This is a genomic window from Nocardioides albertanoniae (assembly GCF_006716315.1).
GTDB classification, from domain to species: Bacteria; Actinomycetota; Actinomycetes; order Propionibacteriales; family Nocardioidaceae; genus Nocardioides; species Nocardioides albertanoniae.
The window spans coordinates 1479696-1535451 of record NZ_VFOV01000001.1 but is presented as its reverse complement, the minus strand read 5'-3'; the positions used below and the strand labels follow the sequence as shown (position 1 = coordinate 1535451).

Sequence of the window (55756 nt, the reverse complement as noted above, 5' to 3'; positions counted from 1 at the left end):
TGGCGTGGTCTCCCGTGACAAAGCCCGCGCCATCAGCAAGGCCCTGAACGCAATCGAGACCAACCCCGCCGCAAGCACCGAAGACCTGCTGCTCGCCGAGAAGCTCCTGGTCGACTACGCCACCCGTCTGACTGCCAACGAGCTGCGGATTGTTGGGAAGCGGATCCTGGTCGAGATCGACCCGGCCCGATTCGAAGACGCCGAAGCCAAAGCCCTCCTCGCCGAAGAAGAACGCGCTCAGCAAAAGACCGCACTCCGTGTTTGGGACAACCACGACGGCACCGTTGGCTTCGACGGTGTCCTGCCGGTCGCGCTGGGGATGAGGTTCAAGACCCATGTCGAGGCCTGGGCACAACCACGTAAGCAACAACTCGTCGAGAAGGGTGCCCCGTTGCCGCCGTGGGAGCGGCTGATGGGACAGGGCTTCGCCCGCCTGCTCGAGACCATCGACCCCGACGCCCTGCCCCGCCACGGCGGCGACGCAACCACCATCAACGTCGTGATCTCACTCGATGCCCTCCGCAAGGAGCTCGGCACCGCCATCCTGGGGTCTGACGAGGCGAACGGCACCACGATCAGCGCCACCGAGGCCCGAAAGATGGCCTGCAACGCGACGATCATCCCCTGGGTCCTCGGCACCGACGGCCAGGTTCTCGATGCGGGCCGTTCGAGCAGGTTCTTCCAGCCCATTCAGCGCAAAGCACTCCGGTTGCAGCAGAAGTGCTGCCAAGCCGAGGGCTGTGACATGCCACCAGAGTGGTGCGACGCCCACCACCTGACACCGTGGTCGCTCGGCGGGAAGACAGACCTGAAAGACGGGATCCTGCTGTGTCCCCATCACCATCGCCTGGCGCACGCCCCCGGTTTCACGCACGAACGGTTACCCGACGGCACGGTCCGGTTCACCCGACGCCCCTGAGTCGGGCGGTCCGCTTGTGAGCGATTCACAAAGCGTCATCGTCTAGTACAGCGCCCCGCGACCACCCCTGCGGGCAGCTAGACCTGCCCCCATTCTCGACCCGGCACTCAACCCGAATGTGGCGTGCCAGACCCCTGCCGCCGACCCGATAGACAGCCAAAATTTCTCGGCGGTGCCCGGTGTCAAGGATCGCCGAAGGCGACCGGCGAAGCCGGCGGCCGCAGGCCGTCCTTTACTCCGGGTGCCGGCGTGAACACCCTCCGCGTACGGGTCGGCGGCAAACACCGACACCGCAGCAACAAGCCCGCAGCCCAAGCACAGCAACGCCGATTCACCCCAAGGCCCCTCAGCACCCCAACTAACGGTTCATCTCGACGATCACATCCAGCACCCTCCGTACGACCGGACTCACCGAACCACGCGCCCAGATCGCGTGGAGCTCGACGGGACGTTCGGGGTCTTTGTCGAGGCGCGTGTCGCCGCCGCCGTGCTCGAGGGGACGGAGGACGACGTCTTCGACGTGGAGGGAGGCGGCGGAGGCGGGGACGAAGCCGATGCCTCGGTCGGCGGAGACGAGGAGCATGGCGGTGAGCACCTGGTGGACTCGCTGCTCGATGCGGGGGTGGGCGTTGGCGAGGAAACGCACGGTGAGCTCGTGGAAGTAGCGCGACTGCTGCGGGTGGTAGCCGATGACGACCTGGCCCTCGAAGTCTTGCGGCGTCAGGGGGCGGTCGAGCTCGGCGAGCGGGTGGTCGTGCGGGAGCACGGCCATCAGGGGCTCGCGGGAGACGACGCGGGAGGAGAGCAGCTCGGTGTCGAAGGGCGGTCGGGCGAGGCCGATGTCGAGCTCGCCGTGGCGGATGCCGTCGACCTGGGCGAGGGTGACCCGCTCGGAGAGGCGCACCTCCACGTCGGGGAGCTCGGCGGTGAGCCGGCGCAGCAGCGGGCCGAGGAGCGAGATCGCCGAGACCGCGGTGAAGCCGAGCCGGACCATCCCGGCGGCACCGGCATCGACACGGCGGGCCAGGTCGCCGGCGCTCTCGACCAGGTTGAGCATCCGGTAGGCCTCGTCGAGGAAGGCCGCGCCGGCGCCGGTCAGGGCGACCCGGCGGTTGTCGCGTTCGAGGAGCTGGGCGCCGACGGCCTTCTCCAGCTTCTGGATCTGGCGGGAGAGCGGAGGCTGCGTCATCCGCAGCCGCTCTGCTGCGCGGCCGAAGTGGAGCTCCTCGGCGACCGCTACGAACGAACGCACCTGGTCGAGCGTGATCATCCGGCCACAGTAGACGACGATGCGCCAGGTGGAACACTCCATGCTGAAACGGCCTTGGACCGGTATCGACAAGGCTCCTAGTGTCGGGGGTCACACGACGCCGCGTCCTCATCATGTCGAGCGAGCGCGGCCACCAGGACCAAGGAGCAACGATGCGCACGACCACTCCCCTTCTCGTCGCGACCGCCGGCGTCGCGGCTCTGGCCCTCTCGGCCTGCGGCGTCTCCAACACTGCGGGCGGCAGCAGCGGCGAGGAGAAGTACCCGTCCGGCAACGTCGAGATGTACGTCGGAGCCTCCCCCGGCGGGTCGAGCGACCTGATCAGCCGCGCGGTCTCCAAGGGCCTCTCCGACGAGCTCGGTGCCTCCTTCCCGGTCATCAACCAGGAGGGCGCCAACGGTGCGCTCGCCGCCAACAAGGTCTCCAAGGCCAAGGCCGACGGCCAGACCATCGCGATCCAGAACGCCTCCCTCTTCGCGATCACCCCGCTCGCGGTCAGCAAGGACGAGGTGACCGATCTCGACGACTTCGACGTCATCAAAGGTGTCTCCCGCGACGACTACGTCATGGTCACCGGCCCCAAGAGCGGCATCACCTCGCTCGACGACATCAAGAAGGCGAAGAAGAAGCTGACCTACGGCACCACGGGCGTCGGCACCGGCGCCCAGGTCTCCTGCGGCCTGACGTACGCCTCGGCCGGAGCCGACGCCGAGGCGGTGCCGTTCGACGGCGGCGCCCCGGCCCTGACGGCCGTGCTCGGCAACCAGGTCGACACCGCCTGCCTCCAGGTCGGCGAGGCGATCGAGAACATCGAGTCGGGCAAGCTGACTCCGCTGAGCGTCTTCGGCCCCGAGCGGGTGGAATACCTGCCGGACGTGCCGACCGCCCAGGAGCAGGGTCTCGACGTGGAGGTCGCGCAGTATCGCTTCATGACCGTGCCGAAGGGCACCCCGGACGAGGTCAAGGACACCGTCACCGAAGCGATGGAGGCGACGTTCGAGACCAAGGCCTACCAGGACTTCAACAAGCAGAACAGCCTGACGCCGATGGAGCTCTCCGGCGACGAGGTGGTCGACCAGCTCGAGAAGGACAGGAAGCGGTTCGCCGACCTGGTCGAGAAGTACGACCTCGACCTCGGCGCCAGCTGACCCCCGCTGACCCGCGCACGCGAGCGTACGAAGGACGACAGGATGACGATGAGCGACGAACGCACCCCTACGCCTGATCCCGGCACCGATGACACCGAAGGCCAGGACATCCTGGCCGAGATCCGGGCCGAGGTGGCCCACGACCTGGAGGACGAACGCCCTCCGGCGGGTGGCCCGGCGTACCAGATCGTGGGTGCGCTCGTCGCTCTCGTCGTCGGTATCGGTGGCGCGGTGCTCGCCTACGGCTACGGCCTCGGCTCGCCGCGCCAGCCTGGCCCTGGCCTGTGGCCGTTCGTGGTCAGCATGGCCATCACCCTGCTGGCGCTCGGGCTGCTCATGGTCGGCCGCAACCTGAGCGACAGCGAGGCGTTCACCCGCTCCAGCATGCTGCCCGTGGTCGGGCTGGCCACCTTCGTCGGCCTCGGCGTGCTGATGCCCGCGGTCGGCTTCGAGATCCCGTCGCTGCTGCTGTGCGTGATCTGGCTGAGGTGGCTCGGCGGCGAGTCCTGGCGCAGCACGATCATCACCTCCGTGGTCACTGTCGCCGCGTTCTACTTCCTGTTCCTCTACGGGCTGCGCATCCCGCTGCCCCACCTGTTCTGAGCGGATCCCCCATGGACGTCAACGCATTCCTCGACGGCTTCTCGCTCGTCACCGAACCCCAGAATCTGCTCTACTGCCTGGTCGGCGTGCTGATCGGCATGCTCATCGGCGTGCTCCCCGGGCTCGGTCCGGCGGCCACGATCGCGATCCTGCTGCCGATCACCTACAGCATCGACCCGGTCTCGGCGATCATCATGCTGGCCGGCATCTACTACGGCGCGCAGTACGGCGGCACCATCACCTCCGTGCTGCTCCGGCTCCCGGGCGAGGCATCCTCGGTGGTCACGGTCTTCGACGGCTTCGCCCTCGCGAAACAGGGCCGCGCCGGCACCGCGCTCGGGGTGGCCGCGATCGGCTCCTTCGTCGGCGCGACCGTCTCGATCCTCGGCCTCACCCTGCTCGCCCCGCTGATCGCCGGCTGGGCGCTCGACTTCGGCCCGCCGGAGTACGCCGCGCTGGCACTCCTCGGCGTGCTGTTGGTCGCGACCATCGGCAACGGCAACAAGCTCAAGGCCATGGTCGCCGCCGCCGTCGGCCTGCTGCTGGCCACGATCGGCCGCGACAGCTTCAGCGGCGCCGAGCGGTTCACCTTCGGCAACCTGCAGCTGACCGACGGCATCGACTTCGTGGTCGTCGCGATGGGTCTCTTCGGCGTCGGCGAGATCCTCTACAACCTCGAGGAGCGCCACGGGAAGCCGCACGTTCCTGCCGCGGTGGCCAACATCTGGCCCTCTCGCAAGGACCTCAAGCAGTCCTCGGGCGCCATCGGCCGTGGCTCGGTGATCGGCTTCGTGCTGGGCGTGCTGCCCGGAGGCGGCGCCGTGATGGCCTCGCTGTCGGCGTACGCGGCGGAGAAGCGGATCTCGAAGCACCCCGAGCGCTTCGGGCGCGGTGCGGTCGAAGGCGTCGCCGCCCCCGAGACCGCCAACAACGCGGCCGCCACCTCCTCCTTCATCCCGCTGCTGACCCTCGGCATCCCGGCCAACGCGTCGATGGCGATGCTCTTCGGCGCCCTGCTCATCCTGGGCATCTCGCCCGGGCCGCAGCTGGTCGAGGAGCGCCCCGACCTGTTCTGGGGCGTCATCAACTCGATGTACATCGGCAACCTGATCCTGCTCGCGCTCAGCATCCCGCTGGTCGGCATCTTCGTGCGGATCCTGCGGGTGCGTCCGGCGATCCTGGCGCCGATCACCGCGCTGATCACGATCCTGGGTGTCTACACGATCAACAACTCCGTCTTCGACATCTTCGTGATGATCGTCTTCGGCCTGATCGGCTACCTGATGAAGAAGACCGGTTTCGAGCCCGGCCCGCTGGTGCTCGCCTTCGTGCTGGGCTCGATCGTGGAGTCCAGCGTGCGGCGCTCGATGCTGATCTTCGACGGCGACCCCTCCGGCTTCTTCACCCGGCCCATCTCGGGCACGATCATGGCCGCCTTCGTCCTGGTCGCGCTCTGGCCCGCGCTCAAGGCCTACCTCGCCCGCCGCCGGACGGCCACCGGGGCCGACTCCGATCACGACTCCGACAGCGACTCCGAGGTCAAGGTATGACGATCAACCGCATCTCCCGTGTCGTCCTCACCCCCGTCGCCTTCGCCGACCCGCCACTGCTCAACGTGGTCGGCGTGCACCAGCCGTGGGCCCTGCGCGCGATCCTCGAGCTGCATACCGACTCCGGCCTGGTCGGGCTCGGCGAGACCTACGCCGACGAGACCCATCTCGCCCGGCTCGAGGCGGTCGCCGACGTGCTGCCCGGCCACGACCCCTATGACACCCATGGTCTCTACCGGCTCGTCGCCGACGTGCTCGGCAAGGAGACCGGCGGGGCCGGCGCATCCTTCGGCGGCATGCTCGACGTCGACTCGGCCGTCGACACCGTCTACTCCCCGTTCGAGGTCGCCTGCCTCGACCTGGTCGCCCGCGAGGCCGACCGGCCGGTGAGCGACCTGCTCGGCGGCGCCGTGCGCGACCGGGTGCCGTTCAGCGGCTACCTGTTCTACAAGTGGGCGGGCCATCCGGGCTCCACCGACAACGGGCCCGACGAGTGGGGCGAGGCCCTGAACCCCGACCAGATCGTCGCCCAGGCGAAGCGGATGGTCGACGGCTGGGGCTTCGGCTCGCTCAAGCTGAAGGGTGGGGTGTTCCCGCCCGAGGAGGAGTGCGCGGCGATCGAGGCACTGCGTACGGCCTTCCCCGGGCTGCCGCTGCGGCTCGACCCCAACGGCGCCTGGACGCCGGAGACATCGATCAGGGTGGCCGAGCGCCTGGCCGGGGTCGTGGAGTATCTCGAGGACCCCACCCCCGGGATCGACGCGATGGCGCGGGTCGCGGCCAGCACCGACGTGCCGTTGGCGACCAACATGTGCGTGATCGCCTTCGAGCATCTCGCGCCGGCGGTCGCGGCCGACGCCGTGCAGATCGTGCTCTCCGACCATCACCTGTGGGGTGGTCTGCGCCGCTCGGCGCTGCTGGCCGGCATCACCGAGACCTTCGGGATGGGCCTCTCGATGCACAGCAACTCCCATCTCGGCGTCTCGCTGGCCGCGATGGTCCACCTCGCCGCCGCCACCCCCAACCTGACCTACGCCTGCGACACCCACTACCCGTGGAAGACCTGTTCGGGAATGGCCCAGGACGTCGTACGCCCCGGGGTGCTCGACTTCACCGACGGCTCCGTCGCGGTGCCGACCGGGCCCGGGCTGGGCGTGGAGCTCGATCGGGACCTGCTCGGCGAGCTGCACGAGCGCTACCTCAGCTGCGGCGTCCGCCGCCGTGAGGACACGGTCTACATGCGCTCGGTGGTGCCCGACTTCACTCCGAACACCGCACGCTGGTGACCTCGGGGCGCTCGCTGCGCTCGCCCGGCGTCGATGCCCTCACGGTATTGCCTGATGCGATATGTGGCTTGGACACGAATCGCACATCCTGACAGTCTCCTGTGATCGGGGCCACATTCGGCCCCGCCCACGGAACTTCGCCTGGCAGGAGCAGACCCCGTGACCCAGACCGAGCCGGACCCGACCGGGACAGTGCCGGTCGTCGGGTATGCCTACCCCTGGGACGTGATCGGCGATCCCACGTTCGTCGACCGGGCGCGAGCCCTCGGGGTCTCGAAGGTCGCCCTCGCGGCGGCGTACCACACCACCCGCGCCGCGACCCCGCTCCATCCGGAGCACCGGATCGTCGAGGCCCGCAGCGCCGCGCTCTACCGCCCGGTGCGCATCGAGGCCTGGAACGGAGCTCGGTTGGTGCCGGCGGCTGCCGACTGGGTCCGCGAGAACGGCGCTGCGTTGGCCGACCCCTTCGGCGAGGCCGCGGGGATCATCAGCGGCGCCGGCATCGAGGTGGCCGCGTGGATCGTGCTGACCCACTCCAGCCGCCTCGGCCAGGACCACCCCAAGCTCGCGGTGCGCAACTGCTTCGACGAGCCCTACCCCTATGCCCTGTGCGCACGCCACGACGACGTGCGGCGCTACGCCGAGACGCTGGCGGCCGAGGCCGTGCGCGGCACCCCGGCCTCGACGGTGATCCTCGAGGCGTGCGGTCAGCTCGGGTTCGCCCACGGTGGCCACCACGAGAAGACCGACGGCGCCTACGACGCCGCCACCCAGCAGCTGCTCTCGATCTGCTGCTGCGACGGCTGCCGCGCGGACTGGGCCGCGCGCGGGCTCGATGCGGAGGCCACCGTCGCCGCCCTCCGCGCCGCGACCGGCGGCGACGAGATGCCCACGGCGACCCTCGCCACGATCCTCGCCTCGCGCCACGACGCCGCCGACCAGCTCCGCCACGGGGTGATCGCGGCCGTGCGCGAGGTCTCCCCCGATGTCGACATCGCCCTCCACGCCCAGCCCGACCCCTGGGCCACCGGCGCCAACCCGGGCCTCACCCCGACCGCGCCCGACGACGTCGACGTGGTGATCGCCGCCTGCTGGCCGACGACCGAGGCCTCGGTGGAGACCGGGCGCCGGCTGGCCGACACGGTCGCCGGCCGCGCGGTCGCCGCGGCGTACGTCACCGTCCTACCGCCCACCGGCGACGACGCCTTCGCGGCCCATCTCGACTCGCTGGTCGGCGCCGGCATCGGTGAGCTGCACCTCTACCACCTCGGTCTCGCCGGCCCCGACCGGCAGCACCTGCTCGCCGAGGCCACCAGAACACCTCAGAGGAGGGTGGGATGACCCGCACGCTCAAGCGCGCCTGGCGCGCCCTCGACACGACCTTCGAGGCATTCAGCCTGCTGTGCCTGACCGCGACCCTGCTGATCGTGCTGTGGCAGGTGTTCAGCCGCGAGCTGCTCAGCAGCTCGCCCAGCTGGAGCGAGGAGAGCGCACGGATCCTGCTGGTCTGGATCGGCTTCCTCGGCGCCACGATCGGCTTCCGGGAGGGCGCCCACATCGCGGTCACCTTCGTCGTCGACAGGTTCCCGGCGACGTTCCGGTCGGGGATCGGCCGCCTGGTCCAGCTGCTCGTGCTCGGCTTCGGCATCTACCTGATCGTCCAGGGCACCAGCTTCGTGATCGATGCCCGGCACGCCACCCTGCCCGGCACCGGACTGCCGCGCAGCGTCCCCTACCTGATGATGCCGGTCACCGGCGTCATGCTCACGCTCTACACCCTCCTCCAGGCCTTCGGCATCAGCACCCAGCGGTACGCCGAGCCCGAGGATGCGACCGAGACCGACTGAGCCACCGAAAGATAGCTGGAGCCCATGCCTGTCGATCCACTTGCCATCGCCATCCTGCTGGGCGGCTTCGCGGCCCTCGTCCTCCTCCGGATCCCGGTCGCCCTGGCGCTCGCCCTGGCGGCCATCGCCGAGGCGATCTACCTCGGCATCCCGCTGACCACGGTCGGCCAGCGGATGGTCGCCGGCCTCGACACCTTCGCCCTGCTGGCCATCCCGTTCTTCATCCTCGGCGGCGAGATCATGGGCGCCGGCGGCATCTCCCGGCGGCTGATCGCACTGGCCGGCCTGCTCGTGGGCTGGGTGCGCGGCGGGCTCGGGATGGTCAACATCGGCGCCTCGACGTTCTTCGGTGCGCTGTCCGGCTCGTCGGTCGCCGACGTCTCCGCGATCGGCTCGGTGACCATCCCGATGATGAAGAAGCGGGGCTACGACACCGACTACGCGGTCGCGGTCACCGTCTCCGGGGCCACTCAGGCGGTGATGATCCCGCCGAGCCACAACCTGATCATCTACTCGATGGCCGCCGGCGGCGTCTCGATCGGTGCCCTGTTCACCGCCGGCATCCTGCCCGGGATCCTGCTCGGCGCGGCGCTCATGGTGATGGCCTACGTGCTGGCGGTCAGGCGTGGCTACCCCAAGGAGGAGCTGGTCCCGCTCAAGGACGTCCCCAAGATCGTCGCCGACGGGCTGCTCAGCCTGCTGATGCCGGTGATCATCCTGGGCGGCATCCTCAGCGGCGTCTTCACCGCGACCGAGTCGGCGGCGATCGCCTGCCTGTACGCCTTCGTGCTGACCTTCTTCGTCTACCGCGACCTGCCGATCAAGGCGATGGTCCCGATCCTGCAGAGCGCCCTGCGCACCCTCGGCGTGGTGCTGTTCATCATCGCGGCGGCCGGTGCCTTCGGCTACTTCCTGGCCTTCCTGCAGGTGCCGGCGCTGGCCACCGACGCGCTGCTGGGCATCTCCGACAACATCGTCGTGCTGCTGCTGCTGGTCAACCTGCTGCTGCTCGTGCTCGGGGCGATCATGGACATGGCGCCGCTGATCGTGATCATGACGCCGATCCTGCTGCCGGTCGCCACCGGCATCGGCATGGACCCGGTGCAGTTCGGGATCATGCTCGTCTTCAACCTCGCCATCGGCCTGATCACCCCGCCGGTCGGCAACGTCCTCTTCGTCGGCTGTGCCATCGGACGTACGTCCATCGAGAAGGTCATCAGGACCGTCGGCCTCTTCCTCGTCCCGATGCTCATCGTCCTGCTGCTGATCACGTACGTCCCGTTCTTCTCGCTCGCGCTCCCCGACGCCCTGGGCCAGTGACGCGCCACGTAGTAGTCACCATCGAAAGGAACCCCGATGAACACCACCCTCACACCCGGTAGATCCCTCTACGGACCGGTCGACCGCCGTACGTTGTTCAAGGCCGGCGCCTTCGGCGCCGCTGCCGTCGCCGGCGGGATCGCGCTCAGCGCCTGCGGCGCCGGTGCCGGCGCCGGCGGCGGGAAGACCACCTTCCGGCTGGCCGAGACGCACCCCGACGACTACCCGACCACGCTGGGCGACAAGAAGTTCGCCGAGCTGGTCGAGAAGTACAGCGACGGCCGGATCAAGATCCAGGTCTTCGCCAACGCCCAGCTCGGCGAGGAGTCCGACGCGATCGAGCAGGTGCAGATGGGTGCGATCGAGATGACCCGGATCAGCTCGGCGCCGATGAGCGAGTTCGTCACCTCGATGGGCCTGTTCAGCCTGCCCTACCTCTTCGACGACGCCGACCACCTGTGGCGCTTCCTGGAGAGCGAGAGCGGCAAGAAGCTGCTCGGCGAGCTCGACGGCGCCGGCTTCAAGGGGCTCGGCTACTTCGACCCCGGCGCCCGCAGCTTCTACACCACCAAGAAGGTCGTCAAGACTCCCGCGGACATCAAGGGCCTCAAGTTCCGCATCCAGGAGTCGCAGGTGCAGATCGACTTCATCAAGGCGCTGGGCGGCTCGCCCACCCCGATGGACTACGGCGAGGTCTACAGCTCGCTGCAGAGCGGACTGCTCGACGGTGCCGAGAACAACGAGCCGTCCTACTACTCCGCCTCCCACTTCGAGGTCGCGAAGAACTTCACGCTCGACCAGCACATGCGGGTCGCCGAGCTCCTCGTGGTCAACAAGGACGTCTGGGCCGGGCTGCCCACCGAGGACCAGGAGATCCTGCAGAAGGCTGCCGACGAGGCGGTGCCGTTCCAGCGGGAGAAGTGGGACGCGCAGGTGACCACCGACCTGAAGAAGCTCCGTGCCGAAGGAGTCAACGTGACCGAGATCGACGACCTCGGCCCGTGGCGCGAGGCGACCGCGTCGGTCATCGAGAAGCACGGAGCCGAGCTCGGCGACTATCTCGACGTCGTCGAAGAGCTTCGTACGGCCTGACGCCCAGCCCTCGACACAGCCCTCGACTCAGCCCTAGATCCAGCCCCGAACCGGAAGGAACCATGACCGACACCCACGCCCAGACCGTCCTCATCACCGGTGCCAACGGCGGCGTCGGCCGCCTGATGCGCCCGCGCCTGGCCCGTGCGGGCCGCACGCTGCGGCTGCTCGACGTCGTACGCCCCGAGCCGGCCGCCGCGGGCGAGGCCGTCGAGATCGTCGAGGCGTCGGTGACCGACGAGGTCGCGATGCGCGAGGCCTGTGCCGGCGTGGACGCGATCATCCACCTCGGCGGGATCAGCGTCGAGGCTCCGTGGGCCGACATCCTCGCCGTCAACATCGACGGCACCCGGGTGGTGCTGGAGGCAGCCCGGGACGCCGGGGTGCCTCGGGTCGTGCTGGCCTCGAGCAACCACGCGGTCGGTTTCTACGGCATGGACGACGCCTTCGACGGTGACCTGCCGGCCGATCGCCTCCCCCGGCCCGACACCTACTACGGGGTCAGCAAGGTCGCGATGGAGGGGCTCGGCAGCCTGTTCCACGACCGCTACGGGATCGACGTCACCTGCCTGCGGATCGGCTCCTGCTTCGAGAAGCCGTGGGACCGCCGCTCGCTGTGGACCTGGATGTCGCCCGCCGACGGCGCCCGACTCTTCGAGGCCTGCCTGTCCGAAGCGGACGGTGGCGAGGCTCGCGAGCCCGGCTTCCGGATCGTGTGGGGCATCTCCCGCAACACACGGAGCTGGTGGTCGCTGGCGGCCGGCGAGGCGATCGGCTATCACCCGCAGGACGACTCCGAGGTCTATGCCGCGGAGCTGCTCGGCGACGCGGTCGACGACGAACCGCAGGGCCTCGAGGAACGGCTGGCCGGTGGAAAGTTCTGCCTCACCCCGCTGGGACAGCACATGAAGTAGCCGCTGCCCCGTGCTTTCGCGATCTGACTGACCGGTCAGTCAGATCGCGAAAGCAGGGGTCGGCGTCGGTCAAGGATGGAGACGCCTGCGGGTGCTGCCGAGATGGACGCGCATCGCCGCCCGCGCGGTCTCCGAGTCGCCGGCCAGCACGGCCGCGGCGATGTTGTCGTGCTCGCGCTGCACCCGATCGATGTGCAGGGCGTCGCTGTGGGAGTGGGCACCACCCAACCGGGTGCGCGGCATCATGATCATCATCGGACCCAGCGAGTCCATCAGGTCGAGATAGAAACGGTTTCGGGTCGCGGCGGCGATGGCGCGGTGGAACGCGAAGTCGGCTTCGACCGCGGCGTCCGGGTGCGCGGTCGCCAGGGCGCGGCGAGCCTCCTCGATCGAGCGCGACATGTCCTCGTCGATGTGAGCCGCAGCCAGCGCTGCCGCCTCCGTCTCGACGCCGAGCCGGAAGTCGACCATGTCGAGCACGTCGCGCTGCGTACGGATCGCCGAGGACTCCAGCGCGAACGGCGACGGGGCCGGCACCGCGAGCACGAACGAGCCGCGCCCCTGGAACGTCTCGACCAGTCCCTCGGCGCGCAGGCGTGTGACTGCCTCCCGCGCGACCGTCCGCGAGACCGCGTAGGCCTCGACCAGGTCGGACTCCGAGGGCAGCTTCGCCCCGGGCGCGAGGTCTCCGGCGAGGATCTGGTCCTTGATCCCGGAGACGACGCGGTCGGCGAGCCCGGCACTGATCGTCATGCTGTGAACTTAGCCGTCTCCACGGTGTGCTTGCGCATCTGGTCGCTGAGGGTGAAGCCGAGACCGGGACGGTCGGGCACCCACATCCGACCGTCGTGGATGTCGATGCGCTCCTCGAAGAGCGGGTTGAGCCACTCGAAGTGCTCGACCCACGGCTCGGTCGGGTAGGTCGCGGCGAGGTGCAGGTGGATCTCCATCGCGTAGTGCGGCGCGAGCGCGAGACCGGCGTGGGTGGCGAGGGTGGCGAACTTCAGGAACGGGGTGATGCCGCCGATGCGCGGAGCGTCGGGCTGCACGATGCCGCGGTAGCCGGCGTCGATCAGCGCCATGTGCTCCGGCACCGAGGTCAACATCTCGCCGGTGGCGATCGGGGTGTCGAAGGTGCGCGACAGATCCGCGTGACCGACCGCGTCCCAGGCGTCGAGCGGCTCCTCGATCCAGATCAGGTCGAACTGCTCGAGCTCGCGGCACATCCGGCGGGCGCGGGCCCGGTCCCACTGCTGGTTGGCGTCGACCATGAGCGGCACCTCGCCGAGATGCTCACGGATCGCGGCGACCCGGCGCAGATCTTCGGCCCAGTCGGGCTGGCCCACCTTGATCTTGATGCCGCCGATGCCGGACTCCAGCGACGCAGTCGCCTTCTCCTTGATCTCCTCGACGCTCGCCTGGAGGAAGCCGCCGGAGGTGTTGTAGACGCGGCAGGAGTCGCGGTGAGCGCCGAGCAGCTTGGCCAGCGGCAGGCCGGCGCGGCGAGCCTTGAGGTCGTAGAGCGCCACGTCGAGAGCGGCCACCGCCTGAGTCGCCACACCGCTGCGGCCGACGGAGGCGCCGGCCCACATCAACGACTCGTAGATCCTCGCGATGTCGGAAGGGTCCTGGCCGATGGCGACCTGGGCGATCTCCTTGAGATGCGCATACTGCGCCGGGCCACCGGCGCGCTTGGAGTAGCTGAAGCCCATCCCCTCGAAGCCCTGCTCGGTGGTCACCTCGACGAAGAGCAGCACGGTCTCGGTGAGCGGCTTCTGCCGACCGGTGAGCACCTTGGCGTCACTGACCGGGTTCTCGAGCGGGAGGACGACGTGGGAGAGGGTCAGCGAGGTGATGCGGTCGGCCATGGCGGGGTGCTCCTCGGTGGGAAGAAGTGGCAATCGGCTCAGTTGTATGATGAGTTGAGAACCTATCCGACGAGTATCGAGGAGTCCAGAGCGTGACCAGTGATCTGCTCTCAGAGCTGCGCGCCGCGATCGGCGAGGGCGCCGTGCTGACCGATCCGACCGACATGGCGGCGTACGTCACCGACTGGACCGGCAGCTTCACCGGCAGCGCCCTCGCGGTGGTGCGCCCGGCGTCGACCGCCGAGGTGGCCGCGGCCGTCCGGCTCTGCGCGGAGGCAGGCGTGGGCGTCGTCCCGCAGGGCGGCAACACCGGCCTCGTCGGCGGCGGGGTGCCCGACCCCGACGGCAGCCAGGTCGTGCTCTCGCTGGGCCGGATGCGGCGCGTGCGGGAGGTCGACCCGGTCGCCGACACCCTTGTCGTCGAGGCCGGCACCCCGCTGGCCACCGTGCAAGAGGCCGCCGCGGCCGCCGGGCGGCTCTTCCCGCTCTCGCTCGGCTCGGAGGGCTCGTGCACCATCGGCGGCACGATCGCGACCAACGCCGGCGGCACCGCGGTGCTGCGCTACGGGATGATGCGCGAGCTCGTGCTCGGACTCAAGGTGGTGCTCCCCGACGGCCGCGTCTGGGACGGGCTGCGGCCGCTGCGCAAGGACAACACCGGCTACGACCTCAAGCAGCTCTTCATCGGGTCCGAGGGCACCCTCGGGGTGGTCACGGCAGCCGTGCTCCGACTGCTGCCCGCGACCCCGCGACGCGCGACGGCCCTCGTCGCTCTCGATTCGGTCGAGGCGGCGACCACGCTCCTGCCCCTCCTGCGCAAGCACGGCGGCGGCCAGCTGACCACCTGGGAGCTGCTCGGCCGCCAAGCCGTCGACCTCGTCCTCACCCACCTGCCCGCCCTGCGTGACCCGTTCTCGCAGCGGCACGAGTGGTACGGGCTCGTCGAGCTCGCCGGCACCTCCACCGATGTCGACGAGCGGCTCGAGACGGCCCTCGAGGCCGCCGCTTCGCAGGGGCTTCTGCTCGATGCCGTGGTCGCCGGCAGCCCCGCCCAGCGCGAGTCGCTGTGCGCGCTGCGCGAAGGGGTCTCGGAGGCCCAGAAGAGCGAGGGCGCGACCCTCAAGCACGACATCACCGTGCCGATCAGGGCTCTGCCCCGGTTCGTCGCCGAGGTCGGCCCGACACTGCTCGCCGCGCTGCCGGGGCTGAGGCTGGTGACGTACGGGCACGTCGGGGACGGCAACCTGCACTACAACCTCTCCGCCCCGGTCGGTGACGACGCGGCGCTGAGGCGGGCGGCTCCCACGCTGACCCGGATGATCTACGAGGCCGTCACCGTGCTCGGCGGCAGCATCTCCGCCGAGCACGGGATCGGTGCGCTCAAGCGGGATGCTGCTGCGGCGTACAAGACGGGGGTCGAGATCGACCTCCTGCGGGCCGTCAAGCAGGCGATCGATCCCGACGGGGTGATGAATCCTCGCAAGCTCTTCCCCGTTCGGGAAGCCAGCCGTTCATGAGGCCGGCCGTCGAGGAGCTCAGCGGGCGCCGGCCAGGTTCCGCTCGAGGAGTGGAAGCAGGCGGTCCCAGTGGTGCTGCAGTCCCACAGGGTCGAAGGCGTCGGTATCCGACATGGTGAAGCCGTGGACGGTGCCGGGATAGATCTCGGAGGTGTGGTCGACCTTCGCGGCGGCCAGCCCCTGGTTGAGCTCGCCGAGCTCATCGTTGCTCAGGTCGCTCGCGGCGTGCCCGAAAAGCACCTGTGCGGTGATCTCGGCGAAGGCGTCCGGCCCGGCCGCACCGACGGGAGCGTGGAACGCGGCGAGCGCGGCCACCCGGCCGGGGTGGGCCGCGGCGGTGCGCGTCGCCAGGAGCCCGCCGATGCAGTAGCCGGTCACGGCGACGGGTCCGTCGCCGACCTCTGGCTGGGCAGTGAGGAACTCGAGATAGGCGTCGGCGTCGCTCAGCACACGTTCGACGGTGTGCGCCTCGATCAAGGGCATCAGCTGGGCGATGAGCCCGGGCCGCACCTCTTCTCCGATGTGCTCGGGCAGCTCGACCACCGGCACCGGGCCATGCCGGTAGAAGAAGTGGGGAACGAGCACGTAGTAGCCGTGGCCGGCCAGCTCTCGGGCCATCTCGCGCAGCGCGGGCCGGATGCCGAAGGCGTCGGCATACATCAGCACCCCTGGGTGCTGTTCGCCGTCGTCGGGGTAGGCGGCCAGGGCGGCAGCCTCGCCGTCGGGGGTGGGGATCTGCAACATCGTGGTGGGCATGGGTTCTCCTGTCGTGGTTGATGTCTCGAGCATGCGATCAACACGACGGAGGCGGACCACGCCCGGCAGCGTACGGCCCTGTCTGGAACGGCGGGCCGGATGCGGCCCGCACGCCGCTCAGAGGAGGACGGGGTAACCCATCCGTGCGTGGCGCAGGGCCGTCCCGGTGTTCATGACCGTGAGCCTAGCCCTCGGGCGGAAGCGGCTGCTACAGACCCTGGGCGACCCGGTAGAACACCTGGTTCCAGCGCACCTGGTCGGCGAACCCACGCCGGGTCGTGGACTCGTCGATGACCAGCAGCTCGGTGCGGGCGATGTCTGCGAAGACCTCGAAGGCCTCGATCCCGGCGGCGGTTGACATCACCGTGTGGTGGGCGCCGCCGGCGGTCAGCCAGGCCTCGGCCGACGTGGTGAAGTCCGGACGCGGGGCCCAGACGGCGCGTGCGACCGGGAGGTTGGGCAGCGCCTGGGTCGGACGTACGACGTCGACGACGTTGGCGGTCAGCCGGAACCGGTCACGCATGTCGGCCAGGGAGACGACGACGGCGCCCTCGGTGGCGTCGGCGTCGAAGACCATCCGCACCGGGTCCTCGCGGTCGCCGATCCCGAGCGGGTGGATCTCCACCTTCGGACGAGAGGTGGTCAGCGACGGGCAGATCTCGAGCATGTGCGCGCCGAGGATCACCTCGGCGCCGGGGGTGAGGTCGTAGGTGTAGTCCTCCATCAGGGAGGCGCCGCCGGGCAGGCCCTCCCCCATCACCTTGGCGGCACGTACGAGGACGGCGGTCTTCCAGTCGCCCTCGGCGCCGAAGCCGTAGCCCTTGCCCATCAGCCGCTGCACGGCGATGCCGGGCAGCTGGCGCAGGCCGCCGAGATCCTCGAAGTTGGTGGTGAACGCCTTGGCGTCGCGCTCCACCAGGAACGCCTCCATGGCGATCTCCTGGCGGGCGGCATAGCGCAGCGAGTCGTGACGCTCGCCGCCCCGGCGGAGCTCGGGGACGACGTCGTAGAGGTCCTCGTACTCGGCGACGAGCGCGTCCACGGCTGCCTCGTCGACAGCCTCGACGGCGGAGACCAGGTCGTTGACGCCCCAGGTGTTGACCGAGACGCCGAAGCGCAGCTCGGCCTCGGTCTTGTCGCCCTCGGTGACCGCGACGTTGCGCATGTTGTCGCCGAAGCGCACCAAGTTGAGCCCGTGGGTGGCGGCCCAGCCGGCGGCGCCCCGGACCCAGGTGCCGACGCGGCGGGTGACGGCCGGGTTGGAGACGTGGCCGACGACGGTCGTGCGGGCGACGCCGAGGCGGGTGGCGATGTAGGCGTACTCACGGTCACCGTGGGCGGCCTGGTTGAGGTTCATGAAGTCCATGTCGATCTCCGACCAGGGGAGCTCGACGTCGGCCTGGGTGTGCAGGTGCAGCAGCGGCTTCCTCAGCGTGTCCAGGCCGGCGATCCACATCTTGGCCGGGCTGAAGGTGTGCATCCAGGTGATGACACCGAGGACGTTGTCGTCGGCGTTGGCCTCCAGCATCGCCCGGCGGATGGACGCTGCGTCCTTCAGGACGGGCTTCCACACGACGTTCGCGGGGACGTCACCCGATGCGCCGAGCGCCCGGGCCACCTCCTGGGACTGGTCGGCAACCTGGCGCAGGGTCTCCTCGCCGTAGAGGTCCTGGCTGCCGGTGAAGAACCAGACCTCGCGGTCGCCATAGGGTTTCGGTGCTGTGGGCATGCTCATGTGGGGGTTCCCTCTCGGTGCGGACAGGTCGGTGCAGACAGCTCAGTGCTGGCCGTAGACGAATCGATAGCGGTCGTGGAGCGAGTCGACGGCGCTCTGCTCGATCGGCAGCGGCTGCCCGAGCTGGCGGGCGATGTGCACGGTGCGAGCCACCTCCTCGCACATCACTGCGGCCTTGACGGCCGCTCGACCGTCCTGGCCGATCGTGAACGGACCATGGTTCTGCATCAGCACCGCCGGGCTCCGCGACCCCCGCAGCGTCTCGACGATGCCGCGTCCGATCGAGTCGTCGCCGATGATCGCGAACGGGCCTACCGGGATCGGGCCGCCGAACTCGTCGGCCATCATCGTGAGCACGCAGGGGATCTCCTCCCCGCGGGCGGCCCAGGCGGTGGCGTAGGTGGAGTGGGTGTGGACCACTCCCCCGACCTCGGGCATCTGGGCATAGACGTACGCATGGGCGGCCGTGTCCGATGAAGGCGACCGCTCACCTTCGACGAGGTTGCCGGCCAGGTCGCACACGACCATCGCCTCGGCGGTGATGTCGTCGTAGGCGACCCCGGAGGGCTTGATGACCAGCAGGTCGTCACCGTCGGGGTTGGGCACCCGCTCGGAGACGTTGCCCGCGGTCCACACGACCAGCTCCCAGCGCGGCAGCTCGGCGTGGAGCGACGCGACGCGCTCCTTGGTGGCCTCGACGGCGGCGCGAAGCGCGACGGGTAAGCCGCTCATCACCGGCCTCCTCGGGTGCTGGGTTCTGTGCTGGTTTCGGGGCAACGCGCGAGCGAGGCCACCGCGGCACGTTCGATGTCCAGCCCGGTCTCGTAGCGCTCGAGGTAGGTCCCGAACCCCGCGACGTCTGCCTCATCCGGCTCGACGACCTCGAGGTCGACGTCACCGAAGACGCGCTCGGCGAGATAGGCGCTCAGGGTCAGGTCGCCCTCGACCGCGACCGCCCGGGCGTACGCAGCCAGGACCGCGATCCCCCACGCGCCGCCCTCGCCGGCGGTGCGGCCGACCGCCACCGGGGCGCCGATGGCGGCGGCCAGCAGACGTTGAGCGACACCCGCGGTGCGGAACAGGCCGCCGTGGGCGAACATCGCGTCGATCTCGACGCCCTGCTCGGCGAGCACCCGCATGCCGAGGGCGAGGGTGCCGAAGACGCCGTAGACCTGGGCGCGGGCGAACTCGGCGAGGTCGAGCCGGCTGTCGGGGGTGCGTACGAACAGCGGCCTGCCCTCATCGGGGCCGGTGATCGGCTCGCCCGCCAGATAGTTGTAGGCCAGCAGCCCGCCACCGTCGGGGGATCCCTTCAGGGCCGCGGTGAGCAGGGCCTCGAAGACGGCGTCCGGGTCGCTCGGGTGACCGAGCGCGGCGGCGAACTCGCCGAACACCCCGGCCCAGGCGTTCAGCTCGCTGGCGCCGTTGTTGCAGTGCACCATCGCGACCGGGTCGCCGGCGGGCGTGGTGACGACGTCGATCGCATGGTGGGAGGTGACCAGCGGCTCCTCGAGCACGACCATCGCGAAGATCGAGGTGCCGGCGCTGACATTTCCGGTGCGGCGCGCCACCGAGTCGGTGGCGACCATCCCGGTGCCGGCGTCGCCCTCGGGCGGGCACAGCGCGATGCCCGGGCGCAGCGTGCCGGACGGATCGAGCAGGGCGGCGCCCGCTTCGCTCAGCCGGCCGGCGTCGGCACCTGCGAGCAGCACCTCGGGCAGCAGGTGCTCGACCTCGAAGCCCGGACGGCGGGCGGCGACCACGTCACGGAGCGAGCCCAGCATCCGCGCGTCATAGGTGCCCGTGACCGGATCGATCGGGAAGACGCCGGACGCATCGCCGACCCCCAGCACGTGGCGCCCGGTGAGTGCGCGGTGGACGTAGCCGGCCAGGGTGGTCAGCGAGGCGATCCGCGGCAGGTGTGGCTCGTCGTCGAGGATCGCCTGGTAGAGGTGGGCGACCGACCAGCGCAGCGGGATGTTGGCGCCGAAGGTCTGCGACAGCTCCGCGGCAGCGGCGGCCGTGTTGGTGTTGCGCCAGGTGCGGAACGGCACCAGCAGCTCGCCGGCGGCGTCGAAGGCGAGATAGCCGTGCATCATCGCCGAGACCCCGATCGACCCGAAGGTCGTCGGCCGCGTGCCGTAGCGACGCTCGACCTCCTCACCGAGCGCGGCGACCGCACCCTGCACACCGGCCCAGACCGCCTCGAGCGAGTAGGTCCACAGGCCGTCGACGAGCTCGTTCTCCCACAGGTGGGAGCCGGTGGCGATCGGCGCGTTGTCGGGTCCGATCAGGCATGCCTTGATGTTGGTGGACCCGAGCTCGATGCCGAGCGCGGTCTCCGTGAGGTCGGGCGGGCTGTCTGCTCGCTGCGTCATCGCGGCTCCGTTCTCTGATCCGGGACTCGAAGTGGGGGCGAAGCGATGTGAACGCTAACATATGACGCAGGTCACCCACACGCCCCGGCAGGGCGGTCGATATCCGAGCCGCTATCGGGCCGCTATCGGGGCTGGTGAGGAGCCGCCGAGGAGCGCACGACCAGCTCGGGGGCGATCAGCGTGGGCACCTCGACCGTGCCCTGGGCGATCGCCGTCGTGGCGACGTCGACGGCGAGCGCACCGAGCGCCTCGAAGTCCTGGCGTACGGTCGTCAGCGGCGGCCAGAGATAGGCGGCGTCGGGCACGTCGTCGAAGCCGACGACGCTCACGTCCTGCGGCACCCGGCGCCCGGCCTCGTGCAGCGCCCGGATCACCCCCAGCGCCATCGAGTCGTTGGCCGCGAACACCGCGGTGACCGAGTCGTCGCCGGCGATCCGGGCGCCGGCCTCGTAGCCGCTCCTGCTCGACCAGTCGCCGGTGATCTCGAGACCTGGGCCCACACCGTTGTCCTTGAGCGCCGTCAGCCATCCTTCGCGGCGCTGCTTGGCGTCGATCCAGCCGATCGGGCCGCCGACATGGGCGATGTTGCGGTGACCGAGATCGAGCAGATACTGCGTGGCCAGCACCGCTCCGGCGTGCTGATCGATCCCGACCGAGCGCACGCCCTCGCGCGGGTCGCTGTGGATCATCACCACCTGCACCTTGGAGGAGAGCTGGACGACCAGCTCCTCGAACGATTGGTGCGCGACCCCGAGCAGGACCGCCTCGACCGCGTCGTCGAGCAGCGCCTCGATCGCGCGTTCCGCCGAGGTGGCCTCCAGGTGGGGCACCGGGCTCAGGATGATGTCGTAGCCCGCCTGCTGACCCGCCTGATGGATCGAGGCGGCGAGAGTGCTGGGACCGTAGAGATGCGGTTGCGTGTAGAGCACCCCGAGGCGTCCGGACCGTCGCGTCACCAGCGCCCGCGCCGACTTGTTGGGCCGGTAGCCGAGGTCGTCGATCGCCGCCTGCACCCGGTCACGGGTCTCGCCGCGCACGGCATCGGAGCCGTTGACCACCCGCGACACGGTCTGATGGGAGACCCCGGCCCGGGCCGCGACATCAGCCATGCTCGGCGCGTTCTTCGACTCAGGCGGGACCATGGGGTGATCCTAAGAGGGTTCTTCCCTCACGTCCCGTAGCGGCATGCACCTGCGACGGAGCTTCCGGCCGCAGAGCCGCTCGTCGCCCGAGTCCGGACCCGATGCGGTCACGTGCCTGGCGCTTCCCGGCCTCACCGCCCGAGCACGTGGCGCAGGGCCGCCTCCAGCCCCTGGTGGCGGAACGCGTGGTGGCTCCCGAGAGCCGCCGGCTCGACGCGCTGGCTCGCCAGGGCGACCTCCTGCGCGCCCTCCGCGCCGAGGAGGAGGCGAGGACCGAGGGCCGGGGTCGGCAGCAGGGCCGGGCGGTGCAGTGTGCGGGCGAGGGTCTGCGCGTAGACCCGGCCGGTGACCGGTTCGGGTGCGACCGCGTTGACCGGCCCGACGAGCGTGTCGTCGAAGATCGCCCGGTGGTAGATGTCGACGAGGTCGTCGATGGCGATCCAGCTCAGCCACTGGTCGCCGCCGCCGATCGGGCCACCCAGGCCGGCGGCGAAGAGCGGACGCTGGAGCCGCAGCGCTCCCGCCGCCGGAGTCTGCACGATGCCGGTGCGCACGTTGACCACCCGCGGCCCCTCCACGCGGCTCGCGGCCTCCCAGTCGGCGACCACGTCGGCGAGGAAGCCGGAGCCCCTCGACGACGCCTCGGTGAGCACCTCGTCGCCCCGGTCGGCACCGTAGATCCCGATCGCGGAGGCGCAGACGAAGGTCGGTACGCCGCTGCGTGCCGCGGCCTCCGCAAGCAGCCGCGTGGGCTCGATCCGGGAGTCGCGCACCGCCGCCTTGTGCGCCTCGGTGAAGCGACCGGCGATGGAGGCACCGGCCAGGTGGACGACCGCGTCGACACCGTCGAGGAGACCCGGGTCGGGCGCGGAGGGGTCCCAGCGGCGCTCGTCGGCCCCGGTCGGGGTGCCTCTGACCAGCCGGACCACCCGATGCCCGCCCGTGGTCAGCAGCGGCACCAGAGCTCGCCCGACGGTGCCGCTCGACCCGGTGACCGCGATCGTGAGGGCCTTGCCCGCTGCGTACGCCCTGCGGTGGGTCCGCAGGTCAGCCGCCAGCTGCTCGTGGCGGTAGGCGAGCATCCGGTCCACCGTCCCGCCGGGGGCGCTCGTCTCGATCCTGTCGGTGACCAGCGTCTCCTCGCCGTCGGCGGCGAACTCGTGCCGATGAGTCCATGACAGCGGCCGCAGCGAGGCGAGCCGGTCGGTGAAGAGGTGGGGAGGGTCGTAGGCCTCGGGGTCGTGCCGCGCCACCCAGTCGACGCCGGGGGCGAGCGAGAGCACCGCCGTGCCGTCGGCCAGGTCGCTCGCCTCCGCGCGCACGCTGCCCGGCATCCATGGCGGCATCAGCCGGTGGATCGCACCCGGCCGCCCGTGCCAGGCGAACACATCCTCGAGCGGCGCCTCGACTCGCGTGGTCAGCGTGTGGGACCGAACCAGTGGAGACGTCATAGGTCACAGCGTCGCTCGGATCGGGCCGACGTACAACCACTCCCCCGGCACCGGCGATGTCACACGATCACGGCCTGCCCCGTCTCAAGGGCAACAGATCAATCTTCCACCACAGGAGAACCATGAACATCGCACTCTGGATCGTCGCGATCGTCCTCGGCCTCGCCTACACCGTCGGCGGCATCGTGAAGCTGACCTGGCCCCACGAACGCTATGCGGCGAAGCAGCCCTGGGCGCACGACTTCAGCGCCCGGCAGGTCAACGGCATCGGCGTCACGGAGACGCTCGGTGGCCTCGGCCTCCTCCTGCCGGGGCTGCTCGACATCGCCCCGGTGCTCGTGCCGATCGCCGCCTCCGCGATGGCGCTCTACATGGCCGGCGCCGCCACCGAGCGCGTACGCCGCAACGAGCCCAAGGAGTTCCTCGGCGACCTGGTCTTCCTCGCTGCTCTCCTCTTCGTCGCCTGGGGCAGGTTCGGGCTGGTGCCGTGGGTGTGAGCGGGTCGTGAGTCGGCCGTGAGTCAGATCAGTCGGTGGTGCTGAACGCCGCGTCGAAGGCCGCCTCGGGCGCATCGAAGGCGTGCGCACGCACGAACTCGAGGGCTTCGGGGGCGCCGCGCAGACGGTCCATCCCGGCGTCCTCCCACTCCACCGAGATCGGGCCGGCGTAGTCGATCGCGTTGAGCATCCGGAAGCACTGCTCCCAGGGCACGTCCCCGTGACCGGTGGAGACGAAGTCCCAGCCGCGGCGCGGGTCGGCCCACGGCAGGTGCGAGGACAGCCGGGCGTTGCGGCCGTTGCCGGTCTGCATCTTCGTGTCCTTGCAGTCGACGTGGTAGATCCGGTCGCGGAAGTCCCACAGGAACGCGACCGGGTCGACCTGCTGCCAGACCATGTGGGACGGGTCCCAGTTGAGCCCGAAGGTCTCGCGGTGACCGATCGCCTCGAGCGTCGCGACCGTCGACCAGTAGTCGTAGGCGATCTCGGAGGGGTGCACCTCGTGGGCGAACCGCACCCCGCACTCGTCGAAGACGTCGAGGATCGGGTTCCAGCGGTCGGCGAAGTCTCGGTAGCCCGCGGCGACCATCTCCTCGGTCACCGGCGGGAACATCGCGACGTACTTCCAGATCGAGGAGCCGGTGAACCCGACGACGGTCTTGACGCCGAGCCGCTGCGCCGAGCGGGCGGTCATCTCCATCTCCTCGGCCGCCCGGCGGCGTACGCCCTCGGGCTCGCCGTCGCCCCAGATGCGGTCGGGCAGGATCGCGCGGTGGCGCTCGTCGATCGGGTCGTCGCAGACCGCCTGACCCTTGAGGTGGTTGGAGATCGCGTAGACGCTCAGCCCGTGCTGCTCGAGCAGGTCGAGCTTGGCCTGGACATAGGAGTCGTCTTCCGCGGCCCGCCACACGTCGAGATGGTCGCCCCAGCAGGCGATCTCGAGCCCGTCGTATCCCCAGCCGGAGGCGAGCTCGCACACCTTCTCGAAGGGCAGGTCGGCCCACTGTCCGGTGAAGAGGGTGATCGGTCGAGTCATGCTGTTCCTTCCCTGAAAGATCTCGTACGCCGCCCGCCCCTGATCGGGGCGACCGGCTCAGCCGGTGATGGTCTGCCAGGCCCGCGTCTCGGAGCTGGTCTCCACCGCGGCGAGCACCCGCTGCACCTGGAGCCCGTCGGCGAAGGTCGGACTCGGGTCGGTGTCGGCGGCGATCGCCCGCATGAGGTCGACGACCTGATGGGTGAAGCCGTGCTCGTAGCCGAGGCCGTGCCCCGGCGGCCACCACGCCCCGACGTAGGGGTGACCGGGCTCGGTGACGACGATGCGGCGGAAGCCGCCCTCCTCGTCGTCGATCGTGGCGTCGTGGAAGTGCAGGACGTTCATGTCCTCGAAGTCGAAGGCGAGGCTGCCCAGCGAGCCGTTGATCTCGATGCGGATCGCGTTCTTGCGTCCGGTGGCGAACCGGGTCGCCTCGTAGACGCCGAGCGCGCCGCCGGTGAAGCGGGCGATGAAGACCGCCGCGTCGTCGACGGTGACCGGGCCGCGCTCGGTGCCGGCGGTCGCGGAGAGCCCGGCCGAGTCCGTCGCGACCGGCCGCTCCTTCACGAACGTCTCGAGCTGGCCGCTCACCTCACCGATGGTGTCGCCGAGGATGTGCTGGGTCAGGTCGATGACGTGCGCGCCGATGTCGCCGAGCGCCCCCGAGCCGGCCTTGGTCTTGTCGAGCCGCCACGACAGCGGAGAGCTGGGGTCGGCGAGCCAGTCCTGGAGATACTGCGCCCGCACGTGCCGCACCTCGCCGAGCCGGCCGTCGCCGACGAGCTTGCGGGCCAGCGCGATCGCCGGGACACGACGATAGGTGAACCCGACCATCGCCCGCACCCCGCGGGTGGCCGCCTCGGCAGCCGCTTCGGCCATCCGCTCGGCCTCCTCGACGGAGTTGGCCAGCGGCTTCTCGCACAGCACGTGCTTGCCGGCCGCGAGCGCGGCGATAGCCATCTCGGCGTGGGTGTCGCCGGGGGTGCAGATGTCGACCAGGTCGACGTCGTCACGCTCGATCATCCGGCGCCAGTCGGTCTCGCTCTCCTGCCAGCCCATCGTGGCCGCCGCCTGCTCGACCTTGGCGGCGTCGCGCCCGCAGACCACGCTCATCCGTGGCTGCAGCGGCAGGTCGAAGAAGCGGTGGGCGCTGCGCCAGGCATGGGAGTGCACCGCGCCCATGAAGGCGTAGCCGATCATGCCCACCGACAGCTGACGCTGCCCGCCGGTCGTCGGGCCGGTCGTCGTCGTGGTCGTCGTGGCCTCGGTCATGTGACCTCGTCCCTTCGTCTCAGGTGGTGTCCCCGCGCCCGAGCGCGGGGGTGTGGTCGATCGTGATCAGGAGGCGAAGGCGGCGTCGATGTAGTCGTCGACGTTCTCCTCGGTCACCACCGGGGCGAAGAGCTGGATGCTGCGCGGCACCTCGTTCTCGACGAGGTCGGACATCGCCTTCTGCTGCACGAGCAGGCGAGCCGTCCTGATCCCGTCGGCGCCCTGCGTCGAGGGGTAGATGACGGTCGCCTTGAGCACGCCGTCGCCCGACTTGATGGCGTCCATCGCGTTGCGCGAGCCCGCGCCGCCGATCATGGTGAACTCGTCACGGCCGGCGTTCTCGATCGCGGCCAGCACGCCGACGCCCTGGTCGTCGTCGTGGTTCCAGAGGAAGTCGATCTTCGGCGCGGCCTGGAGCAGGTTGGACGCCACCTTCTCGCCCGACTCGACCGTGAACTCGGCCGCGACCCGGTTGTTGACCTTCAGACCGCACTTCTTGAGCGCGTCGGCGAAGCCCTTGCTGCGGTCCTGGGTCAGCGGGAGCGAGTCGATGCCGGCGATCTCGGCGACGACGGCGTCGCTGTTGTCGCCGGCCTCGCTGCAGACGTACTGGCCGGCGGAGACGCCCATGCCGTAGTTGTCGCCGAGGATCGTCGCCCGGGCGGCGTTGGGGTCGTCGAACTCGCGGTCGACGTTGATGACCGGGATGCCCGCCTCCATGGCTTTGAGGGCCACCGGCGTCATCGCGGCGCCGTCGAACGGCAGCAGCACGATCGCGTCGACCTTCTCGTTGATGAACGTCTCCACCTGGCTGATCTGCAGGTTGACGTCGTTGGTGCCCTCGGCGACGCGGAGGTCGATGTCGTCGTACTTCTCGGCCTCTGCCTCGGCGGCGTCGGTGATGGCCGCCATCCAGCCGTGGTCGGCGGCCGGGGCGGAGAAGCCGATGACGACGGTGTCGCCCTTCTCGTCGTTGGAGCCGGCCTTGGCCTCCGAGGTGCCGCCGCCGGTGTCCTTCTCGGGCGGGTCGTTGCTGGGCATGCAGGCGCTGAGGCTGATCAGCGTGGCGCCGGCGGCCAGGGCGACGCCGAGGCGCCGCAGGTTGCGGGTCGGCCGAGAGATCGTCGGCAGTGAAATCATGATGAGGCTCCTTGCTGTGGGCTGGCGGTGCCGAGAGGGAGAGAGGCAGGCGTACGTCAGGGGCTGGTGCGTCGCGCGAGGCGCTGCTGCAGGAGCACGGCGACCACGATGATCAGGCCCTTGACGACCGACTGGGCCGAGAACGAGAGGTTGTTGAGCGTGAAGATGTTCGACAGCACCGTGAAGATCAGCACGCCGAGCACGGTGCCGACGATGGTGCCGCGACCGCCGGAGAGCAGCGTGCCGCCGATGACGACGGCGGCGATCGCGTCGAGCTCGTAGAGGGTGCCGTGGGTCGAGCTGCCGGTGGTGGTGCGCGAGACCAGCATGATCGCGGCGATGCCGCAGCAGGCGCCGAGGAGCACGTAGAGCATCATCGTGTGGCGCTTGACGCTGATGCCGGCCAGCCGGGCGGCCTCGGCGTTGCCGCCGACCGCGAGCGTGCGTCGCCCGAAGGTGGTGCGGTTGAGCAGCACCCAGCCGAGCGCGGCGACGATCGCGAAGATCCACACCAGCACCGGCACGCCGAGGAGATCACCGGACATCGCCTCACGGAAACCCGGCACGTCGACGATCTGCGTCTTGCGGTCGGAGATGAGCTCGGCGAGCCCCCGGGCGCTGGCCAGCATCGCCAGGGTGGCGATGAACGGCACCACCCCTCCGTAGGCGATCAGCAGGCCGTTGACCAGACCACAGCCGGCGCCGACGAGCACCGCGGTGAGCGCCATGACCGACCAGTGGGAGTCGGTGGCCATCACCTGCGTCGACAGCGCGGTGCACCAGACCGAGGAGAGCGCGACGATCGCTCCGACCGAGAGGTCGATCCCGCCGCCGGCGATCACGAACGTCATCCCGATGCTGACCACACCGATCACGGCCGCGAGCCGCAGGATCGTCATCACGTTGTCGATGTCTGCGAACCGGTCGCCCCCGGTGACGACGCCGACCAGGCACAGCAGCGCGAGCGCGATGACCAGGCCGAGATCGCGCCCGGCGGTGGTGCGCACCATGCGCAGGAACCCCTGGTCGGCGATCTCGTCGCTGCGTACGGCCTCACGCTCGACACGGGCGCTCTCCGCCGCGGGCGGCGCCGTCGGCGCGGTCGGCGTCGTGGGGGTCTCGCTACTCATGCGACCTCTCCTTCCATCACGAGGTCGAGGACCCCGGACTCGTCGATCTCGGTGGCCGGCCCCTCGTGCACGACGCGGCCCTCGCGCACCACCAGCACCCGGTCGGCCAGGCCGAGCACCTCCTCGACCTCGCTGGAGACGACCACGACGGCGACGCCGTCGTCGGCCAGCCGGCGGATCAGCTTGTAGATCTCGCTGCGGGCGCCGACGTCGACGCCGCGGGTCGGCTCGTCGAGGAGCAGCACCTTGCACTCGCGCAGCAGCCAGCGAGCCAGCACCACCTTCTGCTGGTTGCCGCCGGACAGGGTGCGCACCGGCCGCTCGACACCCGTCGGGCGTACGTCGAGGGAGCCGCTGAGCTCCTCGGCCCGCGCGCGCTCGGCGGAGTCGTCGAGGAAGCCGCCGCGGGCGAACCGGCCCAGCGAGGAGACCGTGATGTTGCGGTAGACCGCCTGGTCGAGCAGCAGCGCCTGGCTCTTGCGCTCCTCCGGAGCGAGGCCGACGCCGGCCGCGACCGCGGCGCGCACGGATCCCTTGCGCAGCTTCCGTCCGGCCACGCTGACGGTGCCGGCCGAGGCCCTGCGCGCTCCGTAGACCGTCTCCAGGATCTCGGAGCGGCCCGAGCCGACGAGCCCGGCCAGGCCGACGATCTCACCCGCGCGTACGTCGAAGGTGACGTCACGGAAACGACCCTCGCCGGCCAGCTCGCGCACCTCCAGGACAGGGTCGGCGGCCGAGCGGTCACCCTCGGGACGGGGCGGGAAGACGTATTCGATCGCACGGCCCGTCATCAGCTTGATCAGCTCGGCGGTCGGGGTGTCCTGGGCGGGAAGGCCGGTGGCGACGGTGCGGCCGTCCTTGAGCACGGTGATCCGGTCGCCGATCTCGCGGATCTCCTCGAGGCGGTGGGAGATGTAGACGATCGCGACACCCTCGGCGGTGAGGTCGCGGATCACCCGGAACAGGTTGCGCACCTCCTCCTGGTCGAGCACCGCGGACGGCTCGTCGAGGATCAGCAGCCGGGTGTCGTGGGAGAGGGCGCGCGCCATGCTGACGATCTGCTGCGCGGCCGGCGAGAGGTCGCCGACCAGCGCGCTCGGGTCCACCTCGGAGTGACCGAGGCGCCGAAGGATGTCGCGGACGCGGCCGGTGGCCTCCGACGTACGCGTGAAACCGCCGCGAGAGAGCTCGCGACCGAGGAAGACGTTCTCGGTGACGGTGAGGCCGGGCACGAGGTCGAGCTCCTGGTAGATCGTGCTGATGCCGAGCCTCATCGCCGCGACCGGCGTCGCGAGCCGGACCGGTTCACCGGCCCAGGCGATCTCGCCCTCCTCGGGCTGGTAGGCCGCCGAGAGCACCTTGATCAGCGTCGACTTCCCCGCTCCGTTCTGGCCCAGCAGGCAGTGCACCTCGCCTGCACGCACGTCGAGATCGACGCCGCTCAGTGCCAGCACGCCGGGGAACCGCTTGACGATGCCACGCATGCGCAAGAGCTCACCTGGCTCTGCGCCCTGTGGCTGCGCACCGGACTGCTCGGTCATCGGACCCCTTCCTCGGGGCCGGCAACGGCCCTCCTGTGATGACGATCACAGCGCCATCTCGCTCAAAGTAAGGGCCGTGCCGAGCGAGCACAAGAGGTTCGCGACACATTTCTCAAAGTTGTAGTCAAACTTTGGCAAGTTCTCGGACAAAGTCCAGAGACGCCTCTCCCGAGGGCGTTCCGAAGCGGGCCATGCGGGCCCGCGCGCTCTGCTCGGGTCAGGCGCGAGCGTCGTGGAACGGCGCGTACACCGAGCCGCTGATCAGCCTGGCCGCACCGATGACCCCACCCTGGTCGCCGAGCTCGCTGATCACGATCGGCAGGTTGCCGGTGGCCAGCGGCAGCGAGCGCCGGTAGGTGACGCTGCGGATCTCGGCGAGCAGGGCATGGCCCAGACCGGTGACCCGGCCGCCGATGACGATCAGGCTGGGGTTGAAGAACGAGACCAGGCTGGCCAGGACCTGCCCGACCCCGTGGCCGCTGTCGCGGATGAGCTGGAGGGCGTACGCATCTCCGCGCGCGACCGCGACGCCGATGTCCGCGGCGCTCAGCTCACCCTGAGCCTCCAGCAGCTCGGCCAGCACCGGGCTGCGGCCGGTCCTGGCGGCGGCGCGCGCGTCACGGGCGAGTGCGGCACCGCCGGCGTAGGCTTCGAGACAGCCGGTGTTGCCGCACGCGCACAACGGGCCGTCGTCGCTGATCCGGATGTGGCCGATGTCGCCGGCGCACCCGTCCACCCCGCGGTAGAGGTCGCCGTCGACGACGATCCCGCAGCCGATGCCGGTGCCGATCTTGACGTAGAGGAAGTCGCGGGCGGCGCGGGCGACACCGGCGTGCTGCTCCCCCACCGCCAAGACGTTGACGTCGTTGTCGAGCACCACCGGGCAGCCGAGCTCGCGGGCCACGGCGTCGCGCACGGGATAGCCGTCCCAGCCGGGCATGATCGGCGGCGAGACCGACACTCCCCGATGGAAGTCGACGGGACCAGGCACGCCGATGCCGGCGCCGAGCGGCTCGTCCACGCCGGCCTCGGCCATCACCGCGCGCGCCTCGTCGAGCGCCACGGCCAGCACGATCTCGGGCCCCTGACGGATGTCGCAGTCGACCGAACGAGCGGCGAGCACGGCCAGCCGACCGTCGGTGATGCCGACCGAGAGCCCGGTGGCGCCGATCGAGATGCCGAGGAAGCGGATGTCGGGGTCGAGGTCGACCAGCTTCGAGCGTCGCCCACCGTTGGAGGCGGCGCGGCCCACCTCCTGGGCCAGCCCCAGCTCGCCCAGCCGGGTGACCTCGGCCGCGATCGTCGTGCGCGAGACGCCCATCCGGTCGGCCAGCTGCACCCGCGAGAGGGGACCTTCATCACGGAGCAGCTCGAGGATGCGCGCCTGCATCGGGCTCTCGGCCCGACCAGCGAGTGAGTGCAGCACGCAGCGATCCTCGCACGCGGCCGCCGAGGAGGGCAGTGATGCCCGCCCCGGCGACCGACGGATCAGGTCGTCCGCACGGGCTGCGGCGCCAGGTCACGGCCTGCCCCGGAGCGCGACTCCCCACGGACCACGACCGCGATCGCGACGAGGAAGACGATCTGGAGCAGCGTGCGCGGGATCAGGTGGTCGACCCACTCGGTGATGAGCCCGTGGGTGGCGGCGTAGACGTTCGCGGGGAACATCACGACGAGCATCAGCCCGAGGGCGATCGCCGCCGCCCGGGTCGTCGGCCGCACCAGCAGACCGATCGCGCCGAGCAGCTCGAGCACGCCGGTCACCGAGACCAGCAGCCCGGGCTCGGGCAGCGACGGCGGCACCATCGCGATCAGCTCCTCGCGCATGCCCACGAAGTGGGCGATCCCGGTGGCCGTGAACATGGCGGCGAGCCCGAACCTCGACGCGTTGGCCCAGGTGCGCGCACCACCCAGCGGCGTGAACCGCACCAGGGCCGTGACAACCATCAGAATCACCAGCGGTGCCATCGGATCTACCCTTCTCCGGAAACTTGTCACTGACAAGACTGCCGGTCACCGTAAATCTTGTCAATGCCTAGATCGGTCGCCTAGAGTCGCCCCATGCCCACGGACCGCTACCACCACGGCTCGCTACGGCGTGCCGTCCTCGACGCCGCGGTCGAGGTGATCGCCGAGTCGGGCCCATCGGCCCTCAGCCTGCGCGACCTCGCCCGTCGAGCGGGCGTCTCCCACGCCGGCCCCGCACACCACTTCGGCTCCAAGCGGGGCGTCTTCACCGCGCTCGCGGCAGAAGGCTTCGCCCTGCTCGCCGAGCGGCTCGAGAGCGAGAGAGGGTCGATGGCCGACCTGGGCGCGGCGTACGTGCGGTTCGGGCTCGATCATCGAGCCCACTTCGAGGTCATGTTCCGGCCCGACCTGTTCGACGTGGACGACCCGTCCGTGCTCGAGGCGCGCCAGCTGACGTGGTCGCTCCTGAGCGGATCCGCCCGCGCGGCGACGACCTACACCGACCAGGTCTCCCCCGAGGTGACCGAGCTCGGCGCCTGGGCGCTCGTGCACGGTTTCGCGACGCTGGCGGCCGGCGGCGCCATCAGCACCCACTCCCCCGACGCGTTGACCGACATCGTCCGAGAAGCCGCGTCGATGATGTTCCGCGAGGGTCAGAACAGCTGACGAAGGTTGGCCCTGGCGAGGTCGAAGAGCTCGTCGCCCCGCCCGGAGAGCACCGTGCGCAACGCGTACAGGGTGAACCCCTTGACCTGCTCGGCGGTGATCGCGGGCGGGATCGAGAGCTCCTGCCGCTCGGTGATCACGTCGAGGAGCGCCGGGCCGTCGTGGGCGAGGATCTCGGCGACGGCGTCGGGAAGCTCCTCAGCGTGCTCGACACGGCGCGCGTGGATGCCCATCGCGCGCGCCACGTCGGCGAAGTTGGGGTTGGCCAGGTCGGTGCCGTAATTGACGAACCCGGCGGCCTTCATCTCCAGCTCGACGAAGTTGAGCGAGGAGTTGTTGTAGACCACGAGCTTGGCGGGCAGCTTGTTCTGGACGAGCGTGATCAGCTCGCCCAGGAGCATCGTCAGGCCACCGTCACCGGCCAGGCCGATGACCTGCCGGTCGCGGTGGGCGGCCTGGGCGCCGATCGCGTGCGGCAGCGCGTTGGCCATCGAGCCGTGGGTGAAGGACCCGATCAGCCGGCGGCGGCCGTTCATGGTCAGGTAGCGCGCCGCCCACACCACCGGCGAGCCGACGTCGGGCACGAAGACCGCGTCGTCCGCGGCCGCCTGGTCGACGAGCCTGGTGAGGTATTGCGGGTGGATCGCCTTGCCACGCTTCGAGGGCGTCGCGAGCTCGTCGAGGCTGGCCCGGGTCTTGCGGTAGTGATCGAGCGAGTCGTCGAGATGGTCCCGGTCGGTCTGGCGCTCCAGCAGCGGGAGCAGGGCCCGGGCGGTGTCCTTCACGCTCCCGACCAGACCGATGTCGACGGGGTGGCGCCGGCCGATCTGCTCGCCGCGGATGTCGACCTGGATCGTGGTCGCGTGCTCGGGGAAGAACTGCCGATAGGGGAAGTCGGTGCCCAGCATCAGCAGCGTGTCGGCGCGGTCCATCGCCCGGTAGCCGGAGGCGAAGCCGAGCAGGCCGGTCATGCCGACGTCGAAGGGGTTGTCGTACTCGACGTGCTCCTTGCCCCGCAGCGCGTGCACGATCGGCGCGCCCAGCGCGTCGGCGAGCGCGATCAGCTCGTCGTGGGCGCCCGCGGTGCCCGCGCCGGCGAGGATCGTGACCCGCTTGCCGTCGTTGAGGGCGGCGGCCGCTCGTTCGATCTCGCCGGAGGCCGGCACGGTCCGTGACAGGCTCGGGGTGATCGCGGTGACCCGCTTGGTGACGGCCTCGGCGAGGGCCACGTCGCCCGGGATCACCACGACCGCGACGCCCCGCTTCTCGATGGCGGCGCGCATCGCGACCTCGAGCACGTGCGGCATCTGGCTCGGGCTGGCGACGTACTCGGTGTAGACCGAGGCCTCGCGGAACAGCTCCTGCGGGTGGGTCTCCTGGAAGTAGCCGGTGCCGATCTCGGCGCTGGGGATGTGGGCGGCGATCGCCAGCACCGGCACCCGTGAGCGGTTGGCGTCGTAGAGGCCGTTGATCAGATGGAGGTTGCCCGGTCCGGCGCTGCCGGCCGCCACCGCCAGCTCGCCGGTCGTCGCGGCCTCGGCGGCCGCCGCGAACGCACCCGCCTCCTCGTGGCGGACGTGCACCCACTCGATCGTGCCGTCCTTCCGCAGCGCATCGGTGAATCCGTTGAGCGAGTCCCCCGGGATGCCGTAGACGCGGCGGATGCCGCTGGCGGTGAGCGTGGCCACGATCTGCTCTGCGACGGTCGACATGCTGCCAACCTATTCCACGACCACCGGTTCGGGGGCCAGGACAGCCATGATCCGCTCGGCGACCTCCTCGATCGAACCGAGGCCGTCGACGCTGACGAGCACACCCCGATCGAGGTACGCAGCGGCCAACGGCTCCGTCTCGGCGGCGTACACCTCGAGCCGCCGGCGGATGACCGGTTCGGTGTCGTCGGCACGCCCCTGCTCCTGCGCCCGGAGCAGCAGGCGGCGTACGAGCTCCTCGGAGTCGGCCTCGAGCAGCACTACCGAGTCGAGCTCGACACCGCACCGCTCCAGCATCGCGTCGAGCTCGGCGACCTGCTGGGGCGTCCGCGGATAGCCGTCGAGCAGGAAGCCGTCGGCGCAGTCGGCCTCGGCGAGCCGGTCGGCGACCATCGCGTTGGTGACCTCGTCGGGCACGTAGTCGCCCGCGCTCATGTAGGCGTCGGCCAGCACGCCCAGCTCGGTGCGCTGGGCGACGTTCGCCCGGAAGATGTCACCGGTCGAGATCGCCGGCACGCCGAAACGAGCGGCGATCGTGGTGGCCTGGGTGCCCTTGCCCGCACCCGGCGGGCCCATCAGAAGCAGTCGCATGCGGTGGGGAGCCTTTCGTCGTCACTCGCGCCGGAGGCCCGGCGATCACACCTGGTCGCAGGCTAGGCGCCGCACCGCTGCAGTCACGTTGCACGATGGGGAGCCTCGCCCTCGGGCGGGTCGATACCCTCCGACCAGGCAGGGCCAACTGCGACCTGCTCGCAGGGTGTGCAGCGGACCCCAGGTCGGGACAGTGACAAGGACATCAATCCTTGGAGGTTCTCATGTCCGCTGAAACCACCGTCCCCGACGGCAATCCCGCCCTCATCGGGGTCCCGACCTTCCTGGTCGGCTCCGTGGCCCTCGGCCTCGTGCTGACCGGCTTCGTCCCCGCAACCGCGGTCGCGGCGTCCATCCCGATCATCGCCACGGCGACCGCATTCGGGCAGGGCATCGCCGCGATCTGGGCGACCCGTCTCAACCAGAACGCCGTGGCCGCCATCTTCGGCATCTTCACCGGGTTCTGGTCGAGCTACGCCGCCCTCGTGCTGGGCCTGACCCACGGCTGGTTCGGCATCCAGGCCGCCGACACGGCCCGGACCCAGGAGCTGTTCCTCGGATCCTGGCTCGCCGTCATCGTGCTGCTCACCCTGGCCACCCTGCGGCTGCCGCGCGCCTTCACGGTGCTCTTCGGGCTGATCGACCTGGCGCTGCTGCTGGTGCTCCTCGGCACCGCGCAGGCCAGCACGCTCCTCACCCAGCTGGGCGGCTACACCGTGTTCGCGTTCGTCATCGTGGGGGCGTACCTGTTCCTCGACGCCATGTCCCAGGCCACCGGAGGCCGCGCCCTTCCGCTCGGTGCCCCGGTCCGCGCCTGAACGGGCGCGACAGCGCCGGCCGGAGCGGGGCCGTGGTGGAGTGCCGGACGGCGCCCCACCACAGCCCCGCACCGTAGGCGAGGTCGTCGAGGCGGCGCAGAGCGGTGTAGGTGAGCGGGTCCAGGTCGGGTCGGGATCGTGACCAGTCGGCCAGCCCGTCGAGCAGGGCCGCGGCGACCCAGGCGCGCCGGATCCGCCGCGACGCCAGGGCGGCCGGGATCATGACCGGCCACCAGTGTCTGTTCATCGCCGCGGCACACTGCTTGGCCGAGGCCGCCAGGCCGTACGGCACGAGACGGGCAGCGACGATCCCGGGGTGTTCGCTCTGTCGCATGGAGCGCGCGGTCCTCGCGAGCACCGCGGCACCGATCCCGGCGCCGATGCCCAGCGCCCACGGGCGCTGCGCCACCAGGACAAGACCGACCGCGACCGTGAGGGGCGCGACGATCACCGGCGCGACCGCGTCGTGGTGACGCATCGCGAGGGGCGCCGCGCTGGTGCCGTAGAACGCCTTGCGGGTGAGCCAGCCGGCCGCCGTGCCCCGGTGCTCGTGCGCGACCCGCGACTCGGGCACGTAGCGGACGAGCCACCCCTGCTCGACGGTCCTCCAGACCAGGTCGACGTCCTCTCCGACCCTCATCGCCTCGTCGAACCCCTCCCCGAACGCGGCCGTTCGGCCGACCAGGCAGGCGGAGGGCACATACGGGACCGGTCCGCCGGGCACGACCAGGGCGGCTGCCGCGCCGAGGTCCAGCGAGGAACGCACCGACTCGTAGCGGTCGATGCGGCTCAGGCGTACGCCCGGCCCGAGCCCGCGCTCGAGCGCGACGATGCGCGGAGCGGTGATCCCGACGGCCGGGTCACCGACCTGGACGAGCAGCGGCTCCAGCCAGCCATCGACCGGGACGACGTCGGAGTCGATGAAGGCGACCAGCTCCGTGCGTACCGCCCTCAGCCCGGTGTTCCGGGCCGCGGCGGGGCCGCGGGACTGGTCGTGGCGCAGCAGGTCGGCGCCGGCGGCCGCCGCGACCTGCTCGGTCTCGACGGGGTCGGACGATCCGTCGTCGACCACGATGATGTGGAGCCCCGCCAGCGCCTCCAGCAGCCGGGCCAGGGCGGCGGGCCGGTCCTTGACCGGAACGACGACGGTGACGTCCGCACTGCCCGCGCGCCGCGGAGACCATGCGATCTCGGCAAGACCTCGGTCCAGGAGCAGACGGCCCAGCCGAGCGGTTCGCGGCGAGTCGACGACCATCTCGCCCTCGCCGAGCGCCTCGACCGCGGCCGCCTTCAGGAACAGCATCCGGGCGGGCGCGCCACCGTAGAGCGCCCGGCCCTCCTCACCGCGCCACGTGCTCTGGAGCAGCCTGAGCACCGTCCCACGGGGCAGCTCGCGGATCATGTCGTGAACCCACCGTCGACATGGAGCACCGCACCGGTGACCGCACCCGATCGCGGCGAGCTGAGCCAGCGCACCGCGTCGGCGATCTCGTCGGGTTCGAGGACGCGTTCGACGAGGTGACGTTCGGCCAACGGTTCGACGGAGTCGAGGCCGTAGAGGGCAGCGGTCGCGGCGAGCATCTCGGTCCGAGTGCTGCCCGGCGACACCACGGTCGCCGTGATCCCGCTGCCGCGCAGGTCGGCAGCGAGGCCACTGACGAGTCCCACCACCGCGTGCTTGCTGGCGCCGTACGCCGTGAGCTGCTGCAGACCCCGATGGCCGGCCGCGGAGGCGATCGCGATGAACCGCCCCGAGCGTGGCGGCTCCGCCCGGAGCATGAGCGGCACCGCAGCCGCGGCGAGGTTCCAGACCCCGCGCAGGTTGACGTCGAGCATGACGTCGAGCTCGCCCTCGGGCGCCTCCCACATCGCGTGTCCTCCAGCGACCGCCCCCGCGGCGGCGACGACCACGTCCAGCCGCTGGTGGGCAGAGTCGATGGACTCGATCAGGCGACCCACCGCCGCACCGTGACGTACGTCGATGATCGCGGTGTCGACCCGACCGGGCGACCTGGACTCGAGGTCACGAAGGGCTTGCTCGCGGCCGGGTCGGGACGCGGCCCCGGGCATCGGCGCGCACGCGTCGACACCGACGACGTGGAAGCCGTCCTCCACGAGGCCGGCGACGATCGCGCCGCCCATGCCGCCCGCGGCACCGCTGACGAGTGCGACCGGACCGGGTGTCATACCGACGCCGCCACCCGCAACCGTCCGGCACCGTCCGCCCGGCCGATCAGCACGGCATCGGCCGCCGCATCGACCAGCTCGGACAGGAGCCGCTCACCTTCCTGCGCAGAGGCGCCCGCCGGATCACCGAGCACCCCGTTGGGAGACACGGCCCGGACTCCCCCGGCGCGCAGCATCGGCAGGAGCAGGTCGACCGGCTCGGTCGCGCCGGCCTCGGCCCGCTCATGACGTACGTCCCCCGGCGCGAGCGCCGACACCAGCGAGGTCTCCGTGCGGCCGGCGTGGGCGTCCCCACCTGCGACCTCGCACGGGATCCAGGCAGCGTCGCGGCCCTCGTAGACCAGCCGCCGCACGGCGCTGGCCACCGCGGGCGCATTGCCACCATGGCCGTTGACGAAGACGATCCGGTCCGCCCACCGCGAGATCGAGCGGCCGAGCTCGAGCACCACGGAGTGCAGGGCGTCATGGCCGATGTCGACGGTGCCCGGGAAGTGCTCGTGCTCGCCGCTCGCCCCGTAGGGCAACGCCGGCGCCAGGACCGCGTGGACCCCGGCGGCCACCAGCCGTGTCACCGTGCGCTCAGCGACGGCAGCCGCCACCGCGGCGTCGGTCGCGAACGGGAGGTGCGGACCGTGCTGCTCGCACGAGCCCGTCGGCACCACGACGACCTCGACGTCCTCACCGACCTCGGGCCAGGTGGCGTGCGCGAGCTCCATCTCAGGCGCCCAGGGTGCGGGTGAACCCAGACGGGATCACGATGTCGTCGGCGCTGAGCTCGGCCAGGCTCGACTTCCCCATGCCGAGCAGCGCCGAGTCGGCGCCGCTGCGCAGGATGTCGAGGACGTTCTCCACCCCGGCCTGGCCGTTCGCGGCCAGCCCCCACAGGTAGGCGCGACCGATCATCACGGCACGGGCGCCGAGGGCGACCGCCTTGATGACGTCGCTCCCCCGGCGTACGCCGCCGTCGAGCACGACATCGACCTGGTGACCTACGGCGTCGGCGATCGAGGGCAGCACCCGGATCGGTGCCGGCGTGCTGTCGAGGTTGTTGCCGCCGTGGTTGGAGACCGAGATCGCCGTCATGCCGGCGTCGACGGCACGCTTGGCGTCGTCGACGCGGCAGATCCCCTTGAGCATGACCGGGCCGTCCCACTGCGAACGGAGCCAGGCGAGGTCCTCCCAGGTGGGCAGCGGCGTCTGCATCCACTCGTAGTAAGCGCCGAAGAAGGTCGGCGCCTCCTCCCCCGGGTCGACCAGGTTGGGCACCGTCAGGTCGGGGACGTAGCCGGCGCGCGCGAAGCTGGAGAGCCACTTCGGCCGGGCGAGCGTCTCGGGCGCGAAACGCACCATCGCCTTCAGGTCGAGCTTCTCCGGGATCGCCGGGCTGCCCCAGTCACGCCCCATCGAGAAGGACCAGTCGGTGGTGAGGATCAGACCGCGGGCACCGGCCTCCTTGGCCCGCGAGATCCGCTTGAGGATCGCGTCACGACTGCCCAGCCAGTAGATCTGGAAGAACGTCTGAGGGTTGGCCGCGACCACCTCCTCCACGGGCTTGCTCGCGAACGAGCTCAGGCCGGTGATGGTGCCGCGGGCGGCAGCCGCGCGGGCGATGGCGACCTCGCCGTCCGGGTGCACGGCCTGTACGCCGGTCGGCGAGCAGATCACCGGCAGCGAGATCTCCTCGCCCATGACGGTAGTGGCCAGATCGCGCTTGTCCGACAGTCCTGCGCAGTGGGGCGCGAAGCCGAGCTCGGCGAACGCGGCGGTGTTGTCGTCATAGCTGACCCCGCGCTCCGAGCCCGCGAGCAGCGCGCTGTAGACGGACTTCGGGAGACGCTTCTTCGCCCGGCGCTGGGCCTCGAGGACGGTCTCGAACCAGATCTTCGACATGACATTGACTCCTATACAGGGCTCTCGTTGCAGAACCGGTCGGGCAGCTTGGTCGGCCTGCCGGGCATACCCAGCAGGACCGCGTCGGACCGCGAGTGGTCCTGGGACGGCTGCGGCAGACCGGAGCCGTCCCGGTTGGCGAGCGCGACCTGGCTGTTGCCCTTGACGCACTCCGGGTCCGGCCCGTCCAACGGCAGACCGGTGAAGAACTTGGCCGCCATGCAGCCGCCGCGGCACGCGTCGTACGCCGAGCACGACATGCAGGCGCCGCCGGAGGTCGGCTCGCGCAGCTCACGGAAGAGTGTGGACTCCTGCCACACCTTCTTGAAGCCGCCGTCGGTGAGCAGGTTGCCGGCCAGGAACTTGTCGTGGATCGCGAACGGGCAGGCGTAGACGTCGCCGACCGGGTCGATCAGGCAGACCACACGGCCGGCGCCGCACAGGTTCAGGCCCGGGAGGGCATCTCCGAAGGCGGCGAGGTGGAAGAAGGAGTCGCCGGTCAGGACGCGCTCGCCCTTCTCGACCAGCCAGTCGTAGAGGTAGCGCTGGTCCTCGGCGGTGGGGTGCAGGTCGTCCCACACGTCGGCGCCGCGACCGCTGGGGCGCAGCCGGGTGATGCGGAGGGTCGCGCCGTACCGGTCGGCCAGCTCCTGGAACTCGTCGAGCTGGCGTACGTTCTCGCGGGTGACGACGACGGAGATCTTGGCGTCGGTGAAGCCGGCCTCCTGGAGGTTCGCGAGCGCCCGGACGGCCATGTCGAAGGAGCCGCGACCGCGCACCGCGTCGTTCACCTCGGCGGTCGCGCCGTCCAGCGAGATCTGCACGTCGACGTAGTCCGAGGCGGCCAGCTGGGCAGCCCGCTCCTTGGTGATGCGTACACCGTTGGTCGAGAACTTCACGCCGACGTCGTGCGAGACCGCGTAGTCGAGCAGCTCCCAGAAGTCGGGACGTACGGTCGGCTCACCTCCGCCGATGTTCACGTAGAAGACCTGCATCCGCTGCAGCTCGTCGATGACGGCCTTGGCCTGGTCGGTGGAGAGCTCGCGCGGGTCGCGGCGGCCGGAGGACGAGAGGCAGTGCACGCACGCCAGGTTGCAGGCATAGGTGAGCTCCCAGGTCAGACAGATCGGAGCGTCGAGGCCGTGCTCGAACTGGTCGATCAGCCGGGGTACGGGCTGCCTCTCGGTGTGCTGGTCCAACAGGGTCATGACGCGATCGCCTCCTGGCGTTGGCTGATCATTCCGGAGCGGGCAAGGGCGGCGAGGGCCGCGAGGTGTTGCGGGCGGTCGGCCTCGGCGACACCGACGGCGTCGAGCGCGCCGAGTGCCGAGGCCGACTCGTCCAGCGCCTCCACGACCCGCACGAGCGCAAGGTCCTTGAGGAACGAGAGCCGCCGCGAGCCGAAGTCGTAGACGAGGGCGCCGAACGGCTCGGGCCGGATCACGACGCTGGGCGAGCGGCGCCAGGCGCCCTGTGGGTCGAAGGAGGTCATGGTCTCGTCCTTCTCAGTAGACGCCGCACATGCCGTCGATCGAGACCTCCTCGACGAGGAGGTCCTCCTCGATCAGGTCTGTGTCGACGTCGGTGGAGCTGGGGAGGTGAGCGGACATGTCAGGACTCCTTCGTGTGGTTGATGCACCGGTCGACGATGCACTGACGAAACCGACGTTAGAGAGCGACGGCCACGCTCAGCGCCGTCCGGAAGTGCACATCGACCTGTCCGTTCGGAGGGGTTCGACGAGCGGCCTCGAGCCTCGTCCCGCGGCCCCTCTCCGAACGGACAGGAGGGCGCCGGGCCGACCGATCAGGACCCCCTGCTCGCAGCGGATGGTTTGCGCTTCCAGGCCTCCCGCAGTGGCTGTGACGCGGCTTACGTTCGAGCACGTCATCAGTCCAAACAGGAGGTTCCCCAATGCAGGTTGACGAGCTGCTCAAACCCTTCCCGATCAAGGAGTTCCACCCGTTCCCGCGGGCGCTGCTCGGTCCCGGATCCCACGAGCTGATCGGTCCCGAGGCGATCAAGCTCGGGTTCACCAAACCGCTGGTCATGACGTCCGGTCTCCGGGGCACGAACATCGTGCAGAAGATCGTGGACTCGCTGAAGTACCACGGCCTCGACGCGGTGGTCTACGACCAGGTCGAGTCCAACCCCAAGGACTACAACTCCATGGACGCCGTGGCGTTGTACCAGCAGAACAAGTGCGACTCGTTCATCTCCATCGGCGGTGGATCCTCGCACGACGCCTGCAAGGGTGCCCGCGTCTCGGTGGCCCACGACGGCCGCAACGTCAACGAGTTCGAGGGCTTCAACAAGTCCGAGAACCCCAACAACCCTCCGCACATCGCCGTGTCCACCACGGCCGGCACCGGTTCGGAGACCTCGTGGGCGTACGTCATCACCGACACGACCACCGACCCGGACAACCCGCACAAGTACGTCGCGTTCGACGACGCCTCGGTCGCCACCCTCGCCATCGACGACCCGGTGCTCTACTTCGACTGCCCGATCGACTACACCGCCCAGTGCGGCTTCGACGTGCTCGCGCACGCCTCCGAGCCCTACGTCTCGCGTCTGAACTTCGAGCCCTCGCTCGGCAACGCGATCCGGGCCATCAAGCTGACCGCGGAGAACCTGCGCGAGGCGGTCTGGAACGGTCAGGACCTCAAGGGCCGCGAGGGCATGATGTATGCCCAGTACATCGCCGCCCAGGCGTTCAACTCCGGCGGTCTGGGGATCATCCACTCGATCTCGCACGCGGTCTCGGCGTTCTACGACACCCACCACGGCCTGAACAACGCCATCGCGCTCCCCCGCGTGTGGGCGTTCAACATGCCGGCCCAGTACGGACGGTTCGCCGACATCGCCGAGGCGATGGGTATCGACACCCACGGCATGACCAAGCCGCAGGCGGCCGACGCCGCGCTCGAGGCCGCGATCCGGCTGCTGCGCGACGTCGGGATCCCGGAGCGCTTCGTCGACGTCACCAAGGACAGCTACTCCAAGAACCGCCTCGGTGAGGGCCCGACCAAGTACTACGAGAACGCGAAGGTCATCAAGGGAGACGCCGCCGACGTCGACCGCATCACCAACCACGTCCTCGGCGACGCCTGCACCCCGGGCAACGCCAAGGAGTGCACCTTCGAGACGGTCCGCCCCGTCGTCGACCACGCCATGAACGGCGACCTCGACGACCTGCTGACCTGATCGTCGCGATCCCGCCGGTCGGCCCGGCCGGCGGGATCCCCACCTGCTCGGTCCGGCCTGGGAGGCCGGGGCATGTGCCCCCGGGCCGGACCGACTCCACGACCTCCCAGACATCTCGATCCACCGACATGCCCGCTCTCATGCCCATCCGCTGCCCGCTGCCCCGTCGCCCCAGGAGGCACCCATGAACGCACAGCCCGTCGAACCCCTCGAGTCCGCCGACGTCCCCGAGCCCACCACGCACGCAGGCTTCGAAAGCGTCGCCGACGTCATCGACCAGTTCACCGACCAGGGCTACCTGGCCGACGAGCGCCTGGCCACCACCGTCTTCCTCCAGACCCATCTGGACAAGCCGGTCCTGCTGGAGGGCCCTGCCGGCGTCGGGAAGACCCAGCTCGCCAAGTCGCTGGCCGCCGTGACGGGCCGCAAACTGCTGCGGCTGCAGTGCTACGAGGGCCAGGACGAGACCACCGCGCTCTACGAGTGGGACTACGGCCGCCAGCTCCTCTACACCCAGCTCATGCGCGAGAAGATCGGCTCGCTGGTCGCCGACGCCCCCGATCTGACCTCGGCGGTGGAGGCGATCGCGACCGAGGAGAGCGCCTTCTTCTCCGAGCGTTTCCTCGCCGCGCGACCGCTGCTGGAGGCCATCCGCTCCGAGGAACCCGTCGTGCTGCTGATCGACGAGGTCGACCGCGCGGACGAGGCGCTCGAGGCCGTGCTGCTCGAGCTGCTCGCCGAGTATCAGGTCTCCGTGCCCGAGCTCGGCACCTTCGAGGCCGTCCACCTCCCCTACGTCATCCTGACCTCCAACAACAGCCGCGACCTCTCCGCCGCCCTCAAGCGCCGCTGCCTCCACCTCTTCCTCGACTACCCCGACGCCGAGCGTGAGCTGGAGATCATCCGGTCCAAGAAGACGGGCCTGTCCGACGAGCTCGCGCGACAGCTGGTCGACGTCGTACGCGGCCTGCGGGAGCTCGACCTGCGCAAGGCGCCGAGCATCTCCGAGACCGTCGACTGGGCGCGCACCCTCGCGGTCCTGGGTGCCGAGGAGCTGAGCGCCGAGACGCTCGCGGCGACCGCGAACGTCGTGGTGAAGTACGACCGCGACCTCAAGCGCACCCTCGAGGCGCTGCCACGCCTGGTCGACCCGAACGCCGACCCGGACCTCCACCAGGGCCACGGTCACGGACATGGTCACGGGCACGGCGATCACAGCCACGGTGACCACAGCCACGGTGACCACAGCCACGGTGACCACAGCCACGGTGACCACAGCCACGGTGACCACAGCCACGGTGACCACAGTCATCAGGGCGGTCAGGACGAGCCCGACGGGGTAGCCGAGCGGCGCGCGAAGGACCAGCCGGGACGCCACGACGAGGCCTACTACGGGACCGGCACCATGGGACCGGCCCGCTCCGTGTCCGCCGGCCAGGGCGCTCGCGCGTTCGCGAGCCGCCGCCGGCCGTTCTGATCCGCGAGGGAGCTGAGTCATGGACGGCGCACTCCACCGCTTCGTACGCCTGCTGCGGCTGCAAGGCGTCCGGATCGGCATCTCCGAGGTCGTCGACGCGTCCCGCGCGGCGGGCGCGCCCGGTGTGCTCGAGAACCGGTCGCTGCTGCGCAGCGCGCTGCGGGTGACCCTGATCAAGGACCAGCGCGACGAGGCCACCTTCGAGCGGACCTTCGAGCGCTTCTTCAACCTGCGACCGGTGCTCGACGCCGACGACGATCACGAGCACTCCCATGCCCACGACGACCTCTCCGACGAGGGCGATCTCGAGGAGTTCGTGCTCTCCGAGGAGCCGGGCAAGACCCCGAGCCAGGGCCACAGCCACGGCAAGCCGGACGACATCCGGGACTACTTCGATCCCGACGACCTCTCCCAGCAGTACAACCTGCACCAGGAGGCCAACAAGCTCGACATGGCCGCCATGACCGACGAGATCGTCCTGTCCAACGACGGCGCCGGCGCACGGACCGAGGCTGCTCGCGTCCAGCTCGACACCTCCCGGCTGCACAACCCGGGCCGTCCTGGCCGGCTCCTCGACAGGTCGGGGACGCAGATGGACGTCGAGCTCAGCGTGTCCGAGGAGATGGCCCTGCTGGCCTGGCTCGACGACACCGAGGCAGATACGCCCGGTGCGACCCTCGAGCCCGACGAGCTCGACGCCCTCCGATCCTCGCTCGCCGGGCTCCTCGACGGTCTGCCGGACGCGTTGAAGGCCCACCTCGAGGAGCTGATGGCGACCGACGCCGCCATCGAGTCTCGCGAGGCGAAGGTCCGGGAGGTCGACCGGATCGGCGAGCTCGAGCGCGCCAGCCTCGAGGACTCGCTGCGCCGGCTGATCCGCAGCCTGCACGGCGCTCCCCGCGCTCGCCGCCACGAGGCCGCGCGCGGCAGCATCGACGGGTCACGGACGATGCGGCGCAACCTGCGCAGCGACGGGGTGCCGTTCCGACCGGTGACGATCGCCAAGGTGACCGACCGCCCTCGCCTGCTGGTGCTCGCCGACGTCTCGTTGTCCGTACGCGCCGCCGCGCGGTTCACCCTGCAGCTGGTCCACGGCCTGCAGGGGATGGCCTCGCAGGTGCGTACGTTCGCGTTCGTCTCCGACCTCGTCGAGGTCACCGACCTCTTCGCCGAGCACCAGATGGAGGAGGCGCTGTCGCTGACCCTGTCCGGGCTGCCCGCCGGCGGCATCCTCGACGTCGACGCCGACTCCGACTACGGGTCCGCGTTCACCCAGTTCCTCGACGAGTTCGGGGGCGGTATCAACCGGCGTACGACTGTGATCGTGCTCGGCGACGGACGCGGCAACGGCAACGATCCCGGCACCACGGCGTTCGAGGAGATCACCCGGCGGGCTCGCGAGACGATCTGGATCACCCCCGAGCCCCGCTACTCCTGGACGCTCGGCAGCTGCGACCTGCCGGCGTACGCCACCCACTGCGATCGCGTGCACATCGTGCGCGACCTCGCCGGGCTCGACCTGGTCACCTCCCACATGACCGAGGTGGGGCGATGAGCCTGGCCGCGCCGCCGCCGATCGACCCGCTGGTCGGCACCGCCTCCGGCGCCTACCGGGACGAGCTGGTCGAGGTCGTGCGCGGACGCCCCGGCCCGGCCGCGGCGCACCGGACCCGATCGTTCGAGTTCTGGGCCGACCACGATCGTGTCCACCTGGTGCACGACCTGCCCGCCGACCAGATCGACAACGACCTCGCGGGCCTGCTCGCCACCGAGCTGTTCGCACCGGGGTGGCTGGAAGGCAGCGAGCTCTTCGAGCGGCTGCTGACCGGGATCGTGATCAGCTCCGCGGTCGACCCGCTGACCGCGTGGACGCTCTTCTACGCCAACACCCTCGACCGGCTGACCGCGCCAGTCACCGGCGACGTGCCGGAGCCCCACAGCGGCCTGGCCGAAGGATCGCTGGCCGGCTACGCACCGGTCTACGCCCACGCCCGGTCGCTGATCGATCCCGGGTCGATGCTCGAGCTGGGCAGCTGCTTCGGGTTCTTCAGCCTCCTCTGCGCAGCCGACCGCGACGTGACGGCAAGCGACCTCACGCCGAACACGGTGCGGCTGCTGGCGCAGGTCGCCCCGCGTCTCGGCCTGAGCCTGGGCACGCTGATCTGCGACGCAGCGCGCGTGCCGCGACCCGCGGCTTCCTTCGACACCGTGGTGGCCCTTCATCTGCTCGAGCACCTGCCGCCCGAGCACGGTCTGGCGGTGGTGCGGGAGATGCAGCGGCTGGCCCGGCGCCGGGTGATCGTCGCTGTGCCCTACGAGGACGAGCCGACCGCCGCGTACGGTCATGTCCGGACGTTCAGCGCGGACGACCTCGCCGACCTGGCGACCGACAGCGGCTGGCGGTGGCAGGTCCACGACCACCACGGTGGCTGGCTGGTCCTCGACCGGCCCTAGGGCCGACCCAGGACCGTGCAGCGGGCGGCTCAGATGAAGCCTTCCTTGCTCGCCACGTAGACGGCCTCCGCCCTCCGGCTGACCTGCAGCTTGCGCAGGATGTTGCCGACGTGGAACTTGGCGGTCGTCTCGGAGATGAAGAGCTGCTTGCCGATGTCGCGGTTCGACAGGCCGCGCGCGAGCAGGCGGAGGACGTCCTGCTCGCGTTCGGTCAGCTGCCGGTTCTCCGCGGCCGACTCGGCGTTGATCCCCCGCACCATGGCCGCGGCGCTGCGGGAGTCGAAGGCGCTCTCACCGCGGTTGACGGCCCGGATCGCTCGCACCAGCTCGGAGGTGTCGACCTCCTTCACCACATAGCCACGCGCGCCCCGATGGATGGCCTCGAGGACGAGCTGGTCGTCGATCACGGTCGTCAGCACGAGCAGGGCGACCTCGGGATGGGCCTGGTGCAGGCGCGCGCACAGGTCGATCCCCTCGTTGTCGGTCGACGGCGAGAGTCGCAGGTCCAGCAGCACGACGTCGGGCGCGGTGGAGGCGACGACGGCCAGCGCCTGCGCCGAGGAGCCCGCCTCCCCCACGACCCGCAGGTCGGCCTCGCGCTCGAGCACCGAGCGCAGGCCCTGGCGCACCATCGCATGGTCGTCGACCAGGACGACGCCGATGGTGCCCGCTCCTTGCTGAGCTCGGGCGGGGACGATGGCCGGAGCACTCATCACGCATCACTCTCCTCGGGCGTACGGGTGGGGCCGGGCGTGACGCCCGACAGGGGAACCCGCGACTCGATGGCGACGCCACCGGCCCGGGAGCGGCGGATCGAGAGGGTGCCGCCCAGCCCCTCGGCTCGCAGGGCCATCCCGAGCAGGCCCCGATGTCGTCCGTCAGCGGCGCCGCGGCGGGCCAGACGTACGGTGCGACGCATCGCGGCGGGGTCGCCGTTGCCGTCATCACCGATCCGGAGGACGACGCAGTCCTCGAGGTAGCGCAGCCGCACCAGCGCCTTGCCGGCATCGGAGTGCATCGCGACGTTGAACAACGCCTCGCCGGCAGTCCTAGCCAACGCGTGCTCGGCGGCGGTACCCATCGGCACCGGGCTTCCCTCGACGCGCAGCCGCACGTTGAGGTGAGGACGGTGCTGGGCGGCCATCTCGGCCAGCAGCTCGGGCAGGCTCGCCACGTTCTCGGCGCCACGCTCGTGGTTCAGCGCGTAGATCACCGATCGGAGCTGCTCGGTCGCGGTCGACATCAGGTCGCGCGCCCGATCCAGCTCAGGACGTACGTCACGCCGACCTGCCCCGCTCGCGTCCCCGATGAAGTCGCCCCGGAGCATCTCCACCACCAGACCCGCGCTGAGCACCGTCTGGGCGACGCTGTCGTGGAGCTCGAGCGCGATCCGCCGACGCTCGTTCTCCAGCAGCTCGCGCTGGTCGGCCACACGGAGCCGCTGCTCGGCCGCCCGCAGCTCCTCGTCGCGCACCGAGAGCAGCCGCGCCTGCTCGGAGACCTCCTCGAAGAGCTGGTGCGCACGTCGCTGCTGGGCCAGACCGGTGCGATAGAGGTCGCCGGTGTGCAACGAGACCGCGGCCAGGTTGGCGAGGATGTGGAGCACCGACAGGTCCGGGGTCTCGAGCGGAAGGTCGTCCCGCGGGGCGGCGACCAGACCGCCGATCGCGTGCCCGTCAAGCAGCATCGGGACCACGACCACGCCGTCGTCGTCCTGGGTCGCCCGGGCCGGCAGGTCGCCCGACTCGACGCGCTGGATGGCACGGGTCGCCTCCTCGGCCAGATCGGCGGCGGCGTCGATCATGGCTCCCTCGGAGTCGATCGCCAGGAAACGCGGACGGGTCGACGGCAGGGCCTGGGAGGTCAGCGCCAGCGCGGCCCAGCGGGCGTCGAAGTGGTGCGAGGCGACCCGCACGATCTTCTCCAGCAGCGCCCGCGGACCTTCGACGGAGTGGACCAGCGCACCGGAGATGGAGTCCATCGCGGCGACCGTGAGCTGCAGACGCTCGTTGGAGCGTTGGTAGGCCGAGTAGTAGGTCTGCTTGCCCGAGCGCACCCCGGTGAGCGCGGCGAGGTCCGGCAGGCGCCGGGCGATGTCGGCGGCCGAGAACGGGCGCGGCTGAGTGGTCACAGCGAGTCCCGGAAGATGCCGGCGATGTCTTCCTTCGCGGCGGCGCGTGGGTTGGTGGCCAGGCAGGCGTCGCGGGTGGCGGTCAGCGCCATCCGGTCGATGTCGGCGGCGGTCACGCCGAGGGCACCGAGCCGTCGCGGCGCCCCGACCGAGGCCGCGAGGTCCTGGACGTAGTGAGCCAGCAGCTCGGCCGCCTCACGGTCGGGCACACCCTCGACGCGGAGCCCCATCGCATCGGCCAGCATCGCGAACCGCTCCGGGACCACGTCGGCGTTGAACCGGATGACGTGCGGGAGCAGCACGCCGTTGACGACCCCGTGAGGCAGGTCGAAGAGGCCGCCGACCTGGTGGCTCATCGCGTGGGTCGCCCCGAGGATCGCGTTGGAGAAGGCCAGCCCCGCCTCGAGGCTGGCCTGCGCCATCCACAGCCGGGCCCGCTCGTCGCCGGGCACCTCGACGTTGCGGCGCAGCGCCTTGGCGACCAGGCGTGCGGCGGAGAGCGCGTGCCCGTCGGCCAGCGGGTTGTGCCCCAACGAGACGAACGACTCGATCGCATGGGTCAGCGCGTCGAGCCCGGTGGCGGCGGCGAGGTCCTGTGGCATCGTGCTCAGCAGCCGCGGGTCGGTCACCGAGATGTCCGGCACCAGGGAGCGGCCCATGATCGTCATCTTCACAGCGTTGGCCGTGTCGGTGACGATGCAGAACTGCGAGACGTCCGACCCGGTGCCGGCGGTCGTCGGGATCATCAGCTGGGGCGGGATCGGCTGCTCGGCACGGTCGACGCCGGCGTAGTCGCGGATCGAGCCGCCGTTGCCGCTGACGATCGCGACGCCCTTGGCGGCGTCGAGAGCGGAACCTCCGCCGATCCCGATGATGACGTCGCCGCCGTAGTCGGCGTAGGCGCGATAGGCGGCCTCGATCTCGTGGTCCTTCGGGTTCGGCGTCACCCCGGCCCAGACGTGCGGCTTCAGACCGACCTCGGCGAGATGGCCCAGCAGCTCGTCGACCCACCCTGCCTCGATGACGCCGGGATCGGTCACCACGAAGGGCCGGCGCGCGCCCAGGCGGCCGGCGCAGAAACCGGCCTCGGCCAGCGATCCGAGCCCGAAGACCATCTCGGGCACGTGGAACTTCAGCAGCCGTCGAACGTCTCGGGGAGCGGGGGACGACGGTGCATCGAGCGTGAGCATTGGGGACAGGACCTCCTCGGCATGTCACAGGTGCCAGAGCGGTTAGTGACGTACGCCACACGGTAGGCGCGCCCAGGTTGCAATCCGGTTGCAGGCTTTGCCCTGGTCAGACGGACAAAGCAAAGAAACGTTGCAACCCCGTTGCAACGTGAACGGTGTCACACTGGATCGATGGACAAGGGCATGCGCGCGGAGGTCGCCGACTCGTGGCACCGCTCGGCCGCGGCCGGGGTGCCGGCCGACGAGATGACGGCGCCGATCACCCTCGACGGCGGGGCGCTCCACTCGGCGCGCGCGGAGCATCGGCTCGCCCGGGTCTTCCCGATCCTCGACGACGTGCTCGGACAGGCCGCCCGCGACTGCGACGCCGTGATGGCGGTCGCCGACGACGCCGGACAGCTGTTGTGGGTGTGCGGCTCCAGCACCGCGCTGCGCCGCACCGAGTCGATCGGCTTCGTCGAGGGCAGCAACTGGGACGAGCGCCTCGCCGGCACCAACGCCCCAGGCCTCGCGCTGCGGCTCGACCAGCCGAGCAGCGTCGTACGCAGCGAGCACTTCCGTCACGCCGTGCGCCCCTGGAGCTGTGCGGCCGCCCCCATCCACGACCCGACCAGCTCGCAGCTGCTCGGCGTGCTCGACATCACCGGCGGCGACGAGATCGTGGTGCCCCAGACGATGGCGCTCATCCGGGCCACGGTGCGACTGGCGGAGACCGAGCTCGCCCGCGACCGCTTGGTCTCGGAACCACCAGCGTCGCCGGGACGTCCCACCGTCACGATCGAGGCGCTCGGACGCAACGACGCGCTGCTCACGGTCGACGACGACCACGGCCACACCGGCCGGATGCGTCTCTCCCCACGCCACAGCGAGCTCATCCTGCTGCTCGCCAGCACCCCGCGCGGCCTCTCCGGCGACGAGCTCAGCGTGCTGCTCTACGAGGACGAGGGCGGCTCCTCGACCCTGCGCGCCGAGCTCAACCGGCTGCGCCACATGCTCGGTGACACGTTCTTCGCCTCGCGTCCCTACCGGCTCGTCTCCGACGTCGGCGGCGACTGGCTCGCGGTCGAGGCGCTGCTCGCCTCCGGCGACGTCGCCGGTGCCCTGCGAGCCTTCCGCGGACCATTGCTGCCACGCTCCACAGCCCCCGGTGTCGTACGCCTGCGGGAAGCTCTCACCGAGCAGATGCGCGCCGCCATCCTGCACGCCGGCCAGCCCGACCTGATGTCGGCCTGGACCCGCTCGGCGTGGGGCTCGGACGACTACGAGATGTGGACCCGTCAGCGCGATCTGCTGCCCCCGGGCTCGCCGATGTGGGCGCTCGCGGCCGGCCAGCTGGCCCGGCTCGACAACGAGCTGATGGGCACACCTACCCGTTAGGACGGGATCCCGATCTCGGGCGGACGACGGCAACGTGTCTGCAACGTCACGGCTCCTACGGTTCTGTGAACGGCGTCACAGAGGACGCCGAGTCCCGACATCAGGAGCATTCAGATGACCATCTACGCAGCCCCCGGCCAGCCGGACTCGCTCGTCTCCGTCAACAGCCGTTACGGCCACTACATCGGCGGCGAGTGGGTGGAGCCGGTCAAGGGCCAGTACTTCGAGAACATCTCCCCCGTCAACGGAAAGCCCTTCACCGAGGTCGGCCGGGGCACCGAGGAGGACATCGAGGCAGCCCTCGACGCCGCCCACGCCGCCAAGGACGCGTGGGGTCGCACCACCGGCACCGAGCGCGCGATCCTGCTCAACAAGATCGCCGACCGCATGGAGGAGCACCTCACCGAGCTCGCCGTCGCCGAGTCGTGGGACAACGGCAAGCCCGTCCGCGAGACCCTGGCGGCCGACCTGCCGCTGGCCGTGGACCACTTCCGTTACTTCGCCGCCGCGATCCGCGCCCAGGAGGGCGGCGCCGGTGAGCTGGACGAGTCCACCGTGGCGTACCACTTCCACGAGCCGCTGGGCGTCGTCGGCCAGATCATCCCCTGGAACTTCCCGATCCTGATGGCGGTCTGGAAGCTCGCCCCGGCCCTCGCCGCCGGCAACGCCGTCGTGCTCAAGCCCGCCGAGCAGACCCCGTGGTCGATCCTCAAGGTGGTCGAGATCATCGGCGACCTGCTCCCGGCCGGCGTGCTCAACGTCGTCAACGGGTTCGGTGTCGAGGCCGGCAAGCCGCTCGCCTCGTCGTCGCGGATCGCCAAGATCGCCTTCACCGGTGAGACCACGACCGGCCGGCTCATCATGCAGTACGCCAGCCAGAACATCATCCCGGTCACCCTCGAGCTGGGCGGCAAGAGCCCGAACGTCTTCTTCGAGTCGGTCTCCCAGCAGAAGGACGCCTTCTACGACAAGGCGCAGGAGGGCTTCGCGCTCTTCGCCCTCAACCAGGGCGAGGTCTGCACCTGCCCCTCGCGGGCGCTGATCCAGGAGTCGATCTACGACGAGTTCCTCGCCGACGCCGTCGTACGCGTGGAGAAGATCGTCCAGGGCAACCCGCTCGACGACGCCACCATGATCGGCGCGCAGGCCTCGCAGGACCAGCTGGAGAAGATCCTCTCCTACATCGAGATCGGCAAGGCCGAGGGCGCCAAGGTGCTCACCGGCGGCGAGCGCAACATCCTCGACGGCGACCTCGCCGAGGGCTACTACGTGAAGCCGACCATCTTCGAGGGCGACAACTCGATGCGTATCTTCCAGGAGGAGATCTTCGGGCCGGTCGTCTCGGTCGCCAAGTTCACCGACGAGGCCAACGCTCTCGAGACCGCCAACGACACCCTCTACGGCCTCGGCGCCGGCGTCTGGTCGCGCGAGGGTGCGCAGGCCTACCGCGCCGGTCGCGAGATCGAGGCCGGCCGGGTGTGGACGAACTGCTACCACCTCTACCCGGCGGGGGCCGCGTTCGGCGGTTACAAGCAGTCCGGCATCGGTCGCGAGAACCACAAGATGATGCTCGACCACTACCAGCAGACGAAGAACCTCCTGGTGTCCTACTCCCCCGACGCCCTCGGCTTCTTCTGAGGCGCTGACCCGGATGCGCACCCTTCCGCACCGGGTCGACCTCACGGGTGAGGCGGCGGAGCTCCTCCGCCGCCTCACCGCCGAGGCCGGCCCCGTCATGTTCCACCAGTCCGGCGGCTGCTGCGACGGGTCGGCGCCGATGTGCTACCCCGACGGGGAGTTCATGCTCGGCGGCGCCGACATCCATCTCGGCGACCTCGACATCGGCCTCGACCGCGCCGTCCCGGTCTGGATGTCGAAGGCCCAGTTCGAGTACTGGAAGCACACCCACCTGACCATCGACGTCGTCAAGGGCCGCGGCGCCGGCTTCTCGCTCGAGGCGCCGCTCGGGGTCCGCTTCCTGATCCGCTCCCGCATCTTCACCGATGAGGAGTACGCAGCGCTCGAGGCCTCCGCCGACAGCTGAGCCGCCCCCTCCCCACCACCCAGACCCAGAAAGCAGGACCCCGCATGAGCACCGGAGCCAACCTCGCCGAGGACACCGGCAGCAGCACTTCCTCCGAGAAGCGCCGTTTCGAGCCTCCCGCCGATCTCGCCGCCGAGGCCAACGTCACGGCGGAGGCCTACGACCGCGCCGCCGACGACCGACTGGGGTTCTGGGCCGAGCAGGCGGAGCGGCTCACCTGGGCCGAGCCGTTCACCGAGGTGCTCGACTGGACCGACGCCCCGTTCGCGAAGTGGTACGTCGGGGGCAGGCTCAACGCGGCGTACAACTGCGTCGACCGGCACGTGGAGGCCGGTCGCGGCGACCAGGTCGCCTTCCACTTCGTCGGGGAGCCCGGCGACACCCGAGACATCACCTACGCCGACCTCAAGGACGAGGTCTCGCGGGCGGCCAACGCGCTGCTCGACCTCGGTGTACGCACCGGCGACATGGTGGCGATCTACCTGCCGATGATCCCTGAGGCGGTCGTCTCGATGCTGGCCTGCGCCCGCATCGGCGCCACCCACACCGTGGTCTTCGGCGGCTTCTCCGCCGAGGCGCTGGCCTCCCGCATCGAGGACTGCCGCGCCAAGGTCGTCATCACCGCCGACGGCGGCTACCGCCGCGGCGCGCCCTCCGCCCTCAAGCCGACCGTCGACGACGCGATCGGCAAGCTGGGCGGCAACAGCCCGGTCGACCATGTCCTCACCGTGCGCCGCACGGGCGAGTACGTCTCGTTCGACGACGCCACCGACGTGTGGTGGCACGACGTCGTCGACGGTGCTTCTCCCGAGCACTCGCCGGAGGCGTTCGACGCCGAGCACCCGCTCTACGTCATGTACTCCTCGGGCACGACCGGCAAGCCGAAGGGCATCCTGCACACGACCGGCGGCTATCTGGTCGGAGCGGCCTACACGCATCACGCGGTCTTCGACCTCAAGCCCGGCTCCGCCGAGGAGAAGGGGGACGTCTACTGGTGCACCGCCGACATCGGCTGGGTCACCGGCCACTCCTACATCGTCTACGGGCCGCTCGCCAACGGCGTCACCCAGGTCCTCTACGAAGGCACCCCGGACAGCCCGCACCAGGGCCGCTGGTGGGAGATCGTCGAGCGCTACGGCGTGACCCTGCTCTACACCGCACCCACCGCGATCCGGACGTTCATGAAGTGGGGCCGGGAGATCCCCGACCGCTACGACCTCTCCTCGCTGCGGCTGCTCGGCTCGGTCGGCGAGCCGATCAACCCGGAGGCGTACCTCTGGTATCGCAACGTGATCGGCGGTGACCGCTGCCCCGTCGTCGACACCTGGTGGCAGACCGAGACCGGGCAGATGATGATCAGCCCGCTGCCCGGCGTCACCGTCGGCAAGCCCGGCTCGGCGATGCGCGCACTTCCCGGCGTCGGGGTCGACGTCGTCGACGAGAACGGGGATCCGGTGCCCAACGGATCGAGCGGCTACCTCGTGCTGACCCAGCCCTGGCCGGCGATGCTCCGCACGCTGTGGGGCGACAAGGACCGCTTCGTCGAGACCTACTGGGCCCGCTTCGAAAAGCAGGGCTACTACTTCGCCGGCGACGGCGCGAAGAAGGACGAGGACGGCGACATCTGGATCCTCGGCCGTGTCGACGACGTCATGAACGTCTCCGGCCACCGGCTCTCGACCAGCGAGATCGAGTCCGCCCTGGTCTCCCACCCGCGGGTCGCCGAGGCGGCGGTCGTCGGCGCCACCGACGAGACGACCGGACAGGCCGTGGTCGCGTACGTGATCCTGCGCGCCGGCGCTGAGGACGGAGCCTCCTCGGGCGACGCCCTCGTGCAGGAGTTGCGCAGCCATGTGGCCAAGGGGATCGGCGCGATCGCCAAGCCCCGCAAGATCACGATCGTCCCGGAGCTGCCCAAGACGCGCTCGGGCAAGATCATGCGTCGGCTCCTGCGTGACGTCGCCGAGAACCGGGCCGTCGGCGACACCACGACGCTCAGCGATCCCACCATCATGGCGCTGATCACTGACCGCGGCGACCCGGCCGCGAAGGCGTGACCCCGCGTGCCACGGACACGGGCGACCTCACCGAGCTCGGCGCTCGACGCTGACCGAGCGCTGACCGATCACGGGTGGATCATCGTCGCGCGCCACCGCGAGCCGGCTGGTGCCGGCCCGCGGGCGCCGTGGGGCGAGGCGCATCTCAAGCGCATCGGCACCCAGCTGACCCTCTGCGGTCTACCGTCGCTCGGCTGGCATGCGTTCTGGCACCTTCGACACGACGACGTCCGGCGGTGGTGCACCGACTGCTCGGCGGCACGCCCGGCTCGTCGTGTCGTCGGCGGCAGCTGATCGGTGGGGCAGCGGGTCTGGAGATCTCATCCTGTGCCCCAGGTCCCGGAGTGAGCGGGCGCTCATGAGAGCCTGGCGGTTGGCGTTCTGGGCCCGCCAACGTCGTCGGGGCAGCGCGCAGGAGACACAAAGGAGCCCGAAATATGACTTCCCTGAACAGCACCCTGCAGCCGATCTACGACGAGATCCTGACCCGCAACCCTGGCGAGACCGAGTTCCACCAGGCGACGCGCGAGCTGCTCGACAGCCTCGACACCGTGGTCGGCCGCCACCCGGAGTACGC

Annotated in this window: 52 protein-coding genes (2 of these 52 only partly in view); 24 read left to right on the top strand and 28 right to left on the bottom strand. The window is 70.4% G+C overall.

Annotated elements, in window-relative coordinates; genetic code table 11:
* Window positions 1-919, top strand: the 3' portion of a protein-coding gene (locus FB381_RS07330; protein ID WP_246088000.1) for an HNH endonuclease signature motif containing protein. Its footprint begins 254 nt before the window's first position; the window shows 919 of its 1173 coding nt (coding positions 255-1173); the start codon falls outside the window, past its left edge; the stop codon is at window positions 917-919.
* Between the two features lie 358 nt (window positions 920-1277).
* Here the strand turns inward: FB381_RS07330 and FB381_RS07325 are convergent, their stop codons facing one another.
* Window positions 1278-2231 (bottom strand): LysR family transcriptional regulator, encoded by a 954-nt coding sequence (locus tag FB381_RS07325; RefSeq protein WP_246087999.1) that lies wholly within the window; start codon window positions 2229-2231, stop codon window positions 1278-1280.
* Between the two features lie 110 nt (window positions 2232-2341).
* On the opposite strand from FB381_RS07325, the gene FB381_RS07320 reads away from it, so the two are divergent.
* From FB381_RS07320 to FB381_RS07280, 9 genes are all read left to right on the top strand, one after another.
* Window positions 2342-3337, top strand: coding sequence for a Bug family tripartite tricarboxylate transporter substrate binding protein (locus FB381_RS07320; RefSeq protein WP_141779684.1), 996 nt, complete (start codon window positions 2342-2344; stop codon window positions 3335-3337).
* Window positions 3338-3385: 48 nt separating this feature from the next.
* Window positions 3386-3940, top strand: a complete 555-nt coding sequence (locus tag FB381_RS07315) for a tripartite tricarboxylate transporter TctB family protein (protein WP_246087998.1) — start codon at window positions 3386-3388, stop codon at window positions 3938-3940.
* Between the two features lie 11 nt (window positions 3941-3951).
* Window positions 3952-5490: a tripartite tricarboxylate transporter permease gene (locus tag FB381_RS07310; protein ID WP_141779682.1), complete on the top strand. Its 1539-nt coding sequence runs from the start codon at window positions 3952-3954 to the stop codon at window positions 5488-5490.
* Window positions 5487-6776, top strand: coding sequence for a glucarate dehydratase family protein (locus FB381_RS07305; RefSeq protein ID WP_141779681.1), 1290 nt, complete (start codon window positions 5487-5489; stop codon window positions 6774-6776). The genes FB381_RS07310 and FB381_RS07305 overlap by 4 nt, the downstream gene beginning before the upstream one ends.
* A gap of 159 nt (window positions 6777-6935) precedes the next feature.
* On the top strand, window positions 6936-8117 hold the full coding sequence (locus tag FB381_RS07300; protein ID WP_141779680.1) for a hypothetical protein: 1182 nt from the start codon (window positions 6936-6938) through the stop codon (window positions 8115-8117).
* Entirely contained in the window at window positions 8114-8623 is a 510-nt protein-coding gene (locus FB381_RS07295) for a TRAP transporter small permease (RefSeq protein WP_141779679.1), read from the top strand. The genes FB381_RS07300 and FB381_RS07295 overlap by 4 nt, the downstream gene beginning before the upstream one ends.
* Window positions 8624-8647: 24 nt before the next feature.
* Window positions 8648-9943, top strand: a complete 1296-nt coding sequence (locus tag FB381_RS07290) for a TRAP transporter large permease (RefSeq protein ID WP_141779678.1) — start codon at window positions 8648-8650, stop codon at window positions 9941-9943.
* A 36-nt stretch (window positions 9944-9979) separates the two neighbouring features.
* Window positions 9980-11035 (top strand): TRAP transporter substrate-binding protein, encoded by a 1056-nt coding sequence (locus FB381_RS07285; RefSeq protein WP_141779677.1) that lies wholly within the window; start codon window positions 9980-9982, stop codon window positions 11033-11035.
* Window positions 11036-11097: 62 nt separating this feature from the next.
* Complete coding sequence (locus FB381_RS07280) at window positions 11098-11949, top strand: NAD-dependent epimerase/dehydratase family protein (protein ID WP_141779676.1); 852 nt, start codon at window positions 11098-11100, stop codon at window positions 11947-11949.
* Window positions 11950-12018: 69 nt separating this feature from the next.
* Here FB381_RS07280 and FB381_RS07275 read toward each other — a convergent pair whose 3' ends face one another.
* Together FB381_RS07275 and FB381_RS07270 are read right to left on the bottom strand one after the other, a co-directional pair.
* On the bottom strand, window positions 12019-12702 hold the full coding sequence (locus FB381_RS07275; RefSeq protein WP_211352349.1) for a FadR/GntR family transcriptional regulator: 684 nt from the start codon (window positions 12700-12702) through the stop codon (window positions 12019-12021).
* Window positions 12699-13817: an L-talarate/galactarate dehydratase gene (locus FB381_RS07270; RefSeq protein WP_141779675.1), complete on the bottom strand. Its 1119-nt coding sequence runs from the start codon at window positions 13815-13817 to the stop codon at window positions 12699-12701. The genes FB381_RS07275 and FB381_RS07270 overlap by 4 nt, the downstream gene beginning before the upstream one ends.
* A gap of 92 nt (window positions 13818-13909) precedes the next feature.
* On the opposite strand from FB381_RS07270, the gene FB381_RS07265 reads away from it, so the two are divergent.
* Entirely contained in the window at window positions 13910-15334 is a 1425-nt protein-coding gene (locus FB381_RS07265) for an FAD-binding oxidoreductase (protein WP_141779674.1), read from the top strand.
* Window positions 15335-15352: 18 nt separating this feature from the next.
* Here FB381_RS07265 and FB381_RS07260 read toward each other — a convergent pair whose 3' ends face one another.
* From FB381_RS07260 to FB381_RS07235, 6 genes are all read right to left on the bottom strand, one after another.
* Entirely contained in the window at window positions 15353-16090 is a 738-nt protein-coding gene (locus FB381_RS07260) for a dienelactone hydrolase family protein (protein ID WP_141779673.1), read from the bottom strand.
* A gap of 208 nt (window positions 16091-16298) precedes the next feature.
* Window positions 16299-17825, bottom strand: a complete 1527-nt coding sequence (gene araA, locus FB381_RS07255; protein WP_211352348.1) for an L-arabinose isomerase — start codon at window positions 17823-17825, stop codon at window positions 16299-16301.
* 42 nt (window positions 17826-17867) lie between these two features.
* Complete coding sequence (locus FB381_RS07250) at window positions 17868-18557, bottom strand: L-ribulose-5-phosphate 4-epimerase (protein WP_141779672.1); 690 nt, start codon at window positions 18555-18557, stop codon at window positions 17868-17870.
* On the bottom strand, window positions 18557-20203 hold the full coding sequence (locus tag FB381_RS07245) for a xylulokinase (RefSeq protein ID WP_141779671.1): 1647 nt from the start codon (window positions 20201-20203) through the stop codon (window positions 18557-18559). The genes FB381_RS07250 and FB381_RS07245 overlap by 1 nt, the downstream gene beginning before the upstream one ends.
* A gap of 122 nt (window positions 20204-20325) precedes the next feature.
* Window positions 20326-21345, bottom strand: a complete 1020-nt coding sequence (locus FB381_RS07240) for a LacI family DNA-binding transcriptional regulator (protein WP_141779670.1) — start codon at window positions 21343-21345, stop codon at window positions 20326-20328.
* Between the two features lie 131 nt (window positions 21346-21476).
* Complete coding sequence (locus FB381_RS07235; protein ID WP_141779669.1) at window positions 21477-22796, bottom strand: TIGR01777 family oxidoreductase; 1320 nt, start codon at window positions 22794-22796, stop codon at window positions 21477-21479.
* A 122-nt stretch (window positions 22797-22918) separates the two neighbouring features.
* Here FB381_RS07235 and FB381_RS07230 point away from each other — a divergent pair, with 122 nt between their 5' ends.
* Window positions 22919-23293 carry a DoxX family protein gene (locus FB381_RS07230; RefSeq protein ID WP_141779668.1) on the top strand — a complete coding sequence of 125 codons (375 nt, stop codon included), beginning with the start codon at window positions 22919-22921 and terminating at the stop codon, window positions 23291-23293.
* Window positions 23294-23321: 28 nt separating this feature from the next.
* Here the strand turns inward: FB381_RS07230 and FB381_RS07225 are convergent, their stop codons facing one another.
* The 7 genes from FB381_RS07225 to FB381_RS07195 all read right to left on the bottom strand — a co-directional run bounded on the left by FB381_RS07225 (window position 23322) and on the right by FB381_RS07195 (window position 31359).
* Window positions 23322-24329 carry a sugar phosphate isomerase/epimerase family protein gene (locus FB381_RS07225; RefSeq protein WP_141779667.1) on the bottom strand — a complete coding sequence of 336 codons (1008 nt, stop codon included), beginning with the start codon at window positions 24327-24329 and terminating at the stop codon, window positions 23322-23324.
* A gap of 57 nt (window positions 24330-24386) precedes the next feature.
* A complete protein-coding gene (locus FB381_RS07220; RefSeq protein ID WP_141779666.1) occupies window positions 24387-25601 on the bottom strand; it encodes a Gfo/Idh/MocA family protein in 1215 nt (404 codons plus the stop codon).
* A 66-nt stretch (window positions 25602-25667) separates the two neighbouring features.
* Complete coding sequence (locus FB381_RS07215) at window positions 25668-26741, bottom strand: substrate-binding domain-containing protein (RefSeq protein ID WP_141779665.1); 1074 nt, start codon at window positions 26739-26741, stop codon at window positions 25668-25670.
* 56 nt (window positions 26742-26797) lie between these two features.
* Complete coding sequence (locus tag FB381_RS07210) at window positions 26798-27871, bottom strand: ABC transporter permease (protein ID WP_141779664.1); 1074 nt, start codon at window positions 27869-27871, stop codon at window positions 26798-26800.
* Window positions 27868-29412, bottom strand: coding sequence for a sugar ABC transporter ATP-binding protein (locus FB381_RS07205; protein ID WP_211352347.1), 1545 nt, complete (start codon window positions 29410-29412; stop codon window positions 27868-27870). Before FB381_RS07205 ends, FB381_RS07210 begins: the two co-directional genes overlap by 4 nt.
* 217 nt (window positions 29413-29629) lie before the next feature.
* Window positions 29630-30838 (bottom strand): ROK family transcriptional regulator, encoded by a 1209-nt coding sequence (locus FB381_RS07200; protein ID WP_246087997.1) that lies wholly within the window; start codon window positions 30836-30838, stop codon window positions 29630-29632.
* A 62-nt stretch (window positions 30839-30900) separates the two neighbouring features.
* Window positions 30901-31359, bottom strand: a complete 459-nt coding sequence (locus tag FB381_RS07195) for a DoxX family protein (RefSeq protein ID WP_211352346.1) — start codon at window positions 31357-31359, stop codon at window positions 30901-30903.
* Window positions 31360-31473: 114 nt separating this feature from the next.
* Between FB381_RS07195 and FB381_RS07190 the strand changes: the two genes are divergently transcribed.
* Window positions 31474-32046, top strand: coding sequence for a TetR/AcrR family transcriptional regulator (locus tag FB381_RS07190; RefSeq protein WP_141779662.1), 573 nt, complete (start codon window positions 31474-31476; stop codon window positions 32044-32046).
* On the opposite strand, the gene poxB is transcribed toward FB381_RS07190, so the two are convergent.
* Together poxB and FB381_RS07180 are read right to left on the bottom strand one after the other, a co-directional pair.
* Window positions 32034-33758: a ubiquinone-dependent pyruvate dehydrogenase gene (gene poxB, locus FB381_RS07185; protein ID WP_141779661.1), complete on the bottom strand. Its 1725-nt coding sequence runs from the start codon at window positions 33756-33758 to the stop codon at window positions 32034-32036. The genes FB381_RS07190 and poxB overlap by 13 nt on opposite strands.
* A 9-nt stretch (window positions 33759-33767) precedes the next feature.
* Window positions 33768-34349, bottom strand: coding sequence for an adenylate kinase (locus tag FB381_RS07180; protein WP_211352345.1), 582 nt, complete (start codon window positions 34347-34349; stop codon window positions 33768-33770).
* Between the two features lie 224 nt (window positions 34350-34573).
* On the opposite strand from FB381_RS07180, the gene FB381_RS07175 reads away from it, so the two are divergent.
* Window positions 34574-35167, top strand: coding sequence for a GPR1/FUN34/YaaH family transporter (locus FB381_RS07175; RefSeq protein ID WP_141779660.1), 594 nt, complete (start codon window positions 34574-34576; stop codon window positions 35165-35167).
* Here the strand turns inward: FB381_RS07175 and mftF are convergent.
* Genes mftF through mftA form a run of 7 tightly spaced genes read right to left on the bottom strand, consistent with a single transcriptional unit; the run spans window position 35079 to window position 40854 of the window.
* Window positions 35079-36569, bottom strand: a complete 1491-nt coding sequence (mftF, locus tag FB381_RS07170) for a mycofactocin biosynthesis glycosyltransferase MftF (RefSeq protein ID WP_141779659.1) — start codon at window positions 36567-36569, stop codon at window positions 35079-35081. The genes FB381_RS07175 and mftF overlap by 89 nt on opposite strands.
* Complete coding sequence (locus FB381_RS07165; protein ID WP_141779658.1) at window positions 36566-37354, bottom strand: mycofactocin-coupled SDR family oxidoreductase; 789 nt, start codon at window positions 37352-37354, stop codon at window positions 36566-36568. The genes mftF and FB381_RS07165 overlap by 4 nt, the downstream gene beginning before the upstream one ends.
* Window positions 37351-38070, bottom strand: a complete 720-nt coding sequence (mftE, locus tag FB381_RS07160) for a mycofactocin biosynthesis peptidyl-dipeptidase MftE (RefSeq protein ID WP_141779657.1) — start codon at window positions 38068-38070, stop codon at window positions 37351-37353. The genes FB381_RS07165 and mftE overlap by 4 nt, the downstream gene beginning before the upstream one ends.
* A gap of 1 nt (window position 38071) precedes the next feature.
* Window positions 38072-39244, bottom strand: coding sequence for a pre-mycofactocin synthase MftD (gene mftD / locus FB381_RS07155; RefSeq protein ID WP_141779656.1), 1173 nt, complete (start codon window positions 39242-39244; stop codon window positions 38072-38074).
* Between the two features lie 11 nt (window positions 39245-39255).
* On the bottom strand, window positions 39256-40452 hold the full coding sequence (gene mftC / locus FB381_RS07150) for a mycofactocin radical SAM maturase (protein ID WP_141779655.1): 1197 nt from the start codon (window positions 40450-40452) through the stop codon (window positions 39256-39258).
* Complete coding sequence (gene mftB, locus FB381_RS07145) at window positions 40449-40736, bottom strand: mycofactocin biosynthesis chaperone MftB (protein ID WP_141779654.1); 288 nt, start codon at window positions 40734-40736, stop codon at window positions 40449-40451. The genes mftC and mftB overlap by 4 nt, the downstream gene beginning before the upstream one ends.
* 13 nt (window positions 40737-40749) lie before the next feature.
* Window positions 40750-40854: a mycofactocin precursor MftA gene (gene mftA, locus FB381_RS07140; RefSeq protein ID WP_141779653.1), complete on the bottom strand. Its 105-nt coding sequence runs from the start codon at window positions 40852-40854 to the stop codon at window positions 40750-40752.
* 302 nt (window positions 40855-41156) lie between these two features.
* Between mftA and mdo the strand changes: the two genes are divergently transcribed.
* The 4 genes from mdo to mftM all read left to right on the top strand — a co-directional run bounded on the left by mdo (window position 41157) and on the right by mftM (window position 46380).
* A complete protein-coding gene (gene mdo / locus FB381_RS07135; protein WP_141779652.1) occupies window positions 41157-42449 on the top strand; it encodes an NDMA-dependent methanol dehydrogenase in 1293 nt (430 codons plus the stop codon).
* Window positions 42450-42633: 184 nt separating this feature from the next.
* Window positions 42634-43926 (top strand): AAA family ATPase, encoded by a 1293-nt coding sequence (locus tag FB381_RS07130; protein ID WP_141779651.1) that lies wholly within the window; start codon window positions 42634-42636, stop codon window positions 43924-43926.
* A gap of 19 nt (window positions 43927-43945) precedes the next feature.
* Window positions 43946-45481, top strand: a complete 1536-nt coding sequence (locus FB381_RS07125) for a VWA domain-containing protein (RefSeq protein ID WP_141779650.1) — start codon at window positions 43946-43948, stop codon at window positions 45479-45481.
* A complete protein-coding gene (gene mftM, locus FB381_RS07120; RefSeq protein ID WP_141779649.1) occupies window positions 45478-46380 on the top strand; it encodes a mycofactocin oligosaccharide methyltransferase MftM in 903 nt (300 codons plus the stop codon). Before FB381_RS07125 ends, mftM begins: the two co-directional genes overlap by 4 nt.
* 29 nt (window positions 46381-46409) lie before the next feature.
* Here mftM and FB381_RS07115 read toward each other — a convergent pair whose 3' ends face one another.
* From FB381_RS07115 to FB381_RS07105, 3 genes are read right to left on the bottom strand one after another with little or no spacing between them, the layout of a single operon-like run.
* On the bottom strand, window positions 46410-47093 hold the full coding sequence (locus tag FB381_RS07115; RefSeq protein ID WP_141779648.1) for a MadR family response regulator transcription factor: 684 nt from the start codon (window positions 47091-47093) through the stop codon (window positions 46410-46412).
* Entirely contained in the window at window positions 47093-48511 is a 1419-nt protein-coding gene (locus tag FB381_RS07110) for a sensor histidine kinase (protein WP_246087996.1), read from the bottom strand. The genes FB381_RS07115 and FB381_RS07110 overlap by 1 nt, the downstream gene beginning before the upstream one ends.
* A complete protein-coding gene (locus FB381_RS07105; RefSeq protein ID WP_141779647.1) occupies window positions 48508-49701 on the bottom strand; it encodes an iron-containing alcohol dehydrogenase in 1194 nt (397 codons plus the stop codon). The genes FB381_RS07110 and FB381_RS07105 overlap by 4 nt, the downstream gene beginning before the upstream one ends.
* A gap of 171 nt (window positions 49702-49872) precedes the next feature.
* Between FB381_RS07105 and FB381_RS07100 the strand changes: the two genes are divergently transcribed.
* The 6 genes from FB381_RS07100 to gdhA form a co-directional block, all read left to right on the top strand.
* Complete coding sequence (locus tag FB381_RS07100; RefSeq protein ID WP_141779646.1) at window positions 49873-51078, top strand: GAF domain-containing protein; 1206 nt, start codon at window positions 49873-49875, stop codon at window positions 51076-51078.
* Window positions 51079-51192: 114 nt separating this feature from the next.
* Complete coding sequence (gene exaC / locus FB381_RS07095) at window positions 51193-52716, top strand: acetaldehyde dehydrogenase ExaC (RefSeq protein WP_141779645.1); 1524 nt, start codon at window positions 51193-51195, stop codon at window positions 52714-52716.
* A gap of 13 nt (window positions 52717-52729) precedes the next feature.
* A complete protein-coding gene (locus tag FB381_RS07090) occupies window positions 52730-53122 on the top strand; it encodes a DUF779 domain-containing protein (RefSeq protein WP_141779644.1) in 393 nt (130 codons plus the stop codon).
* 44 nt (window positions 53123-53166) lie between these two features.
* Window positions 53167-55179: an acetate--CoA ligase gene (acs, locus tag FB381_RS07085; protein WP_141779643.1), complete on the top strand. Its 2013-nt coding sequence runs from the start codon at window positions 53167-53169 to the stop codon at window positions 55177-55179.
* A 6-nt stretch (window positions 55180-55185) separates the two neighbouring features.
* Entirely contained in the window at window positions 55186-55473 is a 288-nt protein-coding gene (locus FB381_RS07080; protein WP_141779642.1) for a hypothetical protein, read from the top strand.
* 152 nt (window positions 55474-55625) lie between these two features.
* Window positions 55626-55756: the beginning of an NADP-specific glutamate dehydrogenase gene (gene gdhA / locus FB381_RS07075; protein ID WP_211352549.1), read on the top strand. The gene runs 1210 nt beyond the window's last position; only the first 131 of its 1341 coding nucleotides appear in the window; the start codon lies at window positions 55626-55628; its stop codon lies beyond the right edge, outside the window.

Excerpts from the sequence above, each read along its gene's own strand:
- FB381_RS07325 (WP_246087999.1), bottom strand. The coding sequence starts at position 2,231 with ATGGAGTGTTCCACCTGGCGCATCGTCGTCTACTGTGGCCGGATGATC.
- FB381_RS07320 (WP_141779684.1), top strand. The coding sequence starts at position 2,342 with ATGCGCACGACCACTCCCCTTCTCGTCGCGACCGCCGGCGTCGCGGCT.
- FB381_RS07315 (WP_246087998.1), top strand. The coding sequence starts at position 3,386 with ATGAGCGACGAACGCACCCCTACGCCTGATCCCGGCACCGATGACACC.
- FB381_RS07310 (WP_141779682.1), top strand. The coding sequence starts at position 3,952 with ATGGACGTCAACGCATTCCTCGACGGCTTCTCGCTCGTCACCGAACCC.
- FB381_RS07305 (WP_141779681.1), top strand. The coding sequence starts at position 5,487 with ATGACGATCAACCGCATCTCCCGTGTCGTCCTCACCCCCGTCGCCTTC.
- FB381_RS07295 (WP_141779679.1), top strand. The coding sequence starts at position 8,114 with ATGACCCGCACGCTCAAGCGCGCCTGGCGCGCCCTCGACACGACCTTC.
- FB381_RS07290 (WP_141779678.1), top strand. The coding sequence starts at position 8,648 with ATGCCTGTCGATCCACTTGCCATCGCCATCCTGCTGGGCGGCTTCGCG.
- FB381_RS07285 (WP_141779677.1), top strand. The coding sequence starts at position 9,980 with ATGAACACCACCCTCACACCCGGTAGATCCCTCTACGGACCGGTCGAC.
- FB381_RS07280 (WP_141779676.1), top strand. The coding sequence starts at position 11,098 with ATGACCGACACCCACGCCCAGACCGTCCTCATCACCGGTGCCAACGGC.
- FB381_RS07275 (WP_211352349.1), bottom strand. The coding sequence starts at position 12,702 with ATGACGATCAGTGCCGGGCTCGCCGACCGCGTCGTCTCCGGGATCAAG.
- FB381_RS07270 (WP_141779675.1), bottom strand. The coding sequence starts at position 13,817 with ATGGCCGACCGCATCACCTCGCTGACCCTCTCCCACGTCGTCCTCCCG.
- FB381_RS07260 (WP_141779673.1), bottom strand. The coding sequence starts at position 16,090 with ATGCCCACCACGATGTTGCAGATCCCCACCCCCGACGGCGAGGCTGCC.
- araA (WP_211352348.1), bottom strand. The coding sequence starts at position 17,825 with ATGAGCATGCCCACAGCACCGAAACCCTATGGCGACCGCGAGGTCTGG.
- FB381_RS07250 (WP_141779672.1), bottom strand. The coding sequence starts at position 18,557 with ATGAGCGGCTTACCCGTCGCGCTTCGCGCCGCCGTCGAGGCCACCAAG.
- FB381_RS07245 (WP_141779671.1), bottom strand. The coding sequence starts at position 20,203 with ATGACGCAGCGAGCAGACAGCCCGCCCGACCTCACGGAGACCGCGCTC.
- FB381_RS07240 (WP_141779670.1), bottom strand. The coding sequence starts at position 21,345 with ATGGTCCCGCCTGAGTCGAAGAACGCGCCGAGCATGGCTGATGTCGCG.
- FB381_RS07235 (WP_141779669.1), bottom strand. The coding sequence starts at position 22,796 with ATGACGTCTCCACTGGTTCGGTCCCACACGCTGACCACGCGAGTCGAG.
- FB381_RS07230 (WP_141779668.1), top strand. The coding sequence starts at position 22,919 with ATGAACATCGCACTCTGGATCGTCGCGATCGTCCTCGGCCTCGCCTAC.
- FB381_RS07225 (WP_141779667.1), bottom strand. The coding sequence starts at position 24,329 with ATGACTCGACCGATCACCCTCTTCACCGGACAGTGGGCCGACCTGCCC.
- FB381_RS07220 (WP_141779666.1), bottom strand. The coding sequence starts at position 25,601 with ATGACCGAGGCCACGACGACCACGACGACGACCGGCCCGACGACCGGC.
- FB381_RS07215 (WP_141779665.1), bottom strand. The coding sequence starts at position 26,741 with ATGATTTCACTGCCGACGATCTCTCGGCCGACCCGCAACCTGCGGCGC.
- FB381_RS07210 (WP_141779664.1), bottom strand. The coding sequence starts at position 27,871 with ATGAGTAGCGAGACCCCCACGACGCCGACCGCGCCGACGGCGCCGCCC.
- FB381_RS07205 (WP_211352347.1), bottom strand. The coding sequence starts at position 29,412 with ATGACCGAGCAGTCCGGTGCGCAGCCACAGGGCGCAGAGCCAGGTGAG.
- FB381_RS07195 (WP_211352346.1), bottom strand. The coding sequence starts at position 31,359 with ATGGTTGTCACGGCCCTGGTGCGGTTCACGCCGCTGGGTGGTGCGCGC.
- FB381_RS07190 (WP_141779662.1), top strand. The coding sequence starts at position 31,474 with ATGCCCACGGACCGCTACCACCACGGCTCGCTACGGCGTGCCGTCCTC.
- poxB (WP_141779661.1), bottom strand. The coding sequence starts at position 33,758 with ATGTCGACCGTCGCAGAGCAGATCGTGGCCACGCTCACCGCCAGCGGC.
- FB381_RS07180 (WP_211352345.1), bottom strand. The coding sequence starts at position 34,349 with ATGCGACTGCTTCTGATGGGCCCGCCGGGTGCGGGCAAGGGCACCCAG.
- FB381_RS07175 (WP_141779660.1), top strand. The coding sequence starts at position 34,574 with ATGTCCGCTGAAACCACCGTCCCCGACGGCAATCCCGCCCTCATCGGG.
- mftF (WP_141779659.1), bottom strand. The coding sequence starts at position 36,569 with ATGATCCGCGAGCTGCCCCGTGGGACGGTGCTCAGGCTGCTCCAGAGC.
- FB381_RS07165 (WP_141779658.1), bottom strand. The coding sequence starts at position 37,354 with ATGACACCCGGTCCGGTCGCACTCGTCAGCGGTGCCGCGGGCGGCATG.
- mftE (WP_141779657.1), bottom strand. The coding sequence starts at position 38,070 with ATGGAGCTCGCGCACGCCACCTGGCCCGAGGTCGGTGAGGACGTCGAG.
- mftD (WP_141779656.1), bottom strand. The coding sequence starts at position 39,244 with ATGTCGAAGATCTGGTTCGAGACCGTCCTCGAGGCCCAGCGCCGGGCG.
- mftC (WP_141779655.1), bottom strand. The coding sequence starts at position 40,452 with ATGACCCTGTTGGACCAGCACACCGAGAGGCAGCCCGTACCCCGGCTG.
- mftB (WP_141779654.1), bottom strand. The coding sequence starts at position 40,736 with ATGACCTCCTTCGACCCACAGGGCGCCTGGCGCCGCTCGCCCAGCGTC.
- mftA (WP_141779653.1), bottom strand. The coding sequence starts at position 40,854 with ATGTCCGCTCACCTCCCCAGCTCCACCGACGTCGACACAGACCTGATC.
- mdo (WP_141779652.1), top strand. The coding sequence starts at position 41,157 with ATGCAGGTTGACGAGCTGCTCAAACCCTTCCCGATCAAGGAGTTCCAC.
- FB381_RS07130 (WP_141779651.1), top strand. The coding sequence starts at position 42,634 with ATGAACGCACAGCCCGTCGAACCCCTCGAGTCCGCCGACGTCCCCGAG.
- FB381_RS07125 (WP_141779650.1), top strand. The coding sequence starts at position 43,946 with ATGGACGGCGCACTCCACCGCTTCGTACGCCTGCTGCGGCTGCAAGGC.
- mftM (WP_141779649.1), top strand. The coding sequence starts at position 45,478 with ATGAGCCTGGCCGCGCCGCCGCCGATCGACCCGCTGGTCGGCACCGCC.
- FB381_RS07115 (WP_141779648.1), bottom strand. The coding sequence starts at position 47,093 with ATGAGTGCTCCGGCCATCGTCCCCGCCCGAGCTCAGCAAGGAGCGGGC.
- FB381_RS07105 (WP_141779647.1), bottom strand. The coding sequence starts at position 49,701 with ATGCTCACGCTCGATGCACCGTCGTCCCCCGCTCCCCGAGACGTTCGA.
- FB381_RS07100 (WP_141779646.1), top strand. The coding sequence starts at position 49,873 with ATGGACAAGGGCATGCGCGCGGAGGTCGCCGACTCGTGGCACCGCTCG.
- exaC (WP_141779645.1), top strand. The coding sequence starts at position 51,193 with ATGACCATCTACGCAGCCCCCGGCCAGCCGGACTCGCTCGTCTCCGTC.
- FB381_RS07090 (WP_141779644.1), top strand. The coding sequence starts at position 52,730 with ATGCGCACCCTTCCGCACCGGGTCGACCTCACGGGTGAGGCGGCGGAG.
- acs (WP_141779643.1), top strand. The coding sequence starts at position 53,167 with ATGAGCACCGGAGCCAACCTCGCCGAGGACACCGGCAGCAGCACTTCC.